Origin of the sequence: Aquimarina besae (genome assembly GCF_042434905.1) — a bacterium.
In the GTDB taxonomy this organism is placed as follows: Bacteria; Bacteroidota; Bacteroidia; order Flavobacteriales; family Flavobacteriaceae; genus Aquimarina.
In genome coordinates this window covers 3689729-3747399 of record NZ_CP170199.1, presented here as the reverse complement: position 1 = coordinate 3747399, position 57671 = coordinate 3689729, and the positions used below count along the sequence as shown (strand labels likewise).

The 57671-nt window shown below is 34.6% G+C and carries 56 protein-coding genes and 1 tRNA gene (2 of these 57 running past the window's edge); 33 read left to right on the top strand and 24 right to left on the bottom strand.

The genetic code is table 11. The annotated features are described in order from the left end of the window. Window positions 1-777, top strand: partial view of a hypothetical protein gene (locus ACE94K_RS16620; RefSeq protein ID WP_378174838.1) — the end only. 876 nt of this gene lie to the left of the window's left edge; 777 of the gene's 1653 nt are visible here — the last part of the coding sequence; its start codon lies beyond the left edge, outside the window; its stop codon occupies window positions 775-777. A gap of 211 nt (window positions 778-988) precedes the next feature. Beyond that, a complete protein-coding gene (locus ACE94K_RS16615) occupies window positions 989-1726 on the top strand; it encodes a YARHG domain-containing protein (RefSeq protein ID WP_378174835.1) in 738 nt (245 codons plus the stop codon). A 24-nt stretch (window positions 1727-1750) separates the two neighbouring features. On the opposite strand, the gene ACE94K_RS16610 is transcribed toward ACE94K_RS16615, so the two are convergent. Both ACE94K_RS16610 and ACE94K_RS16605 read right to left on the bottom strand, forming a co-directional pair. Continuing rightward, on the bottom strand, window positions 1751-2464 hold the full coding sequence (locus tag ACE94K_RS16610; RefSeq protein ID WP_378174832.1) for a LytR/AlgR family response regulator transcription factor: 714 nt from the start codon (window positions 2462-2464) through the stop codon (window positions 1751-1753). An 18-nt stretch (window positions 2465-2482) separates the two neighbouring features. Continuing rightward, window positions 2483-3523 carry a sensor histidine kinase gene (locus ACE94K_RS16605; RefSeq protein ID WP_378174829.1) on the bottom strand — a complete coding sequence of 347 codons (1041 nt, stop codon included), beginning with the start codon at window positions 3521-3523 and terminating at the stop codon, window positions 2483-2485. Between the two features lie 207 nt (window positions 3524-3730). Here ACE94K_RS16605 and ACE94K_RS16600 point away from each other — a divergent pair, with 207 nt between their 5' ends. Continuing rightward, a complete protein-coding gene (locus ACE94K_RS16600; protein ID WP_378174826.1) occupies window positions 3731-4600 on the top strand; it encodes a DUF5694 domain-containing protein in 870 nt (289 codons plus the stop codon). A 137-nt stretch (window positions 4601-4737) separates the two neighbouring features. Here the strand turns inward: ACE94K_RS16600 and ACE94K_RS16595 are convergent, their stop codons facing one another. Next, entirely contained in the window at window positions 4738-5484 is a 747-nt protein-coding gene (locus ACE94K_RS16595; protein ID WP_378174823.1) for an acyl-CoA desaturase, read from the bottom strand. Between the two features lie 256 nt (window positions 5485-5740). Here ACE94K_RS16595 and ACE94K_RS16590 point away from each other — a divergent pair, with 256 nt between their 5' ends. Both ACE94K_RS16590 and ACE94K_RS16585 read left to right on the top strand, forming a co-directional pair. Beyond that, the gene (locus ACE94K_RS16590) at window positions 5741-7327 is read left to right on the top strand and encodes a phytoene desaturase family protein (RefSeq protein ID WP_378174820.1); all 1587 of its coding nucleotides are present in this window, start codon (window positions 5741-5743) and stop codon (window positions 7325-7327) included. Window positions 7328-7404: 77 nt separating this feature from the next. Further along, the gene (locus tag ACE94K_RS16585; RefSeq protein WP_378174817.1) at window positions 7405-7632 is read left to right on the top strand and encodes a (4Fe-4S)-binding protein; all 228 of its coding nucleotides are present in this window, start codon (window positions 7405-7407) and stop codon (window positions 7630-7632) included. A gap of 74 nt (window positions 7633-7706) precedes the next feature. On the opposite strand, the gene ACE94K_RS16580 is transcribed toward ACE94K_RS16585, so the two are convergent. The 4 genes from ACE94K_RS16580 to ACE94K_RS16565 form a co-directional block, all read right to left on the bottom strand. Then, window positions 7707-9104 carry an NAD-dependent succinate-semialdehyde dehydrogenase gene (locus ACE94K_RS16580; protein ID WP_378174814.1) on the bottom strand — a complete coding sequence of 466 codons (1398 nt, stop codon included), beginning with the start codon at window positions 9102-9104 and terminating at the stop codon, window positions 7707-7709. Between the two features lie 43 nt (window positions 9105-9147). Next, window positions 9148-9888 (bottom strand): SDR family oxidoreductase, encoded by a 741-nt coding sequence (locus tag ACE94K_RS16575; protein ID WP_378174811.1) that lies wholly within the window; start codon window positions 9886-9888, stop codon window positions 9148-9150. A 179-nt stretch (window positions 9889-10067) separates the two neighbouring features. Next, window positions 10068-10232, bottom strand: a complete 165-nt coding sequence (locus ACE94K_RS16570; protein WP_378174808.1) for a hypothetical protein — start codon at window positions 10230-10232, stop codon at window positions 10068-10070. Between the two features lie 133 nt (window positions 10233-10365). Then, window positions 10366-10719: a DUF3307 domain-containing protein gene (locus ACE94K_RS16565; RefSeq protein WP_378174805.1), complete on the bottom strand. Its 354-nt coding sequence runs from the start codon at window positions 10717-10719 to the stop codon at window positions 10366-10368. Between the two features lie 205 nt (window positions 10720-10924). On the opposite strand from ACE94K_RS16565, the gene ACE94K_RS16560 reads away from it, so the two are divergent. From ACE94K_RS16560 to ACE94K_RS16540, 5 genes are all read left to right on the top strand, one after another. After that, complete coding sequence (locus ACE94K_RS16560; protein ID WP_378174802.1) at window positions 10925-12895, top strand: adenylate/guanylate cyclase domain-containing protein; 1971 nt, start codon at window positions 10925-10927, stop codon at window positions 12893-12895. 6 nt (window positions 12896-12901) lie between these two features. Continuing rightward, window positions 12902-14329 carry a Si-specific NAD(P)(+) transhydrogenase gene (sthA, locus tag ACE94K_RS16555; RefSeq protein WP_378174799.1) on the top strand — a complete coding sequence of 476 codons (1428 nt, stop codon included), beginning with the start codon at window positions 12902-12904 and terminating at the stop codon, window positions 14327-14329. Window positions 14330-14462: 133 nt separating this feature from the next. Continuing rightward, the gene (locus tag ACE94K_RS16550; protein ID WP_378174796.1) at window positions 14463-15041 is read left to right on the top strand and encodes a hypothetical protein; all 579 of its coding nucleotides are present in this window, start codon (window positions 14463-14465) and stop codon (window positions 15039-15041) included. 80 nt (window positions 15042-15121) lie between these two features. Then, complete coding sequence (locus ACE94K_RS16545; protein WP_378174793.1) at window positions 15122-15952, top strand: metallophosphoesterase; 831 nt, start codon at window positions 15122-15124, stop codon at window positions 15950-15952. A gap of 18 nt (window positions 15953-15970) precedes the next feature. After that, entirely contained in the window at window positions 15971-16246 is a 276-nt protein-coding gene (locus ACE94K_RS16540; RefSeq protein ID WP_378174790.1) for a hypothetical protein, read from the top strand. Here ACE94K_RS16540 and ACE94K_RS16535 read toward each other — a convergent pair. The 5 genes from ACE94K_RS16535 to ACE94K_RS16515 form a co-directional block, all read right to left on the bottom strand. Continuing rightward, window positions 16243-17211, bottom strand: a complete 969-nt coding sequence (locus ACE94K_RS16535) for a DUF547 domain-containing protein (RefSeq protein ID WP_378174788.1) — start codon at window positions 17209-17211, stop codon at window positions 16243-16245. The genes ACE94K_RS16540 and ACE94K_RS16535 overlap by 4 nt on opposite strands. Window positions 17212-17272: 61 nt before the next feature. Further along, window positions 17273-18430: a flavohemoglobin expression-modulating QEGLA motif protein gene (locus ACE94K_RS16530; protein WP_378174785.1), complete on the bottom strand. Its 1158-nt coding sequence runs from the start codon at window positions 18428-18430 to the stop codon at window positions 17273-17275. 49 nt (window positions 18431-18479) lie between these two features. Then, window positions 18480-19316 carry an N-formylglutamate amidohydrolase gene (locus tag ACE94K_RS16525; protein WP_378174782.1) on the bottom strand — a complete coding sequence of 279 codons (837 nt, stop codon included), beginning with the start codon at window positions 19314-19316 and terminating at the stop codon, window positions 18480-18482. Further along, window positions 19309-20340 (bottom strand): glutathione synthase, encoded by a 1032-nt coding sequence (gene gshB / locus ACE94K_RS16520; RefSeq protein ID WP_378174779.1) that lies wholly within the window; start codon window positions 20338-20340, stop codon window positions 19309-19311. The genes ACE94K_RS16525 and gshB overlap by 8 nt, the downstream gene beginning before the upstream one ends. Window positions 20341-20436: 96 nt before the next feature. Beyond that, window positions 20437-21015 (bottom strand): hypothetical protein, encoded by a 579-nt coding sequence (locus ACE94K_RS16515; RefSeq protein WP_378174776.1) that lies wholly within the window; start codon window positions 21013-21015, stop codon window positions 20437-20439. A gap of 105 nt (window positions 21016-21120) precedes the next feature. Here ACE94K_RS16515 and ACE94K_RS16510 point away from each other — a divergent pair, with 105 nt between their 5' ends. Next, the gene (locus tag ACE94K_RS16510) at window positions 21121-22005 is read left to right on the top strand and encodes a M28 family metallopeptidase (RefSeq protein WP_378174773.1); all 885 of its coding nucleotides are present in this window, start codon (window positions 21121-21123) and stop codon (window positions 22003-22005) included. A gap of 35 nt (window positions 22006-22040) precedes the next feature. Here ACE94K_RS16510 and thrC read toward each other — a convergent pair whose 3' ends face one another. The 4 genes from thrC to thrA are packed head-to-tail and all read right to left on the bottom strand — an operon-like array spanning window position 22041 to window position 27099. Further along, complete coding sequence (thrC, locus tag ACE94K_RS16505; RefSeq protein WP_378174769.1) at window positions 22041-23330, bottom strand: threonine synthase; 1290 nt, start codon at window positions 23328-23330, stop codon at window positions 22041-22043. 15 nt (window positions 23331-23345) lie between these two features. After that, window positions 23346-23714, bottom strand: coding sequence for a RidA family protein (locus tag ACE94K_RS16500; protein ID WP_378174764.1), 369 nt, complete (start codon window positions 23712-23714; stop codon window positions 23346-23348). A 1-nt stretch (window position 23715) separates the two neighbouring features. Beyond that, window positions 23716-24639: a homoserine kinase gene (locus ACE94K_RS16495; RefSeq protein ID WP_378174761.1), complete on the bottom strand. Its 924-nt coding sequence runs from the start codon at window positions 24637-24639 to the stop codon at window positions 23716-23718. A 15-nt stretch (window positions 24640-24654) separates the two neighbouring features. Then, window positions 24655-27099 carry a bifunctional aspartate kinase/homoserine dehydrogenase I gene (gene thrA / locus ACE94K_RS16490; RefSeq protein ID WP_378174758.1) on the bottom strand — a complete coding sequence of 815 codons (2445 nt, stop codon included), beginning with the start codon at window positions 27097-27099 and terminating at the stop codon, window positions 24655-24657. Window positions 27100-27501: 402 nt separating this feature from the next. Between thrA and ACE94K_RS16485 the strand changes: the two genes are divergently transcribed. Together ACE94K_RS16485 and ACE94K_RS16480 are read left to right on the top strand one after the other, a co-directional pair. Further along, on the top strand, window positions 27502-29037 hold the full coding sequence (locus ACE94K_RS16485) for an NAD(P)H-hydrate dehydratase (protein ID WP_378174755.1): 1536 nt from the start codon (window positions 27502-27504) through the stop codon (window positions 29035-29037). 105 nt (window positions 29038-29142) lie between these two features. Continuing rightward, on the top strand, window positions 29143-30006 hold the full coding sequence (locus ACE94K_RS16480; RefSeq protein ID WP_378174752.1) for an anti-sigma factor: 864 nt from the start codon (window positions 29143-29145) through the stop codon (window positions 30004-30006). A gap of 172 nt (window positions 30007-30178) precedes the next feature. Here the strand turns inward: ACE94K_RS16480 and xerD are convergent, their stop codons facing one another. Both xerD and ACE94K_RS16470 read right to left on the bottom strand, forming a co-directional pair. Further along, the gene (xerD, locus tag ACE94K_RS16475; protein WP_378174749.1) at window positions 30179-31075 is read right to left on the bottom strand and encodes a site-specific tyrosine recombinase XerD; all 897 of its coding nucleotides are present in this window, start codon (window positions 31073-31075) and stop codon (window positions 30179-30181) included. A 274-nt stretch (window positions 31076-31349) separates the two neighbouring features. Continuing rightward, window positions 31350-31423, bottom strand: a tRNA-Met gene (locus tag ACE94K_RS16470). 143 nt (window positions 31424-31566) lie between these two features. Between ACE94K_RS16470 and ACE94K_RS16465 the strand changes: the two genes are divergently transcribed. Continuing rightward, entirely contained in the window at window positions 31567-31959 is a 393-nt protein-coding gene (locus ACE94K_RS16465; RefSeq protein WP_378174746.1) for an START-like domain-containing protein, read from the top strand. 65 nt (window positions 31960-32024) lie between these two features. Next, the gene (locus ACE94K_RS16460; RefSeq protein ID WP_378174743.1) at window positions 32025-32873 is read left to right on the top strand and encodes an aminotransferase class IV; all 849 of its coding nucleotides are present in this window, start codon (window positions 32025-32027) and stop codon (window positions 32871-32873) included. Here ACE94K_RS16460 and ACE94K_RS16455 read toward each other — a convergent pair. From ACE94K_RS16455 to ACE94K_RS16435, 5 genes are all read right to left on the bottom strand, one after another. Further along, the gene (locus ACE94K_RS16455) at window positions 32870-33430 is read right to left on the bottom strand and encodes a YqgE/AlgH family protein (RefSeq protein ID WP_378174740.1); all 561 of its coding nucleotides are present in this window, start codon (window positions 33428-33430) and stop codon (window positions 32870-32872) included. The genes ACE94K_RS16460 and ACE94K_RS16455 overlap by 4 nt on opposite strands. Window positions 33431-33560: 130 nt before the next feature. Further along, window positions 33561-33833: an HU family DNA-binding protein gene (locus ACE94K_RS16450; RefSeq protein ID WP_027391128.1), complete on the bottom strand. Its 273-nt coding sequence runs from the start codon at window positions 33831-33833 to the stop codon at window positions 33561-33563. A 186-nt stretch (window positions 33834-34019) separates the two neighbouring features. Beyond that, complete coding sequence (fmt, locus tag ACE94K_RS16445) at window positions 34020-34967, bottom strand: methionyl-tRNA formyltransferase (protein ID WP_378174736.1); 948 nt, start codon at window positions 34965-34967, stop codon at window positions 34020-34022. A gap of 6 nt (window positions 34968-34973) precedes the next feature. Then, complete coding sequence (locus tag ACE94K_RS16440; RefSeq protein ID WP_378174734.1) at window positions 34974-36866, bottom strand: ATP-dependent DNA helicase RecQ; 1893 nt, start codon at window positions 36864-36866, stop codon at window positions 34974-34976. Between the two features lie 11 nt (window positions 36867-36877). Next, window positions 36878-37432: an AAA family ATPase gene (locus tag ACE94K_RS16435; RefSeq protein WP_378174731.1), complete on the bottom strand. Its 555-nt coding sequence runs from the start codon at window positions 37430-37432 to the stop codon at window positions 36878-36880. A gap of 181 nt (window positions 37433-37613) precedes the next feature. On the opposite strand from ACE94K_RS16435, the gene ACE94K_RS16430 reads away from it, so the two are divergent. From ACE94K_RS16430 to murA, 7 genes are all read left to right on the top strand, one after another. Continuing rightward, window positions 37614-38075 (top strand): (2Fe-2S)-binding protein, encoded by a 462-nt coding sequence (locus tag ACE94K_RS16430; RefSeq protein WP_378174728.1) that lies wholly within the window; start codon window positions 37614-37616, stop codon window positions 38073-38075. 20 nt (window positions 38076-38095) lie between these two features. Then, entirely contained in the window at window positions 38096-40258 is a 2163-nt protein-coding gene (locus tag ACE94K_RS16425) for a molybdopterin cofactor-binding domain-containing protein (protein WP_378174725.1), read from the top strand. Between the two features lies 1 nt (window position 40259). Then, window positions 40260-41330: an XdhC family protein gene (locus tag ACE94K_RS16420; protein WP_378174722.1), complete on the top strand. Its 1071-nt coding sequence runs from the start codon at window positions 40260-40262 to the stop codon at window positions 41328-41330. A 19-nt stretch (window positions 41331-41349) separates the two neighbouring features. Next, entirely contained in the window at window positions 41350-41925 is a 576-nt protein-coding gene (locus tag ACE94K_RS16415) for an NTP transferase domain-containing protein (RefSeq protein WP_378174719.1), read from the top strand. Between the two features lie 58 nt (window positions 41926-41983). Next, window positions 41984-42277 (top strand): DUF493 family protein, encoded by a 294-nt coding sequence (locus tag ACE94K_RS16410; RefSeq protein ID WP_378174715.1) that lies wholly within the window; start codon window positions 41984-41986, stop codon window positions 42275-42277. Between the two features lie 171 nt (window positions 42278-42448). After that, window positions 42449-43105: a DUF4290 domain-containing protein gene (locus ACE94K_RS16405; protein ID WP_378184296.1), complete on the top strand. Its 657-nt coding sequence runs from the start codon at window positions 42449-42451 to the stop codon at window positions 43103-43105. A 32-nt stretch (window positions 43106-43137) separates the two neighbouring features. Then, window positions 43138-44454: a UDP-N-acetylglucosamine 1-carboxyvinyltransferase gene (gene murA / locus ACE94K_RS16400; RefSeq protein WP_378174712.1), complete on the top strand. Its 1317-nt coding sequence runs from the start codon at window positions 43138-43140 to the stop codon at window positions 44452-44454. A 322-nt stretch (window positions 44455-44776) separates the two neighbouring features. Here murA and ACE94K_RS16395 read toward each other — a convergent pair whose 3' ends face one another. Further along, window positions 44777-46087, bottom strand: coding sequence for a DEAD/DEAH box helicase (locus tag ACE94K_RS16395; RefSeq protein WP_378174709.1), 1311 nt, complete (start codon window positions 46085-46087; stop codon window positions 44777-44779). 1112 nt (window positions 46088-47199) lie between these two features. On the opposite strand from ACE94K_RS16395, the gene ACE94K_RS16390 reads away from it, so the two are divergent. The 11 genes from ACE94K_RS16390 to ACE94K_RS16340 all read left to right on the top strand — a co-directional run. Then, window positions 47200-47772, top strand: coding sequence for a Crp/Fnr family transcriptional regulator (locus ACE94K_RS16390; protein ID WP_378174706.1), 573 nt, complete (start codon window positions 47200-47202; stop codon window positions 47770-47772). Between the two features lie 268 nt (window positions 47773-48040). Then, on the top strand, window positions 48041-49855 hold the full coding sequence (locus ACE94K_RS16385) for an acyl-CoA dehydrogenase (protein ID WP_378174703.1): 1815 nt from the start codon (window positions 48041-48043) through the stop codon (window positions 49853-49855). A 72-nt stretch (window positions 49856-49927) separates the two neighbouring features. Next, entirely contained in the window at window positions 49928-50704 is a 777-nt protein-coding gene (locus ACE94K_RS16380) for an SDR family NAD(P)-dependent oxidoreductase (protein WP_378174700.1), read from the top strand. A gap of 225 nt (window positions 50705-50929) precedes the next feature. Further along, window positions 50930-52144 (top strand): acyl-CoA dehydrogenase family protein, encoded by a 1215-nt coding sequence (locus ACE94K_RS16375; RefSeq protein WP_378174697.1) that lies wholly within the window; start codon window positions 50930-50932, stop codon window positions 52142-52144. Between the two features lie 3 nt (window positions 52145-52147). Further along, a complete protein-coding gene (locus ACE94K_RS16370) occupies window positions 52148-53200 on the top strand; it encodes a phosphotransferase family protein (protein ID WP_378174694.1) in 1053 nt (350 codons plus the stop codon). Window positions 53201-53212: 12 nt separating this feature from the next. Continuing rightward, window positions 53213-53848 carry a transglutaminase family protein gene (locus tag ACE94K_RS16365; protein WP_378174691.1) on the top strand — a complete coding sequence of 212 codons (636 nt, stop codon included), beginning with the start codon at window positions 53213-53215 and terminating at the stop codon, window positions 53846-53848. Between the two features lie 12 nt (window positions 53849-53860). Then, window positions 53861-54247, top strand: a complete 387-nt coding sequence (locus ACE94K_RS16360) for a hypothetical protein (RefSeq protein WP_378174688.1) — start codon at window positions 53861-53863, stop codon at window positions 54245-54247. 28 nt (window positions 54248-54275) lie between these two features. Continuing rightward, entirely contained in the window at window positions 54276-55031 is a 756-nt protein-coding gene (locus ACE94K_RS16355) for an SDR family NAD(P)-dependent oxidoreductase (RefSeq protein ID WP_378174685.1), read from the top strand. A 38-nt stretch (window positions 55032-55069) separates the two neighbouring features. Then, the gene (locus tag ACE94K_RS16350; protein ID WP_378174682.1) at window positions 55070-55834 is read left to right on the top strand and encodes an enoyl-CoA hydratase/isomerase family protein; all 765 of its coding nucleotides are present in this window, start codon (window positions 55070-55072) and stop codon (window positions 55832-55834) included. A gap of 43 nt (window positions 55835-55877) precedes the next feature. Continuing rightward, window positions 55878-56882: an NADP-dependent oxidoreductase gene (locus ACE94K_RS16345; protein ID WP_378174679.1), complete on the top strand. Its 1005-nt coding sequence runs from the start codon at window positions 55878-55880 to the stop codon at window positions 56880-56882. Window positions 56883-57004: 122 nt separating this feature from the next. Continuing rightward, window positions 57005-57671 carry the 5' portion of an NADPH:quinone oxidoreductase family protein gene (locus ACE94K_RS16340; protein WP_378174676.1) on the top strand. Its footprint extends 311 nt past the window's final position, so only the first 667 of its 978 coding nucleotides appear in the window; its start codon is at window positions 57005-57007; the stop codon falls past the right edge of the window.

The following is a 57671-nucleotide window of genomic DNA, read 5'->3' as shown; positions in this document are numbered from 1 at the left end:
CCTGAAGAAATGCATTTGATAGAAGCAATTGCTACATATGACAGAGAAGGAAATATTATTGAAGCAAACTACTTTTATAAAAATCAACAGCTGGAATCCAAAGTTATTTATGAAAATAGCTTGGAAAAGGAGATATTTTATTACAACCAGAATGGAAAAGAAATAGCTAAAGTCGTGTATAAAGATCAAAGCCCTTATCAGGGAACACTTATTGAAGATAACACCTCTACTACCTATAATCAAGGAAATGTTGTCAATAAAAACACTTATTATCCAGATACCAAATTAGTATTTCGCTCTTTTGAAAATGAAAAGGCAATTTATTATGATAAGAATGGTAACATTATTGGAGAAATTTCTTATAAATCTCCGAAGGGAGTAAAAGAAAAAAATGGTGTCGAACATTACTTAAACGATGAAGGGAAAATAGTTAGAACATTAAAATATGATAAGAATATCAATACATTTGACAAAGAGTATATATATCAGTATAAGAATGATAGTGTGAGCATAAAAGAACGTTATTTTGATGGTGAATATAAATTGAAAGATATCGTATATTATAGTAACACAAATCAAAAACGTTCTGCACTCTATTACAAAGAAGGAGAAAAGCTCCGGGAAGAGTTTTATAATCGAAAAGGAAAAAAAATAGGCGAATACAATTACCATACTAAAACTGGCACATTATATAAATACTTTTTAAACAGTGACAAATTAATGAGTATTGAGGAAGTACAGATGGGAAAAATAATAAAGAAAAAAGTCTTCGAATAAGTATTCTAAATAGAATTCAGATAATAAAAAGTCATCGAACTTGATGAAAAAATATATGGGGTAACTCAGAACATCCAGACCTCTATTTTTATGGAAATGGTAAAAGGACAGCAAAGAGATGATGGTTTGCTTTTTTAAGTATTTTAGTATGTGTTTAATAGGATAGCCAACAAGTATTATATTTGTAATACCAACGAAACCAATTTAATTCATGAAAAAACTACTACTCTTATTCCTCCTCGTTGTAACCACACAGATAAAAGCTCAGTTAGAAGACTGTGCAGCTTGTGACACCATTACTTATACAACCAAAGATATTGCAAAAAATAGCCTTTATGATTTGCAGCTGTTGCGAAATGAAATTTTTGCCAGACATCAGTATGTATTTAAAGACGAACGTTTGTTAGAATATTTTCAGGATTATCAATGGTATCAACCTGATTATAACAACCCACCAGAAATAATTCTGAATGACATAGAAAACTCCAATATTGCTCTTTTTAAAAAGGGAGAAGAACGTATCAAAAAGCAACGAGAAAAATTGTTTAGTGAGTTAAAAGAGTTAAAAAGGGTGTTGAAACAAAATGATACGATCACTATTAATTTGTTTTTTGATGATGGATTGTCTGACGGAGCCAATAAGACTGGAGCAATCAAAGAATTAAACGATATTCTTACGACAATTAATCTAAAAGATGTGAACTGGTACAAAGATACCGCCCTATATAAGGTATCTGTGGATAATGGATTCTTGGTTCGTATTACTGATTTAAGAATCAACGGTGGTGAGGTGATCCTTAGTACAGGAGATATACAACACTCAGAGATTATGACAGAACCTTTTCAGTACGGGAGTAGTTACTATTCTGAAGATGAATATAATTCTACCTGGATTTTTAAGTTTGATGGTGAAAAGTTACGATTGGTAGAACATATGGTTGCAGGTTAATATCTCATATTCAAGGTAAAATCTTCAGAATTGGTGATTACCAATAGTGTCAAAAAAAGATTTTCTATATGTATTTCCAATAGGTAGTTCTTTCTGGTGTATCCAGATCGAATCATTGTCAATTTTATCAATATGTTTGATAGCGATAATATAGGATTTATGTATTTGTATAAAACTAGATGTAGGCAAGGTTTCCTTAAAATGTTTTAGCGTATTATAGGTAATGATTTGTTGATCGTACAGATGGATCGCGATATAGTTCTTAAGGCTTTCTATATATCGTATGTCTTTTAAAAATACTTTGGTATACTTATTCTTCCCATCTGTTTTAAAAAAGAAAAAATCATCTGTATTTTGATCCAATACTACATTTTGACTAGTGCTTTCTTTAACTTTAGATATAGCTTTATAGAAACGTTCAAATTCTATAGGTTTAAGAAGATAATCGGTAGCCGCTACTTCATAGCTGTCTAAGGCAAATTGAGGATAAGCAGTAGTGAAAATGATTTTGGTTTTTTTGTCAATAATCTTAGATAATTGAATCCCGGTTATTTCTGGCATTTGGATATCTAATAAGACCAAATCAATAGGTTCACTTTCCAAATATTTTAATCCCTCCAACGGATTCGTAAATGTGTTTTTTACCTCTAAAAAGGACACCTTGTTGCTATATTTTTCTAACAACCTAATAGCAGCAGGTTCATCATCAATAATTACACAAGTAAATATATCCTTCATGGTTAGCGTATTATAAACTTATAGTTCAAGTTTTAGATATGTCTCGAATTGGTTGTCATGCTTTTGATGTTCCAAGATATAATTATCCTTGTATATTACCTCAAGTCTTTGCTTAATATTTTTGGTTCCAATACCAGGTTCTGTATACGTATCCGAGGTATTAATATGATTTTTAGTTTTTAGTTCTAGTGTATTTTCATTAATAAGTAAGGATATACTGGCCGGACGATTCTTGTCGTTGATAATACCGTGCTTACAAACATTCTCCACAAAATGTATTAAAATGAGGGATGGTATTTTTTGAGAATGTATAAAACCATCAATATGTAATAACACATGGAAGTTATCTTCATATCTACGCTTAAAGAAATACAGATAATCTTCGATAAATGCAATTTCTTTCTGTAAGTAAGTTAAGTCTTCATGAGTTTCGTAGGTAACGTATCTTAATAATTTGGATAACTTCAGAATATCACTGGCAGTTTCCGGTTTGTCATCATACAATTCTTCATAAAAGTTATTTAATGTATTAAACAGGAAGTGCGGACTTATTTGTGATTTTAACACGGATAATTTAGCTTTTTCGTGCTCAATCTGTAGATGATGCATTTCTTCTTTACTTTGATTAAATCTAAAAAAGAGACATACCACAGCACTTACCAAACAAACTCTCAATGTGTAATAAAAAGAATCAAATAAATAAGTACTAATAAATTCTGATATTGGAATGGTCATAACGTAATTATGTATTCCAATGATATGGTATAAGATAATTTCCTCTAGCAAAAATCTAATTCCTGCAAACAGTAAAATCATTGCAATAAAAGAAAAGAAGTATTTCGCGTACTTTTTCTTAAATAAAAATCGCGGTACACTGTATATATAGTTTACGGCATAGACAAGTAGTAATGATATTGTAAAAGTGGTTTTAAATAAAAATAAATCAAGACTGGTTGAAAAAATATCTTTTTTAAAAATTATATAATCACCCAGAACATCAAGAATTAGAATAGTTATGATGATGAGTAAATTGTAAAGAAATTCTTTTTTTGTATTCATATATCAAAAATACTTCTAAATAGGTACTGTTTTGCTTAAATAGTACGAACAATTCTTTTTCTAGGATGAACTACTATTTTGGCACAACAAATACTAATGTTTTATAATAACTATTATTGGCATAATGATAATGGGTGTTTGTGTAAAACTCATATACTTTGTGTGATAAGATAATAACATTGTATAGAATTTAATAAATTATATATAATGAAACACAGTCTATTATTACTCGTTAGTATCAGCGCAGTCTTTTTTACCAACAAAATGAAGGCGCAAGAAGTATCAAAGGAAAATGAAGGAATCCTGAAACCATATGCAACCTATTACCCAAAACAGAAAACAAAAGTATTGGTGGTTGGTACCTTTCATTTTTCATATCCTGGTTTGGATTACACCAAAACCAATGAAGATGATAAAATTGATGTGCTCAAAGAGCCTAAAAAATCCGAAGTAGAGGAGTTAGTGGCTTATATCAAAAGGTTTAAACCAACCAAAGTAGCGATCGAAGCGAAAGAAGATTGGGGTATGGATAAAGAGTATGCCGAATATAGAGAAGGAAAACACAGAAACGTTAGAAATGAAAGTTATCAGCTAGGGATGCGCATAGCGAATGATCTGAAACATGATAAAATTTACTCGATAGATGCTACTACATTTAGTTCAGATTTAGAAAAGAAATATCCCAAAATGATGAAGGAACTTACAGAAGGTTATGATTTTCAGTCAGAGGATCCTTATGCTCAGATGGTTCAGAAATCGTTTGATGCATCTACCCAATTTCCTGCAAAAGTGAAGATTTTGGATTATTTCAAATTTATGAATACGATAGAAGGTCATCAGAATAATTACGGAGCGTATTTGGTCGGAGATTTTAAATTAGATGACAACCGTGGTGCAGATTTTTTATCCATATGGTGGTACAATCGAAATCTACGTATGTTTAGAAAAATTCAGCAAATAGATCAAAATGAAGAGGATAGAATACTAGTAATTGTAGGTAATGGGCATGCATCAGTATTAAGACATTTATTCGAATACTCGCCGGAGTATGATTTTGTAGAATTTAGTAGTCTGTGATGTGAAATAAAAAAGTAGAATAAATAATAAACAAAAATATCCAGCATGTTACGCTGGATATTTTTGTTTTATAAAGCATTGGTCATCTAGTACCGAAGAAGTATCAGTATTAAATAAGACTACTACAAAGGCTATTATTAATTTACACGAACCGCACTCTTTTTTAACTTAATAATTCGTAGTTTATCTAACAGTAGCATGATATAATACGTTGGGTCGATTTCGTGCCATCTCACCCCACCAAAATTAGCTCTGCCACTATGTTTATGATGATTATTATGGTAGCTCTCACCCATCATCAAGAAATCAATAGGCAATAGGTTTTTAGAAGTATTATCGACTTTAAAATTCGTGTATCCAATGATATGTCCAAACCAGTTAATAATGACTCCGTGTATAGGTGCCATAAAAAAAGCTACTGGTAGAAATAACCAGTGCCACCAAACCGAAGCAAAAAAATAAAAGAATACCGTATATCCTAGTCCCCAAGCGATTCTGGAGAAATTGGAGCTTGCAAAAGCATCAAAAGATTTCCATTGAGGAGTATTTTTGGTAAACTTTGAATCTAGTAAAATTCTTTCATTATTAATATCCTGGTATATATTTTTGGTACGCCACATCATGCTAAACATATTATTATCATATTTAGGAGAATGCGGGTCTTTTTCTGTATCTACAAAAGCATGGTGCATGCGGTGCATCACACCATAACCATAAGCACTAAGGTAATTAGACCCCTGACATACCCACGTAAGAAAAAAGCATGTTTTTTCAGTAAAATTAGACATAGTGAAGGTCTGATGCGCTGCATATCTGTGTAAAAAGAAACTTTGAAAAAATAAACCTGTATACCATAATACAAGCATAAAAATTAGAATAGCCATTTTTAATGTAATGTTGAGTTTGTAATTATTTTGATTTGTGGGTATCTTAACTAAATTTCCAATACTGATCCGTTTGGTTATTTAGAAAAGAACGCTGCAAAAGTAAGGATATACCAGATGAATATGGTTAAATAGTAGTTATATTTTCTGTACTATTATCTTTACATAAGAATAACGAAAATAACTTTTCAGCTAAGTAAATTACGATCAGAATTCTTCTTAGATTTGGGAAACAACCTAAACCAATTAAAACAAAATGATTCAATCCTATAAACAACGCCCGCAGTTAGAAGAAAATTATGATGTGATTATTATAGGATCCGGAATGGGAAGTCTTACCGTTGGAGCAATATTAGCAAAAGAAGGAAAAAAGGTACTGATCCTGGAACGCCATTATACCGCAGGTGGGTTTACACATATATTTAAAAGAAAAGGATATGAATGGGATGTAGGGATTCATTACATCGGAGGTGTACAGCAAGAAAATAGTCCTATCCGAAAGTTATTTGATTATATAACCGATAGTAAGCTGGAATGGGCGGATATGGGAGAGGTATATGATCGCATTATTATTGGGGATACATCCTATGATTTTGTAAAAGGGGTTGAAAATTTTAGAAATCAAATGATAAGCTATTTTCCTGAAGAAGAGAAAGCAATTGATGGATATATTGATTTGGTTTTTAGAGCGAACAAGGTAATGGGATCTTTTTATAAAGAAAAAGCATTGCCGGGTTTTTTACGTTTTCTGATCGGTGGATTCTTAAAACGACCGTATTTAAAATATGCAGACCAAACTACCTATGATGTAATTAGTAAGCTTACCAAAAATGAACGGTTGATTAAAGTATTATCTGCACAGTATGGTGATTATGGTTTACCACCTAAGCAAAGTAGTTTTGCGATGCATGCGTCTGTGGCCAGACATTATTTTGGAGGAGGAAACTTTCCAATCGGTGGATCTTCCAGAATTGTAGATACGGTGGATCCGGTGATTCAGGCGTCGTCAGGTACAATATTAACCAATGCAGCAGTAGCCGAGGTGATCATTGAAAATAATAAAGCCAAAGGTGTTCGTATGATCGATGGAAAAGAGTTTTTTGCGGATACTATTATTAGTGGAGCCGGAGTTTTCAATACGTTTGGAAAGTTAATCCCAAAATCTGTTGCTATTCACCATAAATTAAATGAAAAGCTTCAAAAAGTAACACCCTCAGTTTCCCACGCATGTTTATATATGGGATTTAAGAGTTCTCCGGAAGATTTACAATTACCCAAAACTAATTTTTGGATCTATCCTGAAGATCTAGATCACGATAGTTGCGTGGATCGATATCTACAAAATGAAGAAGCACCGTTTCCGGTAGTATATGTTTCTTTTCCCGCTGCCAAAGATCCTAATTGGCCGAATAGATACCCTGGGCGTAGTACAATTGATATCATTACTTTGGTTCCCTATGAAACCGTGTCAAAATGGAAAGATACACGCTGGATGAAAAGAGGAGAAGCATATGAAGCCTGGAAGGAGAAGATTGCTCAGCGATTAATGAAAGAATTATTTAAACAACTTCCTCATCTTGAAGGACTCGTAGATCATTATGAGCTATCTACACCTTTAAGTACAGAGCATTTTGTAAATTATGAAAAAGGGGAAATCTATGGAATTGATCACACACCGGATCGTTTTCGTCAAAAGTTTTTACAACCCAGAACACCCATCAAAGGGTTATATTTAACCGGACAAGACATTGTGACTGCTGGTATTGGTGGCGCGTTGTTTGCCGGTTTGGTGACAGCTTCTGCAGCAACTGGTATTAATTTTAAAAATAAGATTTTCAAATAGTTCTGCAAATGTGATTTCAGGGAGTATTCTTGTAATTATTATGTATATTGAAGACAGAACATCTTAAAACTTAGATTATGGCTTCAAATGATATCAAAAAAGAATATACAAACGGAGAACTTACCATCGTTTGGAAACCTGAAAAATGTATTCATTCAGGAGTTTGTGTAAAAACTTTACCAAAAGTATATCATCCTAAGGAAAAACCGTGGATTCTACCGGAAAATGCAAGTACAGAGGCATTAAAAAGTCAAATAGAAGCTTGTCCATCTGGTGCCTTATCGTATTATATGAATGCAGAATAGATATTAGTAATTGTATTAAAAAACCGAATCTTCAAAAATGAAAATTCGATTTCTTATATTATAAAAAGAATTGTTTATTTTGATGCGATCATTATGGATTTAATATTGACAAATTCTTTGACTCCAAATCCTCCGTGTTCACGACCGTAACCTGATCTTTTCACTCCTCCAAAAGGCATTCCTGGTTCTGCCAGTCCAAATGAGTTAATAAAGATCATACCAGTATCAAAATGATTTTGCGCCAGTCGAACAGCCCTATCTATATCTTGTGTAAAGATACCGCCCCCAAGACCGAATTTACTGTCATTGGCAATTCTCATAGCATCTTTTTCATCTTTAGCTTTGATCAAAGAGGCTACAGGTCCAAATAGTTCATCATCATATGCCGGTTGTCCGGGAGCCACTGATGCCAATACGGTTGCTGGATAATAAAAGCCATCTCCCTCTGGAATTTCTCCACCACAAAGTATTTCAGCACCTTTTTCAACACTTTTCTCAACCTGCTCATGAAGTGTATCTCTTAAATCTTTTCTGGCTATGGGTCCCATTTTATTTTCAGAAGAAGTGGGATCTCCAGTTTTAATATTGCTCATGGCTTCAACAAATGCATTTTTAAATTCATCATAAATCTTTTCAACCACAATAAAACGCTTTGCAGCAATGCAAGTTTCTCCGTTATTATAAATACGGCCTTTTACACACATTTTTACTGCTAGATCCAAATCTGCATCTTCTAGAACCAAATAGGCATCATTACTGCCTAATTCTAATACAGTTTTCTTTAATTGGGCTCCCGCTTTTTCTGCAATAATTTCTCCGGCTTTAGGACTCCCCGTTAATGTGACTCCACGTACCAAATCATTTTTAATAATGGCATCCGATTGCTCGTGATTTATGATCAAAACACTAAAAATATTCTTTGGTAGCCCTGCATTTAGGAATATCTTTTCCAGTAATTTTGCGCTCCCGGTAACATTAGCAGCGTGTTTTAGCAACACTCCATTTCCGGCCATAAGACTTGCCACGGCATAACGCACAACTTGGTAAGAAGGATAATTCCAGGGTTGGATTCCGTAGATTACACCTATTGGCGAATAGTTTACAATTCCTCTTCCACCACCAGAAAGTGTTCTTTCTTCAGAAGCTAGATCTTTTGGTCCATTTTCAGCGGTATATTCGCAAATGGAAATGCATAAATCTATTTCTTGTTCACTTTGTTTTAATAACTTGCCCATCTCTTTAGTCATCAAAAGTGCAAGCTCAGATTTATGCTCCTTAAGACTAGCGCCGATAGATCTGATTTTTTCTGCTCTATCTGATAGAGAAAGGGTTTTCCAATTTAAAAAAGCACTATGGCAGTTTTGAACCGTTTCTTTTACCGTTTCATCAGACATATATTCGTGATGCTCTATTTCCTCCCCGGTTGCGGGGTTGATGGTCGTAATTACTTCTTGGTCGATTTCTGTTTCCATAGTGTTTGAATTTTATTAAAACCGTTTAGTTTTGATGTGATTTTTATTGTTGTTCACTTGGTAATACGTGAATGTCGTTTATATTAACCCGTGCAGGTTGCGTTAGTGAATACAAGATAGCTTCTGCAATATCTTCAGACTCTAACGTTGTCATATTCATCATATCGGAGAACTTATCCAAGATGTCTTGATCTGTAATGGTTTCTGTCAATTCTGTGGATACTGCACCCGGTTCTATAGAAGTGACATTGATCCCGTATTTTGGGGTTAATTCTTTTCGTAATCCTTCAGAAAACATTTTTACGGCCGCTTTAGTTGCACAATACACTGCTCCGCCCGGAAAATATTGATAAGCAGCAGTAGAGGAGATATTGATAATATGTCCACCTTTGTTTTTAATTAACGTGGGCAAAACAGCTGATACACCATGAAGCACTCCTTTGATATTTACATCGATCATCGTATTCCATTCATCTGTTTTAAGCTTTTCTACATAAGACAATGGCATTAATCCTGCATTATTAACAATCACATTAATGGTGTTAAACGTTTCTAGTGTTTTTGAGACAATGGTTTCAAAATCATCTTTTTTTGTTACATCTCCTGTAACAACTAAGGCTTTACCACCATCATCTTCAATTTTCTTTTTTAATTTTTCCAAACGATCTTCTCTTCTTGCGGTGAGTACTACTTTTGCCCCATGTTTTGCAAGTTTAAGAGCTGTTGCTTCCCCAATTCCGCTAGAAGCTCCGGTAATGATGATCACACTATTTTCTAATTTCATAATAATCTTTTTTTAAAAGTAAATCTTATGTTCAAACTTCGATAAAACATAAGAATTCCTTTGATTCTATCAGAATTATCTTTGACGTAAATGCTATATGATTATAAGGGAAAAATCTTTAGGTGATAAATCGAAATATTACAAAAAAAGTCTGAAAATATTTTCAGACTTTTACTTTTTTAAAGTTCCCAAGGATGATAACAGAAGCATCGATATTCTATCATTCCCGGCTCACAAGGAGGTGCAAAATGACAGGTAACAGGACCTCCTTTTCCGATTATGTGTTTTTGTTCCTTCTTTTTAAGCACTTTAACATGGTTTACATCTAAAATGTTTTTTAACATAACATGAGTTTTAAGAATAGATAATCCGTGAACATTTATAGACACTCACGATATGTGTCTTTCTATATCATAAACGCACAAATGGAACTTTTATTCTAGGAAAATTCCCCTAAAATTATAACTTGGTTGATCTTTAAAAAATCGCTAAAGACTTCAAATTAATATAGGTTAGGTATAAAGTGATACCGTGAATCATTTGATCTAAACCAAGCAGAGGGAAAAAGATTCTGGGCTTTTCTCGATATCGGGTTGTAAGTTTGCTGGTAAAGAAATCCGTCAATCCATGTAAAAAAGTGTTTATCAAAATATAAACAAAGGCAGTCTCTAATGGAAATAAGAAAATAGAAAATATCCCCAGCACAATCATATAGACTGTTATGTGGATACTGAGCCACTTAATTCCTTCACTTTTTCGCAATGCCATTTTAGAACTTTGCAGCGCAAAATCTCCTATCCAATGAGCTATGAGAATCAGACTAAAGACCATAGCTAAAAGATATTAATTCAGGCTGTTATAACCTAATTGTTTATATAAAGTTTTAATAATTGTAGCCAAAAACACACAAAAAGAGCGTAAACTTAAGTATATTGTAGTAGCAATAGTTTTGAACCAAATTGTGAGCTACTTACTCTTCTATGAGATGTTTATGCACTAGGGTGCTTCAGTTAATATCTAAGTTTAATACTATCAGATGTTTCGTACGTTTCGTCATCGATTGTTATTTTGGTTTCTGGTTTTCATCAGCTTTGGCTTTGTGATTATCACGCTCTCTATTACTTATCTTCAAAAGCGAGAAACCGTTTTGAAACGTACCGAAGCTATAGAAAAATCTTATGTAATGCTTTTAAAAAGTGTAAAAGCACAACAAGATTTTTTCAGCCATGCCAGTAGAGACCCACAATTCTTTAAAACAGGAGATAATCAGTATTTAGATCAATATCTCACCTTATTAGACAGTACTCGATCCTATTTGATGCAATTAGACTTTGAAGATGAATCGGCTTTAGTAGGAGGGATCGAGTTTATAAAATCTGATATCACAGAAATAGATGCGGTTTTCTTAGAGCTAATTGAGCAAATTCAGGCAAGAGGCTATAAAAATTTCAATCTAGAAGGTTCTATGCGTAAGGATGCCCACTGGCTGGAGCAAATCGATGAGATTGCTACAAAAGATATTCTTTATCTAAGACGATATGAGAAAGATTATATCATGCGTAATGAATCTGTTTATGTAACGAGATTAAATGAATTAGTCACCAAAATTAGGAAACAGATAATCAACGATAAAAGGATACCAAAGGACAGAAAGGATACCATTTTAAATTACCTCGATGGGTATCGTAATAAATTTTTGCAATTGGTAAAGTTAGATCAACGAATTGGAATTAGAGATAATTCTGGTTTAAAACAAAAATTAGACCAGAAGATTACGATTTGTGAGCAGGATTTTAGCAATCTTGTCTTATACACCGAAGAATGGGCCAAAGCAGAATTCAAGCAGCTTACGATCTACTTTGGACTTATTGCAGTGTTGTTATTAATTGTTAGTGTATGGATTAGCGCTCTTATTTCCAGAAAGATAACAAGACCCCTTACCGAACTTACCAAACATATTACCCGCTTTGTAGATAGCAATTTTACTTTAGAAACAGAGCATCCTATGATTCGTAGCGATGACGAAATAGGAAGCTTAACTCGTAATTTTTCTTTTTTGAAGGATGAAGTGATCACTAGATTGAAATTTTTTAAACAAAAGGTTGATGAACGTACAGAAGAGTTGGCGACGGCCAATCAGAGATTGTTGCGATTGAGTGAAGCAAATAGTCGTTTTGTTCCGGAAGAGTTTCTACAAAATTTGGGACGAGAAAGTATAGAAGAAGTACAACTTGGCGATCAGGTAGAGCGAGAAATGACGGTGATTTTTACTGACATTAGAGAGTTTACTCAAATCTCAGAGTTATTAAGCCCACAGGAAAATTTTGATTTTATTAATGAATATCTTAGTGGCATCGTTCCTATTATTCAGCGTAATGGAGGTTTCATAGATAAATTTATTGGCGATTCTGTAATGGCATTGTTTCCTGATAATCCAGATGCTGCCATACAAACGGTTTTTGAATTCGAAGATTTTATCGGAGAGTATAATCAAAGACTTCAAAAAAATATAGCTATACCCATCCAAATAGGAACCGGAATTCATACAGGAAAACTAATCTTGGGAACGATTGGACACGATCACAGGTTGGAAACTACTGTAATTTCTGATGCGGTCAATACAGCTTCTCGTGTAGAAGGGCTTACTAAATATTATGATGCCAAAGTCATAGGAACAGAACATACCTTGTCAAAGCTAAAGAATAAAAAAGCGTTTCATTATAGATTTTTGGATACTGTGAAGGTAAAGGGAAAAACGAAAACATTATCAGTATATGAATTTATAGGACCGAGCGAGAAACTAAAATTAAGCCAATTAGCCATGTATAAGAAAGCTATAAAGTTCATAGAAAACAAGAAAATAAGAGAAGCTGCTGTGATATTTTCTGAATTGCACAGAGAAAATCCAAAAGATCGGGCAGTGGAAATTTTCTTTGAAAGATGTGAAAATTACCTGGATAAAAAAACATCTTCCTGGGATGAAATAACACATATGATTACCAAATAATATTAAATGAAGAAAAAATTTGACCTTATTGTTATCGGTTCGGGTCCGGCCGGTGAAAAAGCTGCCGCAAAAGCAGCATATTTTGGATATAAAGTGGCTATTATTGAAAAAGAACGAAAATACGGTGGAGCAGGAGTCCAAACAGGTACATTACCTTCAAAGACTTTGAAAGAAACCGCTTTATATCTGTCCGGAATCTACCAAAAAGGGGTGTTTGGAGTAGACAAAGAAATAGGAAGAGCTACTGGAGTTCATGATTTTTTGTATCGTAAAAATGTAGTAACTAATCATATGCATAAGGCGGTAGCGTTTAATTTCAAAAAACACGGAATAGAAGTCTTTGAAGGTTTCGCAAGTTTTATTGACACTACGCATATAAAAATAACAGGTGAACTAGAGCAAATTATTGAAGGGAAATATATATTGATTGCAACTGGATCATATCCATATCATCCAGAAAATATACCGTTTGATAATAAACGGGTGTTGGATTCTGATTCAATTTTAAATATTAAACGATTTCCTAAATCAATTTGTGTTTTAGGTGCTGGTGTTATAGGTTGTGAGTATGCCACTATTTTTGGAGCAATGGGTGTGAAAACGTTTATTGTTAATGATCATAATAAGATTTTAGGGTTTTTAGATTCTGAAATTTCAGAAGCGTTGGTAGAACAAATGCGAAAAAATGAAATCAAAATATTATTTGATAATTCTGTAGTCGAATTTGAGGTTTCTGAGGATGAAATGCAGCCACTCCGTTTACAACTGAGGTCTGGAGAATATCTTAATGTAGAGATGTTTTTATTTGCGGCAGGACGAAGCGGTAATATCAGAGGATTAAACTGTGAAGGAATTGGTTTGGAAACAGGAAAACGAGAAACAGTGTTAGTAAACGAAAAGTTTCAAACAAATATACCCAATATTTATGCGGTGGGGGATGTCATAGGTTTTCCGGCGCTTGCAAGTACAAGTATGGAACAAGGTAGGATTGCGGTTACACATATGTTTAATACGGCAGATCTAGAATCGCTAGCGGATGTATTCCCATATGGGATTTATACAGTGCCAGAAGTATCTATGGTAGGGATAACAGAAGAGCAGGCTAAAAACAGTAACATCGATTATGGAGTTGGTTATAGTTACTATAGAGATACTGCCAGAGGAAAGATTATGGGAGATAATGATAATGGATACCTTAAGTTGATTTTTGATAAAAAATCAAAAGTAATCAAAGGAGTACATATTATGGGATTTTTCGCTACTGAACTGATTCATTTTGGCATGCAATTGGTACAAGAAAAAAAGACATTAGATCATTTGATTTCTACAGTTTTTAATTACCCTACACTACATGACTTGTATAAATATGCCAGTTATGATGGTTTAGGGAACATCTCAGGTAAAAAAGTGAAAACAGCAGGGGAAATAATTTGATGATTTGTAGTTTCCTTGTTAAGAATTCGTACTCTTAACTTTTTTGGTTGGAATAATATTATTTATTAGATTTCGATAGCTATATCTTATTGGTTTTAATATTCTCTTTAAATAATAAATAATACTATACATATTGAAAAATATTGTTTTATTCTTTTTACTGTTCTATTGCTGCACTGCTTGTAATGATAACAAACTTATACAACAAAAAGCAGTTTTCAGCTGTCTGGAAAAAGGTGAAAGTATTGCAAAGCTCATTAAGGAATCTAATGTAAAAAAGTTACAAAAGGTTTTTGTAGACATCCCAAATCTAAATTATCTTATAGAAGTATTAGAGGATGAGGTGATGAAACATGAGAAGTATACACTAAGTCAACCTAACATTTTCTATAATCCCTATGGTGATGAATACATATATACAATCTATGCAAATAAATGGATTGATAATGGCACCGATTGGGGTTTGAGCGATTATCTTTTTGTGCTACAGCTCGCATTTAAGTATGATGATAATTCTCAAAAGGTTTCTGTTGCAAATAATAGAATTTTAAAAGATCATGCTGGGTTCAAGAAATGGTGGTTTTCTTTTATCAAATCATATACTATAAAAAGCTGTAAAAGAGAATTTTGGGCAGATTCATTTGGGATCATACCTCCACCACCGCCACCTCCTGCGATAGAAGAATGGCTTTCAGAGAACAGTGAAAATTAGCAAGGAGATAAGTAAGTGTTTTTACGCATAGATAGACAATGATCCTCTTACTAAATTTATTATTTATAAATCTTAGTGAAATGAATACTTCTAATATAAGGCTTGTTACTATACTGTTAATTTTTTCTAGCATTATCAATAGTTGTAATACAAAGAAAAAAAAGACACATAGCATCGTTGCAGAGACCACGGAAAGTATAAAAGATTCTGTCCTTTTTAGTTTCTCTTTCGTTGGTTGCAACAGAGTCCAATATAGTGATTGGCAAAATGATAGTGCTACCAATGCATCCACGGCAAACCTTTCTGTATTAAAACGAATTTTTGATGATGTAACAAGCCTAAAACAAAAACCATCTTTATTTTTCTTTTTAGGGGATTTGGTCTTAGCAGAATCGGATACTATTAATTTAGACACACAATTAAAAGCTTGGGTACAATCATATGAAGACAAGGCTTTTAGCACCATTAGTGATTCCGGAATAGAATTAGTTGCAGTTCCGGGAAATCACGAAATGTTGTTTTATAATACAAAGGATGATAAGGAATACCCTTTGGCAGGTGCTACTTCGGTATGGATGAAATATATGAAACCATATATGCCTACTGATCGAAACCATATTACCGGAAACGATAGCCTAGTGAATCAGATGACGTTTTCCTTTTCTCGGAACAATGTGGGATTTGTAGTAATGAATACGGATACTTATAACCCACCAACCAAAGAAAACCCTTATGGTTTTGAAGGGTTGATACCTACGCAATGGATTATTAATCAAATTGAACAATACAAACAAAACCCTTATATAGATCATATTTTTGTGCTAGGTCATAAACCGTACTATGTAGATGGTAAACCGAAAACAGGACATAAAGGATTTCCTGAAGGTTCCGTGCTTTGGCCCGAATTGTAGAAGAATGAAGATGTAGCGATGCTATCGGCACACGTACACGACTATCAAAGGATGCAACCAAATGGAGAAGGAACCTACCAGATCATTGCTGGAAATGGTGGTAGTGATGGACCAGCTGCTTTTTTTGGTTACAGTACGATTAATATTATGAGTAATGGAGAAGTTCAATTTATTTCGAGAGGATTTGATAAAGGAAGTCCTTACTATCAAGATGTACCGGAAAATGTTATGAAAGTACAAGATAGTACAACATTAACCTGGTCTAAGAATCACAATCCTTATCAGCATAATTAATCATTCAAATCCCAGTTATACTCTAAATACCGAACTTTTGCTGAATCATTAACTTTTGTGTTTGAGTACTTGTTAATAAAAGGAATAACACCCTTTTTAAAATCAACAACATACCATTCGAATATCTTGCTGATTTCTATACTGTTATCGGTGATTTTATTTTTGTCGGGATCATTAATCCAGGTTTTGGATAGTGTGTTTAACTGCTGATTAAGTTTGTTAGGAGTGAAGGCTTCATTTAATAATTTTGGGCAAGACACCGCAGCACAATTAAAAGCCACGTGTAATCTTGGTTCGTTAAAATTGGGACGAACAATGGTGTTTTCTATTTCATTTAAAGAGTAGATGTTACTTCCGGATTGTATATATTTTTTGTCCCAAGGTTTACCTTGGTTTATAGATTTTATACTTTGTACCGGATATACACTAGCCACTAAATGAATCGTTGCGGCATTATAAAGATTGAACCAATACGCTAATTGTTCATTCCTTGTCCAATCCTTTTGCGGAGCCGTATGCTGCAAATGTTTAAGATAAAGCTCAACTTTAGCACTTTGGGATTTAAATCCATTATAATCTACTTTTCCGGTTGAAGAAACAAACTTATTTGTCAATGTATTCCAAGCAGAATGATCCGGTTTGATTCCGGAATTTTCTGGAGTAACTTCTTTCTTTTTCTCCTCTTTTTGTGCTATTTGAATATTTTTTATTTCGTCGGATTGATCGTCCTCTTTAGAGATTTTTTGTTCAGAATCTTTGGATTTAGTAATAGCTAGAATTGAATCTTTTGATTTTTTGTTTTCAATGTATTTGTTAGCAAATATACTATCTGTTTCCCCAAGCTTTGGAATAACAATTCCTGTAACGCTATCATTTGCAAAATTGGTATTTATTTTATTTTTCTTTGTATTAGAGTTGCATCCGATTATTGACAGAACGGTTATTACTATAAGTACCTTTTGCATTGTATATGAATTTAGAGGGAACTAAGACAGTTTTATGGTTATTAAACCAATTTGCAAGTAATTATTTTAAGTTGCTAAGAATAAAATCCAGTTTCTTATTAGTGTTTAGGTTTTCAGCAAAAGAATCCGTCATATGTGCTCCTTTATTAGCAAGACCTAGTTGTTGCAGTCGTTGAATATTATCTTTGTTTTCGAGTGTGACTTTACCAGTGAGTAAAAGACTCATATCTTGATTATTGTGGTAGTAGTCATAAATTTTTTTCAATCCGGTTAGGTATAGATAGTCTTTGGTAAATCCGCCACCGCGATGAACTCTCAATGTTATTTGCCAGGCAGTTGCTCGATCAAGCTTATATTGACTATATAACAAATCAAATGTATCTTTAAAATCGTATCCTTTGATCAAACTATCTGCCGCAATCACTCTATATGCCAATTCTTTCATACGTTTTAGCGTTAAGCATCCAGACATATATTCACTAAAAACAGCTAGTCCTTCTTGTGTTTCGGTATTATTGACAAACCCGTTAGAAAATATTTTGAGCGGTTGACTTTTTCCGTTAAAAGTAGTCACCATATGCACCCCGATTTCGTGATTTGCCAATACTTGTAGTTCATTATCACTGAATTTGTAATTTTTCTTAAGAACTAATGTTTCAGAGGCATTCAATACCATGGCGGAAGCAGAAATATGGGTCGATTTTTTAATGTTAAAATCAAAATTATAACGTTCTCCGAATTTTTTAAAATAGGATTCGGCATCTGATGCAGAATGCTTTTTGACTCGGTTTTCTCCCGGTTTTTCGTCTTCAAAATGAAGAATAAAACGTGCATTTTCCACATCACGCTCCTTTGGAGTACCAAACACTTTTAATGAATTGTAATAAAAATTATTTCCGCTGCCAATAGTTTCAATACACTGAATCAATCCAGAGTATTCATATATAATACCTTCATATAATTTTCTGATCTCTTCATCCTTAATACGGTCCAGCAGCTGACTAAAAAAAAGACCTTGTAACTTGTATGGGTCAAATTTTATTTTTCGATAATTAAATTTTGGATTGAATCGATATTTACTGGCAAAAAAGTTCTTTTTTTCTTGTTCGATATTAAGTGGATTCAAGTAGTTAAGAAGTTCAATGTTCTTAACTAGTTTATCCAGATTTTGATCAATTTCGAACAAATCTGTGTATGTTTCTACAACATCTTTGACCATAGTCTCTTTTTATTAACAGCAAAAATAATAGATTAACTTTTCAGAAGCACTACTTTGAATCGATAAAGCTTTGATAAAATAATCTAGCGTGATTAGGGATCCTAAATTTTAGTTCTTGTTCAATGCTATGCACTACTTCGGGGTATAGTACATACTCTAGTTCGTGACAGTAAATTTTTGAAAACTCTGTAGCGAGTACCAGTGTGTTTTCAAAATTATTGGTAATATACTTTAGAAAATATCCATTACCCTGAAAAGTATCATTAATAGCACTAGTCGTATGAATATCATTTGGTAATTTTATTTCTGATAGGTTAGTACTCCAAGAATCAGCAAATGCCCCAAACCGATCATTGTCGATATTTGAAGTGCCAAGATTTACAACAGGTACTTCACGATCCCAACGTCTCCAGTTGTAGGAATGCATATCATACACAATAGCCGCACCATATAAAGATTCTATTTTGGAGACTAAAGCGTGAACCACAGTATAAAAATTGTGATGTTTTTGTAGTGATTGTTCTTTTTCTTCGGATTTTAGTGAATTTTTCCACAATTGTTTTCCCCAGGCGTCATCATAAATAGCATTTTTAGGATCTCTATTGAGATCATATTCAAACCTGGAGTCACAACCGGCAATAACTATCGGGTGGCTCTGTACCATTTGTTTGGTGGCAGGATCCTCCTCGTACCAACGTTCGTATTCGGTATGTAGACAGTTGGCCCAAAGTTCTTTTCTAAACTGATGACCATCGTGAACAGCTCCACAGATATAGTAGGAATAGGAGTCTATCTTCAAGGTAAAAGAATAGTCTTGGGCAACCGCATGAAAAGGTTCCTCAATCTGTATTTTAGAAATCATTTCTTTAATAGAAAGCCTACGCATCGTCTACCTTTTTTCTAAGTTTAGCTTTCCTGTCGAATCTATTTACTCTTTGTACGACTTTGTCTTCTATAAAGTCAACTACTTTTTCTTGGAGTCTTACTTTATATTTTTTATTGATATAAGTGATTCCACCAGGGCTCATCACATTGACTTCTACCAGCATGCCATTGATCACATCGATTCCCACAAAATATAATCCATCTTTAACAAGTTTAGGCCCTATCAAACGGCATAATTCTTTTTCTTGTTTTGTAAGAGAATGTTTTACAACAGAACCACCAGCAGTAACATTGGATCGGTGATCATCTTCTGCAGGAACGCGTCTCATCGCACCTATCGGTTTTCCATTTAGGATTAAAATACGAACATCTCCTTGATCAGCACCTTCTATATAATCCTGAAGAATCACATAATTGGTGGTACCGTCTTTATTGTCGATATAAAAATCTAAAAGAGAACGGATGCTGCTCATTGCTCTTTTTTCAATTAAAATTACTCCAGAACCACCAAAACCATTGAGCGGTTTAAGAATCATTTTGTCGTGAGCAGACTCTTTGATCATTTTGATCAGGTAGTCTTTATTTTTAGTCACGTGTGTTCTTGGAATAAAATGCGTATCAATATCATCAAATGCGGCGGTATAAAGCTTATTGTTAGATCTTCTGATTCCATCAATATCATTCATGATAAAAACATCATCTTTAATGGAGTCCAAAAAATTAAGCATAATCATATCTAGCGGTGGATTGCTACGTAAAATAATTACATCAAACCCGGCCAAGGGTAACATTTCATCTCTAAACGTTGTTTTCGTATAAAAAGACTTCATAGAAGAAGAAACTTTCTCCTGGCGGTTAAGGACTTTACAAAAAGAATAGGTAACACTATCTCTAATAGTAAGATTTGAGGGGGTTGCCATTGCAACTCCATGTCCTCTTTTTGCAAATTCGTGAATTAGTGTAAGACTTGTATCTTTCTCAGGATCGATTTCTTCCCAGGGATACATAAGAAAACAGACGTTCATGCGTGATAAATGTTTTAAAAAAGGAAAATAATAAATTTGTACGATTAGATGCCTAAAAAACTGGTAAAACTTAAATTATTTATCATTCAAAAAAACTTAAATACAATCAATATTTGGATTGACTTTATGCAGTTTATCCCAGATGACATGATCGATGGGTTGGGGGGAGATCTTAAATAATAATAAATATTTATTACTGCTCTGGCAATAATTATAAGTAACTACGACATTGAGTTGTACCTCTTTTTTTGTCGTAAATGCGTCATACGTTATGACTTTACCCGCAAAAGATTGATCGTCTATTTTCTCAAAAAAGGCTTTGGCTTTTAGAATAGTTTCATCACGATCTTTAACTTCCTGCATTAAACCATCAAAATAAACTTCTAATTCAGATTCTAACTGCCTATCCGATAGTTGAGGGTCATTGTCTAAATACCAAAGGAATACGTAAGAAAAATATTCTTCAGAGCCCTGCTTACCCCATCCTGGGGAAAATCTAACATATTCTGTTCCTCTATGCTGGATTGATTTGGCAAAAGATAGAGGGAAAGGGATGGTTTCTTTTCTCCAGTTATTCGGGGCGGATAATAGATTGATGTCAGATGGTTCTTTTTTACATTGTATAAATGTCAATGACAGGATAATAAAAAATGGTATAGTTTTTGAAAACCTCATTTCGAGATAGTTATTTTAAGCAATATAAATACAAAATGTAAAATAATATATTGTTTTTTATAAATTTGTTATAAGAAGGAAAAATACGAATACAAATATTTTAAAATGAAATTATATAAGTTTAATGTTTTACTATTGCTTATTTTTTGCATTCAATTATCGACAGCGCAATCCTTAGACGATGCTACAGAAGCTGAGATAATTAATATGCAAAAGGACATTGTTGGTAAACTTACAGGACACATTCCGATAAAGGGTAAAAAGAAATTATCTAGTCGTGCTACCAACTCTGAAAGGAAAACTACTGCGGACTATTTATTTAATTCGTTAAAAGAAATCGGACTTAAGCCAAATCGTAATAGTTACAATGTCCAAGATAAAAAGGGAAATCAATATAATGGATCAAATATCTATGCAGAGATTCCGGCTACTAATGGAAGTGATGAATACATCGTTCTAGGTGCGCATTATGATACTGCAGAAGATAGTCCCGGGGCGGTACACAATGCAACCGGAGTAGCATTAACATTATACGTTACCGAAAAACTTACAAAGTTGGCTGATAGAAATATTAATTTCATGATTGTGTTTTTTGATCAGCAGGAAACTAATATGATTGGTTGTAGAATGTTTGTAAAGAAGTTGCAAGATGAAAAGTATAACGTAAATTCTATGCATCGTGTAGACTATGTAGGTTGGGATAATGATGAAGATAGAGCGATAGAGTTGTTAGCTTCTAACATAAGTTTAGAATCTGCATACCGTTTGGAGTCAGGGGTTCCCGTTTTTAAAAGAAGAGTATCTACTCCCGAAACAAGAATCTTTTCAACTTTGGGATATGACACAATTACTATTACTGCAGAATTAATGAATGGAGATAATTCTCCATTTGTCCATCAGACAGAAGATAAATACACTACCGTAAATTTTAAATATTTAGCATCAACATCCCATATTGTCTATAAGGTAATGAGATCTTTGTCTAAATAAAATCATTTAGGAAATAGAATACCTTAAGAGTTCCTCTAAGTTAAAAGGAACTCTTTTAGTTTCTTATAATCGTTTATTCGGATACTTACTTTTTGCTTCTTCAGTATGTTTTGAATCTGTTTAGGGATTTGGACTTTGGTTTCCAAGGTTTCTTCTACAACATCTAAAAACTTAACTGGATGTGCTGTTTCCAGAAATATGCCATATTCATGTTCCTGTAATCCATATTCGATTAATCCCAAATACCCTACAGCACCGTGTGGATCAGCAATATAGCCAGTTTGATCATAAATCTCCTGCATTGCTTTTTTGGTTAGGTGATCATCGAAACTATAGGCAGAGAAACTGTTTTTTAAAGATTCAAAGTTATTCTCAAACAATTGCTGGATCCTTATAAAATTACTTGGATTACCAACATCCATAGCATTAGATATGGTTGCCTTAGAGGGTTTTGGATCGTAATTCGAAGTATTCATATAACGAACTACGGTGTCATTTACATTAGTAGCGGCAACAAAGTGTTTAACAGGTAATCCCAATTTACGAGCCACAATTCCAGCACATATATTGCCAAAATTACCGCTAGGTACTGAAAAAACGATGTCTTTACCCTTATGCTTTAGTTGTTTGTATGCAAAAACAAAATAGAATAATTGTGGCAGCCATCGAGCGATATTGATAGAATTAGCGGATGTTAATTGCATATGATCGGTTATACTTTCATCTAAAAAAGCTTTTTTAACCATATCTTGGCAATCATCAAATACACCGTCCACCTCAAGCGCGATAATATTCTGTCCCAAGGTAGTAAGCTGACGCTCCTGTATATCGCTCACCTTTCCGGATGGATATAAAATAACTACATCCACACCTTTTACTCCGAGAAAACCTTTTGCGACAGCGCCTCCAGTATCTCCAGAGGTGGCCACGAGCACGGTTACTTTATTATCATTATTCTGGTTGAAATATCCTAGACAACGTGCCATAAACCTGGCACCAACGTCCTTAAACGCCATGGTAGGACCGTGAAAAAGTTCTAAGGTTCCCATGTTTTCTTTGATGTCTATTACCGGAAAATCAAAGCTCAAAACATCTTTAAGAATATCTCTTAGCTCCGGTTCTGGTATTTCATCGCCAATAAATTGCTTAATAGTTTGATAAGCGATTTCTACGTGGTCAATATTTTCAATTGTATCAAAGAAAGATTGTGGTAGAGCAGTTATATTTTCTGGAAAGTATAAACCTTTATCTGGAGCTAATCCTTTGATAACAGCTTCAGAAAAAGACACTTTTGGGGCTTTATTATGTAGACTATAGTATTGCATTAGTGTCCTGTCTTATTATGATGAAATGATAGCAGAAAATTCTATTTCTACCAAGATATTTGGATCAATTAATTTTGAAACTTCTACCATAGTGGTAACCGGTCTTATTTTTTCGAAGTATTTACCGTGAGCTTTCCCAATTTCTTCCCATTTAGAAATGTCTGTACAGTATATTCTTGTCCGAACTACGTTGTCCAATTTTGCACTTAATTTACCTAGTACTCCTTTAACGGATTCTATGATAGCTACAGTTTGCTCATATTCATTGGCTCCTGCAGCGGTAGTACCAGAAACTTCTATAGCATTGCCAATTTTGATCGCCCTTGAATAACCAACAACATCTTCCCAGGGAGAACCTGTTGCTATTTTTATAATTTCTTGCATATCAGTCAATTATTTTAACTCCTTTGCTATTGATTTTAGAAATATGAATATCGAAATCTAGTCCGGTTTTGTTATATACCTCTCTAATTGCTTCTGCTACTAGTTGAGCCGTATCCATACCTTTGCTAAGCGCAAAAATAGAAGGTCCTGACCCCGAAATTCCGCAGCCTAAAGCACCTTTTTCGATAGCCGCTTTTTTTACGTTTTTAAATTCAGGAATCAAAATGGAACGCATAGGCTCTATGATAACATCTTCAAGACTACGACCAATGAGTTCATAATTTTCTGTAAACAATCCAGAAACCAGTCCGCCAACATTTCCCCATTGGCGAATAGCTTGTTTCAACGTTACGTTTTGTTTGATTACAGATCTGGCATCAGATGTCTTTACTTCTATTTGAGGGTGTATAACGGTCATTACTAAATCCTGCGGTGTATGAAGTTTTATAACATCCAACGGATCATAACTTCTAACTAATGTAAATCCACCTAACAGAGCAGGTGCTACATTGTCAGCGTGCGCATTTCCACTGGCAAGTTTTTCCCCTTCCATAGCAAACTCTACTAATTTATGAGAAGAAAAGGGATGGTCTAGTAAATGATTAACTGCCCAGACAGCACCGGCACTACTAGCAGCACTGCTACCTATACCACTCCCGGCTTTAATTTTTTTATAAATTTCAATATCAATACCAATTCTACCTTGGTACTCTTTTAATAAAGCTTCGACTGCCACACCAGCAACATTTTGTTTAGTCTCTAATGGTAAATCTGCTCCTTCTATTTTCGTAATTCTTACTCCCGGTTCAGAACGTAAAGAGATGATCATTTCATCCCCAACTGTTTCAAGACAGCAACCCAGGACATCAAAGCCACAGGAAAGATTGGCAACAGTAGCGGGAGCAAAGATCTTAATACTTTTCATTCTAAGTGTTGAGATTTATTTTTTACCAATTCTAATAATATCTGCAAAAATTCCTGAAGCTGTTACATCTGCACCTGCACCAGCACCTTTTACAATGAGCGGTTGTTGTGGGTATCGATCGGTATAAAAAAGAACAATATTATCACTTCCTTCTAAATTATAAAAAGGATGATCAGCAGGAATATGTTGCAAGCCCACCTTTGCTTTTCCGTCTTCATATTGAGCTACATACTTTAAACGACAATTCTCCTTATTAGCTTCATCAAGAATTTTTTCAAAATGTGGTTCGTTAGCCTTTAGGGATTCAAAAAAGGTATCGACGGTCTTGGTTTTCAGACTTTCTTCTGGTAGAAATGCTTCTTTTTCAATATCTTCTAACTCCATTATATTTCCACTTTCTCGAGCTAAAATTAGTATTTTTCGGGCTACATCAACGCCACTAAGATCAATTTTCGGATCTGGTTCTGTATATCCCTCTTCTTGTGCTTGCTTTACTACATCATAAAAATTGACTCCCTTTTTATAGTTGTTAAATACAAAGTTAAGGCTACCAGATAATACTGCCTGAATTTTGTGAACATTATCACCGGATGCAATAAGATTATTAAGAGTATCAATGATTGGTAAACCTGCTCCTACATTGGTTTCGTATAGAAAAGAAGCACTGAATTTACGAGAAAGCTCTTGTAGCTCTGAATAGTTAGCGTATTCATCGGCACAAGCGATCTTATTACAAGTGACCACGGCCATGTTCTCTGCTAAGTAATGTTTGTAAACTTTAGCAATATCAGGATTAGCAGTGTTATCAACAAAAATGGAATTTCGGATATTCATTTGCTTTGCAGTGTTGAAAAACTTTTCTGAATCTGCTTTTTCTCCCTGCGCGAGTCTTTCTTTCCAAGATTCTAGTTTGATGCCTTGTTCGTCGAAAATCATTGTTCTGGAATTCGAAATTCCGACCACACGTATTTTAAGTCGTAGTTTGTCTTTTAGATAAGCTTTTTGTTGCTCTAATTGTGAAAGTAATTTACTACCTACATTACCTACACCCGTTATGAATAGATTTAGTTGTTTTGTTTTTACTTCAAAAAAACGTTCGTGCAATATATTTAAGGCTTTTTTTACGTCTTTTTTCTCAATGACTACAGAAATGTTTTTTTCTGAAGCTCCTTGGGCAATTGCTCGGATATTTACGTTATTCTTACCAAGGGTGCTAAACATTTTTCCGCTTAATCCCTGATGATGGTACATGTTATCACCTACCAGTGCCACGATAGCAGCATCATTTTCAATTTTTACAGGATCTACTTTATGTTTGGTAATTTCAAATTCGAATGCACTATCCAGAACAGTTTTAGCCTTTTCAGCGTCTGCAGCATTTACAGCTAAACAAATCGAATGTTCTGAAGACGCCTGGGTTATCAAGATCACGTTAATATTTGCCAAAAATAAAGCTTCAAATAAACGCTTAGAAAAACCTGGTATTCCCACCATTCCACTTCCTTCCAGGGATATGACAGAGATATTGTCTATATGACTTATTCCGGTAACGGGTTTAGCTCTATTTGTTACTTCTCTCGTTATCAATGTCCCTTTATCTTCTGGTTGGAATGTGTTTTTAATAGCAATTGGAATGTTTTTATCTAAAACCGGATGAATGGTAGGAGGGTAGATCACTTTGGCTCCAAAATGTGATAATTCCATAGCTTCCTGATACGATATGTGTGTTACAGGCTTAGCTTGCTTTACCAATTTCGGGTTGGCCGTATACATACCGCTTACATCTGTCCAGATTTCCAGTATATCGGCTTGAACGGCAGCTGCTAAAATGGCTGCTGTAAAATCTGAACCGCCTCTTCCCAAAGTAGTTGGCTCTCCTTCAGAGGTTCTTGCTACAAATCCGGGAAACAAACTTACTTGATGTTTGTTGTCTTGTGCATAACGTTTTATTCTAAAGTTAGTTTCTTCGTAATCAATGGTAACTTTTGCGGAGTCTGAGGTAATAATGTAATCTCTCGAATCTTTAAGAACAATATCTAACCCTTTTACTTTAGCTGCTTCTGTTATGATAAACGATGATAACATCTCACCAAAACTGGCTATTACAGATTCCGTCTTTGGAGATAATTCGCTTAGCAGGTATACGCCTTCACATAAAGATTCTAACTTATTAAGTTCTGATTTAACCTTGCTAATTATAGCACTTTGTGACACTACAGGAATTAACTCTTTGATAGCTTCCAGATGTCTGTTTTCTATCTGTACAAGCGTGTTTTTGTATTTTTCATTATTTGCAGAGGCTTCCTTACCGGCTTGTATTAATAGATCTGTTACACCGCCTAAAGCAGAGACAACCACATAAAGTGGATTGTTTCTTGCTTGCTTTTCTATAATTTCTATTACTTTTTCTATGGTTGCAGCATTTGCAACTGAAGAACCTCCAAATTTTAGAACGTTCATAATATCTTTTTTAAAATAATGTAATTGATAAAGCTTTTCGGTAATTTCTTTACGTAAAACAAACTACTTACTTAATTTTTGTGGTAAATAAACGATTAACCCCTAAGGGTAATAATTGTAATTGTAGTACGTGTAATTGAAGTACTAGCGAAAGCCGCAGTCGTTCCTAAAGCGAAAAGTAAAACCAAGATTGAAACCGTACTAAACATTAGTTTGCTTTATATTGAAGTCCAAAAGTATAATTTTTTACTTTTGAACAAAATAAAAACGATAGTAATCATAAACTTTTATTGATCCTTTAATTTATATAGGAATTCGTTAAGACATTCTTAAAAAAAGTAAATCGAAACGATTATTGTATTTTGGAAACGTATGATTACATAATCACTAAAATAAATACCCGTGAAGATATTTTCAGCTGATCAAATGCGAAAAGCGGACGAAGTAACTATTCAATCTCAAAAAATTACTTCTTTAGAGTTGATGGAAAGAGCCGCTACCCAAATATTCAACCTGCTACATCAACGATTGCAAGGTGCTCCCATTCCGATACACGTGTTTTGCGGTATTGGAAATAACGGAGGCGACGGTCTTGTAATTTCAAGATTATTGGTAGAACATGGTTATCACGTTAAGACTTACATCGTTAATTTTAGTGACAACAGATCTGAGGATTTCCTAGCAAATTATGATCGTTTAAAGGCTACAGGTTCAGAATGGCCTATACAGCTAAGGTCTGATGTTGATCTACCGGCTATTCAACAGCAAGATATGGTGATTGATGCAATTTTTGGGATTGGGCTGAACAGGCCCTTATTACCTTGGGTAATTAATTTAATCAAGCATATAAACGCCTCTAGATCTTTTACTTTGTCAATTGATGTTCCGTCCGGATTATATGCAGATAAGGCACCCGATGATAAAGAAGGTGTTATTTATGCTTCGACAACAGTTACCTTTCAGTTACCTAAACTGGTGTTCTTTTTACCAGAAACCGGGCGATATACCCAGGATCTGGAAGTCATTGATATAGGTTTGAATAGAGATTTTATTAATCAAACCTCTGCCCAGGCTGAACTCATAGGTAAAAAAGAAGCTTTATCCTTATATCAACCAAGATACAAGTATGCTCATAAAGGAAATTATGGTCATTGTTTGTTAGTTGGTGGTAGTTATGGAAAGATGGGTAGCGTAGTTTTGGCAACAAAAGCTTCATTAAGAGCAGGAGCAGGTCTGTCTACGGCTTATATTCCTGAATGTGGATATAAAATTCTACAAACTTCAGTTCCAGAAGCGATGGTAATTACAGATGATGAAGATGATTATATCTCTAATATAGCTATTGATTTTTATCCATCAGTTATCGGGATAGGTATTGGACTTGGAACGAACGAAAAAACAGTTGATGCATTTGGTAAATTTTTAAAGCAAAATAAATCCAGGTTAGTCATTGATGCAGATGGTATCAATATTTTAGCCAAAAAATCAGGTTTTTTAGAATATTTATCAGAAAGAACAGTGTTGACCCCACATCCTGGTGAATTAAGACGTCTAATCGGTGACTGGAAAGATGATTTTGATAAAATTGATAAGACTAAAGAGTTTTCTAAAAAACACGATTGTATAGTTGTAATTAAAGGGGCAAATACATTAATTATATATCAGAATGATATTTATGTAAATACAACTGGAAATCCAGGAATGGCAACTGCTGGTAGTGGAGATGTTCTAACTGGGGTTATTACGGGATTAATTTCTCAGGGATACGATCCTTTATATGCCGCTGTTTTTGGTGTTTATTTACACGGTAGTGCAGGAGACTTAGTGATTCAAGAAACTGGATATCAGGGGTTGCTGGCTGGTGACATAGTTTCTTATATCGGAAAATCATATTTGGAGTTGTTTAAAAAACCAGAGCAAGTAGATTCAAAAGGTTGATTATGCTTAAAAAAATAATGGTTTTAACGTACAATTTTGTTTGCTTTTTATAGTTATCATTACTAATGATTTGTATAATTTTATTTCATTAATTAAAAAGCAAAAATGATGACAAAAAAAATGCTGGCAATTGCTACAATTGCTTTAGGGTTATTAGGCGTTTCCTGTTCTAGTGATGATGGACCACCAGTAGCAAACTTAACTTTAGAATTGGTTGGATTAGAAGTTTTGACTAACGGAGCAACTTATGAAGGATGGTTAATAGTTAATGGAGAGCCTATTTCAACTGGTAAGTTTAATAGTGCTGCAAATTCATTAACATTTCCTGTAATCGCCTCTAATTTGGAAGATGCTACTGAGTTTATTTTATCAGTAGAACCACCAAATGATGCTGATCCTTCACCATCTAAAACGAAATTATTAAGTGGAACATTTAGTGGTAACGTAGCACAGGTTAATGTAAATACCGTTGTTGGAGATTTTTCTGGGGTTTCAGGAAAATTTGTAATGGCTACTCCAACAGATAATGTGGCAGACAATGATGAATTTGGTATTTGGTTTGAAGACCCAAGTGGCGTACAAACGGTAGCAGGTTTAAATTTACCTGCGCTTGCAGACGGCTGGAAATATGAGGGTTGGGTAGTTTTTAATAATATCCCGGTAACTACAGGAACTTTTAGTGATGTTGATAGTTTTGATGATGCGTCTCCATACAGTGGTAATGGTCCTTCACCAAACTACCCCGGAGAGGATTTTTTAAATAGCGCTCCTCAAGGACTTACTTTTCCAGAGGATGGAGATGTACGTGGAAAAACAGTCATGATTTCGATAGAGCCTTTCCCAGACTACAATCAGGCAACCCCGTTTTTTGTAAAACCATTAAGTGGAATTGCAGGTCAGAATGTAGCTCCTGCAGTTAATAATATGACTGCTACCAATAATGCTCCTTTCGGAAGAGTTTTAAGATAGAGCTAAATTAAATTTGATAAAAAAATCCCGACCATAATCGGGATTTTTTAGTTTGTTTATTAAAATCATTACTATTCATAGTTTTGGAAAAGATGCCAAATGCAACAAGCCTTTTATTTCCAAAATAAATTAAAATAAAATTTAAAATTGCATTAATGTACTTAGAATCCTATCATCTTCTGGGATGAAACGTGTTAATGACTTCACTTAAATGGCTCCTGTCTACGTGCATATATATTTCTGTTGTTGTGATGCTTTCATGTCCCAACATTAATTGAATAGCTCTTAGATCAGCTCCATTTTCTAATAAATGTGTAGCAAAAGAATGCCTAAATGTGTGAGGACTTATAGTCTTCTGTATTCCAGCTTTTTCTACAAGTCGTTTGACTATAGTGAAAATCATTGCCCTGGTAAGTTGCTTTCCTCTTCGGTTTAAAAATAAGGTGTCCTCATGTCCCTTTTGAATGTTAAGATGGTTTCTGATTTCATCTTTATAGGTATTAATATATTTCTGTGTTATGTCTCCTATAGGAACAAACCTTTGTTTATCTCCTTTGCCTGTCACACTAATGAACCCTTCATCAAAAAAAAGATCGGAAAGTTTTAGATTAATTAATTCACTTACTCTAAGTCCACAACCGTAAAGTGTCTCTATAATAGCTTTATTACGTTCTCCCTCGGGTTTGCTTAAGTCTATATGAGCGATAATAGCATCAATTTCTTCGATCGATAAGGTGTCTGGCAATTTTCTTCCAATTTTAGGAGATTCTATTAATTCCATAGGATTAGTTTCTCTGTAATCTTCAAAAACTAGATAATTAAAAAAGCTTTTCAAGCCTGAAATTATACGGGCTTGTGATCTGGCATTTACGAGTTTTGCGGTTGCATATATAAACTGTTGTAATGTGTTTTTTTCTATGGAAAGAGGAGAGGTTTGTATATCATTTTCCTCAAGAAATTTTAGTAACCTTTGTATGTCTAAGCTATAATTGATGATCGAATTATCAGATAATCCTCTTTCGATCCGAAGATAATGTTCATAATCCTTTATAGCATGACTCCATTTCATTTCTCTAAGGTATTAAAAGATTCACTATGATAATATTTGTTTGTTTTGATTATTTTTTTTCTTTAAAAAAGCTCCATATAGACCACTCTCAAGGGTTTATATTTTTTTTGTATATACTCTTGTTGCTAATGTATTATGCGATCGGAAACGGCTTATTAGATAAAAAAGTATACCTGGTATAACTTGTGATACTTTTTAGAATATGATAGATACATTACAAACCCTTCTATAAATTAAAAAGCCCTTAAAGATAAGGGCTTTTTTGAATTAACTGTAGCGAGAGGGGGGCACGATCCCCCGACCTCTGGGTTATGAATCCAACGCTCTAACCAGCTGAGCTACCTCGCCATTTAGATGCTACATCTTTTTAATTCGGGTGCAAATATAAAAACAAAATATATTGTAGCAAACAATAAAACAGAATTAATTTTTTTCAAATACTTTTAAAGTCAATAATTAATCTATATATTGGCTTACTAACAATTTATAATATGTCTGAAAAAATAAAATACGAACTCGAATTCGTCATACAATCCTCTCCTCAACTGTTATATCAATACATTTCAACACCCTCAGGGCTTTCTGAATGGTTTTCTGATAACGTGAATTCGCGGGGTGAAATGTTTACTTTTATTTGGGATGATAGTGAAGAAGAAGCGAAGCTTTTGAGTAAAAAAAGTGGAGAAAGAATTAAGTTTAGATGGGTTGCCGACGATGAAGAGGGGAACGACTATTTTTTCGAAATGCGTATCCAGGTAGATGAGATTACAAAAGATGTTTCTTTAATGGTTACAGACTTTTCTGATGATGATGAAATTGAAGAAAATAAAATGTTATGGGATAACATGATTAGCAATTTAAAACATGTTTTAGGTTCTGCCTAATTCCTATATTTTTAAATATGTATATTTGCCCCGCCCAATCATAATTGGAAATCAGGGGCTTTTTTATGGTTAATATCAATGGAAAAATAATAGCAGATAATGAGGCTACATTATCTATTGCCAATAGGGGGTATGCATATGGTGATGCATTATTTGAAACGATACGTGTAAATTCAGGAAATATTCTTTTTTGGGAAGATCATTATTTTAGACTAATGGCTTCTATGAGAATTCTAAGAATGGAAATTCCGATGAATTTCACTCCAGAGTTTTTACATCAAGAGATTCTAGATCTTATTGAAAAAAATGGATTAACGAATTCTTCTGTCAGAGTCAAAATAAATGTAAACCGTAAAGAAGGAGGTTTGTATACGCCATTAATCAATGCCGTGGATTATTGTATTTCTCTTACTCCATTAACTTCTAATTTTTACACACTTTCTCAAGAACATTATGAGGTAACTTTATTCAAAGATCATTATATCGCTTCCGATTTGCTTTCCACCTTAAAATCTAATAATAAATTGGTTAATATTTTGGCCGGTATTTTTTCAAAAGAAAATGGTTTTAATAATTGTTTATTATTAAATACCAATAAAATGGTGATAGAAGCATTAAATGGGAATCTGTTTTTAGTCAAAGGAAACAAAATTAAAACTCCACCGATTTCTGATGGTTGTTTAAAAGGTGTTTTGAGAACTCAATTGTTGAGAATTATTGAAAAATTACCGGACTATGAGATAGAAGAGGCTTCGATCTCTCCCTTTGAGTTGCAAAAAGCAGATGAATTGTTTATTACGAATGTAATCACGGGATTAATACCGATTACTAAATTTAGAAAAAAGGAGTATGATTTTGAAGTTACTCGAAAATTATTAGGCGTACTAAATGCAAGGATAAGAATTGGAGATTAGTTATAACTAGGATCCTCTGGAGCATTGGACCATAATAAATATTCTCCTCCTAGTTCGATCATTTTTTCTTTCCAGAAAGTATTATAAGACTTACCAATGATGTTCTTTTCATAAGTATTTTTGACGATAACCCAGGAATTAGCTTCTAACTCTTGAAGCAATTGTTCTGCATCCCAACCGGAATATCCTAAGAAAAAACGTATTTCTTTTGGAGTTATTTTATTTTCTGAAATTAGTTTAGAGACTACCGAAAAATCACCTCCCCAATAAATTCCCGAAGAAATTTCTACGCTATTGGGTATGAGATCAGGTATTTTATGAATGAAATACAAATTATCCTGTTCCACAGGCCCACCATTGTAGATTTTAAATTCTACTTCGATTTCAGGAACTAGATCCGATAAGACGTAATCAAGTGGTTTATTCATAATAAACCCTATAGATCCTTGATCACTGTGATCTGCTAGAAGTACAACCGAACGATTAAAGGAAACATCACCAATAATAGATGGCTCTGCAATTAGAAGATGTCCTTTCGCTGGTTGAAGTGATATCATAGATGGTGTAGTTTATATTAAAACTAAATAATTATTTCTAATAATCAAAACAGTTACGCAATTTTTACGGCGGATCATAAAAAAAGCCCCCTAAAAAGGGAGCTTTCTATAATATCAAAAACTAATTAAATTAGTTAACTGAACTAGATAAATCTGCACCAGCTTTGAACTTAACAACGTTTTTAGCAGCAATCTTGATAGTTTTACCTGTTTGAGGGTTTCTACCTTCTCTTGCAGCTCTTTTAGAAACTGACCAAGAACCAAATCCTACTAAAGAAACACGGTCACCTTTTTTAAGAGAACCTTCAACATTTCCTAAGAAAGATTCTAAAGCTTTCTTTGCTGCTGCTTTTGTGATTCCAGCGTCAGCTGCCATTGCATCGATTAATTCTGTTTTGTTCATAATTCTGTTTTTAAATTAATTGTTGGTTAAACCAAATTTTTGTTAAACGCTCTACAAATTTATACGGATTTATGATTCACGCAAGGATTAGCCCAGTAAATACGGGGTTTTGTTGATAACTCAAGGCGATTGTTAATAAACCACTATAATTTCTATGAATTTTCTTACTCTAGTAATAGCAAGGCCTCAGCCCATTTTTGCATCTTTATAAAAGGTGTATCCATTTAACAGTGCTTTGGTCTCCATAGCTTTTTTCCCCGGTAGCTGAATTTTATTCAAAATAATATATCCATTGGTGACAGCCACTTTAATTATGGAATCTTCAACGATTACTTTTCCTATGTCAAAATTATGTTCCTGTTGATCCATAGTAGCGTCATAGATTTTAATGGATACTTCTTCTCCTTTATTATATAGTGTACACCAAGCCGCAGGATAAGGACTCAAACCTCTAATAAGATTGTATATGGTCTGCAGATCTTTATTCCAATTAATTTTGGTGTTGTCCCGATGTAATTTATAAGCAGTTTTAAAAGAGTCTTCTTTAGGTTGTTTTTTTGTGGTAACCGCGTCATTTTCTATTTCCTTGATCGTTTCGATGACCAAAGAAGCACCAGTAGTCATTAGTTTATCGTGAAGAATACCTGCAGTGTCACTCTCTTTAATTTCTATTTCTTTCTGAAGAATAATATGACCAGTATCAATTTTTTCATCAATAAAAAAAGTAGTAATACCTGTTTTTCGTTCTCCGTTAATGATTGCCCAATTTATGGGAGCAGCACCTCGGTAATCGGGAAGCAAAGATGCGTGAAGGTTAAATGTTCCATATTCCGGCATATCCCATACTACTTTAGGCAACATTCTAAAAGCAACAACTATATTTAAGTTTGCCTTTAGTTGTTTTAACTCTTCAATAAATCCTTCGTCCTTTAGATTGGTTGGTTGTAATATTTTTAAATTTTTGGATACCGCATATTCTTTTACTGCAGAAGCTCTAAGTTTTCTTCCTCTTCCCGCAGGTCTGTCTGGAGCAGTAATAACTCCGACCACAGTATAATTATTTTCTATGATGGTTTTTAAGGTTTCTACTGCAAAATCAGGAGTCCCCATAAAAAGGATTCGTAAGTCTCTCATTATTTCTTATACTAGTTGATAGTTGTTATATGAATCAATTTTTATGATATTATGTTCGTTTAACTCTCTTAAAACCTGAAGTGCTATTTCTTCAGGACAGGTTAACTGAGTTAAAAGCTCTCTCGAAGATAAACCTTGCTTTTGTAAAAGAGTAATAATATTGTTTCTTATCTCGTTGGGATCTGTAAGTACATCATTGTTTGAGATGCATACACTGCAAATTCCACAATTTTTAGATTCTTTTTCTCCAAAATAACTAAGTAATTGTCTACTTCGGCAAATAGAGTCATTTTGTACAAAGTCGACCATTGCTTTTACTTTTTTAGCTTTCGAAGCACTCAATTCTTTAATATACGGTTTTACTCTATTAATAGTGTGATCATCTTCTCTAGGAACTAAAAAAATAATATTTGCATCTGTTAGTTGATACTCAAAATTTAATAACTCTGCATCTTGTAGTTTATTTAAAACATCAATTACGTTGTTTTCTGTAGTATTCACTTTTGAAGCAATCAGAGATAAATTAATAGCTACTTCCTCGTCAAAAACTCCACCATAGGTGCGTAGTATGGCTTTAGTTATTAATTCTAAATGTGAATGCTCTTCTAAATATCTGAGAATTTGATTTCCGGTCGTTGTAATATGAACTACGCTCTTTTTAGTAAAACGCTGAGTAAAATTAATGACGCTGCAACGGTCTAAAAATTGTAATGCATTGTAGGTTAGTAAAGTATTAAGGTGATAAGTTTTGCAAAAAGCATTAAAATTAAAACCGTGAGTGGTCTGCTCTCCCTCTCCGTAAGATATTCTAAAGTAATTACACAATTTACGATACACTAGTTTCACAAAGTCTACATCTGGCAGTACTTTAATGAATTGATTTTGTACTCGTAGAATATCATTTTCGTTCTTTAAAAGAAAAGCATAAGACATTTCTCCATCACGCCCAGCTCTTCCGGCTTCTTGAAAATAGCTTTCTATACTCTCCGGAATAGTATAATGTATAATCGTTCGCACATTTGACTTATCGATTCCCATTCCAAAAGCATTAGTAGCCACCATAATTCTGATTTCTTCTGATAGCCATTGCTGAAAGCGTTTTGTTTTTTCTTTTACATCAACACCACCGTGATAATATGTGGCTGCATATCCACTAGCATTTAAAAACTCACTGATCTCTATAGCTGATTTCCTATTTCTAACATAAATAATAGCGCTTCCTTGATAACGGTTCAGAATTCTTATCAATTTATCGTTCTTGTCCAAAATATGATACACCATATATCCAAGGTTACTTCTAAAGAAAGATTGTCTAAATATTTTTGGTTGAAATAAATCAAGTTCTTTGACGATATCCTTTATAACTTCAGGCGTGGCTGAAGCTGTAAGAGCGATCATTGGGACTGCGGGTTTCAGTTCTCTTAAAATTTTTATTTTCTTATAAGAAGGTCTGAAATCATTTCCCCATTGCGAAATACAATGCGCTTCATCCACTGCAATAAGGTTGATATTCATTCTTTTAAGCCGTTCTTTTACTAAATCCTGCTGAAGTCGTTCAGGGGATAGATACAAGAATTTATAATTACCGTAGATACAATTGTCCAATAGGGTATCTAATTCCGAATATTTAATTCCGCTGGTAAGAGCAATAGCCTTAATACCTTTTTGTTGAAGATGTTGAACCTGATCCTGCATCAAAGCAATAAGTGGTGAAATCACTATACAGATTCCAGGTTTTAGGAGTGCTGGTATCTGGAAACAAACAGATTTTCCACCTCCGGTAGGAAGTAGAGCAAAGGTGTCGTTGTTTTCAAGAATGGCATTGATAATTTCTTCCTGAAAAGGTCTGAAAGTATCATGATCCCAATTTTCCTTCAATAACTGAATAGGGGTAGACATCAATACTATAGCTATATTACGTGTTGTAATATAAAGGTACTACGTTCTTTTACATTTCCAAAAGGAACTTCTATACAATTATACCCAAATCCTGAATATATGTCTAATAAGTGATGATGAATCTGTTGTGCTTCTTCAAAACTTTCATAGCGTTGTTCATCAGAAACATAGATTTCTTTCCAAGGAGGTAACAAGAATATCTTGTCATAAGGGTAATTTTTACATGCCTTTATAAAGGTATCGTCGTACGTTTGATTAAAAAGATTCATATAAGCGAGCACATCCGGAATTCCTCTATCATAAAAGACGATTTCTTTATCATCTGCAATTTGATCATTATACTGATCAATTCTTCCATTTAATAACTGCATATTAAAGTCATACGGATCCGCAACAGAAACAATAGGGTTAGAAATAATTTCCAGAGAACTGTTATCCTTAGCTTCTTGGGTAATACTTCTGATAAATTCTGGAAAGCAAAAGAAGCCTTCTTGTTCAAGATTTTTGATGATCGATGTTTTTCCGGTAGAAGGCCCTCCGGTAATAACAATTTTGTGATGTGCCAAAGAAATAAATTTTATACAAATTTCGGAATTATAATGTGATTTTGAAAATACTTTGATAAGTATACCATAAAGCTCTGTTAAAGTTCCATTTGTACATATGTATTTTTAGTAACTTCAGAAACATAATAGTAAGAAATACGCTATTTAGACTAAATAAATACAAATCTTAAAATTTAAACTCATGCCTGTTTATAATCTAAAAGTAAATGGTCAATCACTTTCTGTAGAAACTGATGAAGACACACCTTTGTTATGGGTGTTACGAGATCATTTTGATCTTGTAGGAACTAAGTTTGGTTGTGGCATAGGACAATGTGGCGCCTGTACTATCCATGCAGATGGAGTGGCAACCAGAAGTTGTTTATTAAAAGTTTCTGTAGCTACAGAGATGGACATAAAAACAATAGAAGGTTTGTCTAAAGACATTTCTCATCCTGTACAACAAGCGTGGAAAGAGATTGATGTTCCGCAATGTGGATATTGCCAAGCCGGTCAGATTATGACAGCTGCCGCTTTCTTAGATCAAAATCCGAATCCCAGTAGGAAAGAGATTAGAGATGCTATGAGTGGTAATATTTGTAGATGTGCTTCTTATAATAGAATTGAAAAGGCAGTAGAACAAGCAGCCAGTAAATTAAGCTAACCAATTTAAATCCGATAATAATGAAACATATAACGACTCCTTCTGTAAGTAGAAGGTCATTTATAAGAACATCAGCGCTTGCTGGTGGAGGAATCTTGATTGGTTTTAATCTATTTCAGGCTTGTAAGCCAGAAGCTACGCCACCGACAGAGGTAGTAGACATTGCTGATCTTAATTTTAATGATTTTAATGCCTTTATTAAAATTGCCGATAATGGCATGGTAACTATTTTTTCTCCAAACCCTGAAATTGGACAAGGAGTTAAAACATCAATGCCTATGTTAATTGCAGAAGAATTGGATGTTCCGTGGGATATGGTACACGTTGTTCAAGGAGCTCTCGATACTAAAAACTTTACCCGTCAGGTTGCAGGCGGTAGCCAATCCATAAGACAAGGATGGGAACCACTAAGACAAACAGGAGCAACAGCAAGACAAATGCTGGTAAATGCAGCAGCAGCAAAATGGGGAGTTGATCCTGCTACCTGCAGTACAGAAAGCGGAATTATAAAGAATAGTAATGGTGATACGCTTGGTTATGGTGAAGTAGTTAAAGAGGCAGCTTCTTTATCAGTACCGGAAAATATTAAACTAAAAGATCCAAAAGATTTTAAAATTATTGGACAGGACATTCCTAATGTGGATGTCGATAAAATAATCACCGGAAAACCTTTATATGGTTTGGATTATAAAGAAGAGGGGATGTTAATTGCTTCAGTGGTTAGAGCACCTTCGTTTGGTTTAAAATTAGCTGACTATGATGATTCGGAAGCATTAAAGGTAAATGGTGTCAAACAAATCGTAGAATTTAAAAACAGGATTGCTGTTTTAGCTGATAATACTTGGTCTGCTATTAAAGCCAAAAAGAAACTGAAAGTTAATTGGAAAGAAGATACTAAGTTAGAAAGTACAGAGGAACATGACAAGATTCTTAGTGATTTATTAGAAGGAAATGAGTTTAATACTTTGCGATCCGATGGAGACATAAAAAGCGCTTTTGCAAATGCAGATAAAGTTTTGGAAAGAGTTTATGAATCTCCCTTTTTACCTCACAATTGTATGGAGCCTATGAATTTCTTTGCTGATGTAACAGATGAAAAAGTTAGGTTGATTGGTCCTATACAGACACCTGCAGGAACAGCTCGGTCAGTAGCAGAATTATTAGAACGTAATATCGATGATATCTCGGTAGATATGACAAGAATGGGAGGTGGTTTTGGCAGGAGATTATACGGGGATTTTGCTCAAGAAGCTGCCTTAATTTCAAACTTAGTCAAAAAACCGATTAAACTTGTATACACTAGAGAAGATGATATGAGTGCAGGAATTTACAGACCTGCAATAAAATATAAAATAGCAGCCTCAATAAAAGATGGACAGATAACTGGTTATCATCTTAAAGAAGCTTCAATTAATTCGAACATGTATGGCTTAATTCCGAATTTTTTCCCAGCTGGGGCGATAGAGAATTATCAAGTCCATGTTGCGAAATATGATAGTAATATAACAACGGGTGCGTGGAGAGCTCCTTATACTAATTTCCTTGCTTTTGCCGAGCAAAGTTTTTTTGATGATTTAGCAGAGTTAATGGAAGTAGATAATGTTCAATTGCGATTGGATTTATTGCAAAATGTAAAAGGAACAACAGACGAGAGAATACAATACTCGCCCGAGCGATTGGAACAGGTAATTAAAACTGCAGTTGAGAAATCAGAATGGGGTAAAAAACCGGAAGGAGTCTATCAAGGTTTTAGCTCTTATTATTGCCATAATACACACGTTGCAGAAGTAGCCGATGTTATTTTAGAAAACGATCAACCCGTGGTTAAAAAAGTTACTTGTGTGGTTGATTGTGGAATTGTAGTCAATCCATTAGGCGCTAAAAATCAGATAGAGGGTGGTGTAATAGATGGAATAGGACACGCTATGTATGGTGATTTCTCATTTAAAGGTGGAGCACCACAGTATACTAACTTTGATACTTATCGTTTGATTCGAATGAATGAAACGCCAATTGTCGATACCTACTTTATAGAGAGTGATATCGCTCCAACAGGTTTGGGCGAACCTACTTTACCACCTGCAGGAGCTGCAGTTGCCAATGCAATCAAAGCAGCAAAAGGAGTCCGGATGACTAAACAACCATTTGTTAAAAATATGGAAAACAAAGCAGTTCTGGGATAATATGACTCATGAATTTAAAGAAATAATTTCATCCTATCAAAAAGCGAGTCAAGAGGGAATACGAACCGTCATCGCAACAGTAGTGCACGTTGATGGTTCCTCATACCGAAGACCTGGAGTAGGAATGCTAATTCTGGAAAATGGACACATGACTGGTGCAGTGAGCGGTGGTTGTGTCGAAAAGGAAGTTTGGCTACAGTCACAATCGGTTTTTGCTACAGGTACCGCAAAGGTGATGACATATAATGGAAGATATAGACTTGGCTGTGAGGGAATACTATATATTCTGATCGAACGTTTCGCTCCAAGTAATGATACCGTGTGTGCAATACTACATAATTTGGCTTCCAGAATACCGTTCCAGATGGAGTCTTACTATACTAAAGATGGAGAGTCGAATGGTGATATAGGGTCTATAGTCTCTTTTGGAAATATCCAAACATTCAAATTCTCAAATCATTTCGATATTGATGCAGTTAAAAACAACGCTGGTCTAGCTTGTTTTAATCGAACAATGGAGCCTTGTTTTAAATTGATCATTATCGGATCAGAACACGATGCTGCAAAACTAAGTATAATGGCATCGGCCACAGGATGGGAAGTCGAGGTAGTCAATACACCCAAAAGTCTAAAAAATTTATCTGATTTTCCTGGAGCGAGTAAGATTAGATATCAAGCTCCTGAGGATTTAGATCTAGATAAGGTGGATAAACAAACTGCGATTATTCTGATGACCCATAATTTTGCTAAAGATTTATTGTATTTGCAAGCAATTAAAGATACACAACCTATTTACATTGGTTTACTGGGGCCTTCTCGCAGAAGAGAAAAGCTACTATCTGCCTTTATCGAATATTTTCCTGACGTTGCAGTTGAGTTTATGGAGTGTATTCACGGTCCCGCAGGACTCAATCTAGGTGCTGAAACTCCACAAGAAATTGCGATTTCGATTATTGCTGAAATTTTATCGGTAGTTCGTAATCAGCAACCTATTCCGTTACAAGATAAAATAGGTGGAATTCATGGCAATGCCCAGGGGAGAACAGTTGACAATATAGTGATCAATCGTTAAACAAATTGCACATATCATATTGGCAGCAGGCTCTTCTAGTAGAATGGGTAGTCCAAAACAGTTGTTGTCCTGGAATGGAGATTTTTTAATCTTACACGAAATACAAAAATCTCTATCAATTAATCAACTCACTACGTTTGTTATTCTAGGAGCTAATTTTGAAGTTATTAGAAGAGAAATTGCACATATGCCGGTAGAAATTCTTAATAATGAGAATTGGGAATTAGGAATGGGAGCCTCTATTAGTTTTGGAATACAACAGATCTTAAAAGGAGATAAAGATTTTGATGCGGTTTTGATATCCTTGGTTGATCAACCATTTATAGATAGGATCCATCTTTTAAATTTAATCTTAGAATTTAATAAAAACCAAGCAAAAATAATTGTTACATCAGACAAAGGTAAAAGCAGTGTTCCAGCGATATTTCCCCAGCAATATTTTAACGAATTATCACTTCTGGATAAAGATTATGGTGCACGTTACATCATCAAAAAATATAAAGGTCAAATAAGCTCCATTGATGGAACCGGTAAAACGGACGATATCGATACTATAAAGGATTATAAAGCTTTACTGCAAAGGATAAAAGAGTAACCGTAGCATTCTGATTTGTGAATGAGAACGTGTATCTTTGTAAAAAAATTGGTAATACATGAGTAACGCTTCTAATTCTGAAGAATTTTATAAAAAATTAAAGGTTCAATTGGCCGATACTGCGTTGTGGCCTACCTCTTATTTATACAAATTTATTGTACCAACCGATTCTGAAAAGGTAGGTCAGATTGAAGAAATATTTGATAATTTGGGAGCTGTGATTAATAAAAAACAGTCTAAAAACGGTAAGTATACAAGCGTTTCTGTAAATGTGCGAATGAAAAACCCTGATCATGTGATAGTAAAGTATAAAGAGGTTGCTGTAAAGGTAGAAGGAGTGATATCTTTATAGTTAAAAATATTTTACCCTCTTCAATAAGCATACTAATTTAATTTTAGTATTTTGCGAAACAATAAATGAGCAACTGAAAAGCCTGCACCTAAGCAATAATCTGTTTGATAACTTACCATCCCTTTTTAGATAAGCTCATATTACTTAGATTTTATGGACGTTAACAATCATATGGAGATTAATAATTTAGAATACAATACAGAGCGTGATAAGCTTATTATCCCGGAATATGGTCGTCACTTACAAAAGATGATTGATCAGGCGGTAGAAATTGAAGATAAAGAAGAAAGAAATAAAGTAGCAAAAGCAATAATTGCGGTCATGGGGAATTTGCAACCTCATTTAAGAGATGTGCCTGATTTCCAGCATAAATTATGGGATCAGCTATTTATCATCAGTGACTTTAAACTGGATGTAGATGCACCATATCCGATTCTTACCAAAGAAAAGCTAGAGGAGAGACCAGAACCATTAGAATACCCTCAAAATTTTCCGAAATATCGTTACTACGGTAATAATATTAAAAGAATGATTGATGTGGCGAATAGCTGGGAAGAAGGTGACTTAAAAACGGCTTTGATCTATACCATTGCCAATCATATGAAAAAGTGTTATCTCAACTGGAATAAAGATACCGTAGATGATAAAGCAATATTTAACCATCTTTTGGAATTAAGTGATGGTAAAATAGATCTTCGTGGTAGTGCGGAAGATTTAAGTACTGCTACAGATTTAATGAGAGGCAAGAAGAAAAGCTATCGTTCAGGTGGTTCAGGAAAAAAGAATTACAGAGGCGGTGGAAGTAATCGAGGTAAAAAACGCTATTAACCAATTCCAAACCCAATAACCATTCAACTTTTATGAGTACTTTTCAAATCGAAGGCGGGCATCAGCTCAAAGGTGAAATCACACCTCAAGGAGCTAAAAATGAAGCCCTGCAAATTCTTTGTGCGGTATTGTTAACCCCAGAAAAAGTAACAATTTCAAATATTCCAGATATCCGAGATGTCAATAAATTGATTGATATTCTTAGAAATCTTGGTGTAAAAATTCAAAAACTTGGTAAAGGTAAGTTTTCCTTTAAAAGTGATGAACTCAATTTGGAGTATCTTGAAAGTGAACAATTTAAACAGGAGGGAAGTGGGCTAAGAGGATCAATAATGATCGTCGGACCCTTATTAGGAAGGTTCGGTAAAGGATATATTCCTCGTCCTGGTGGTGATAAAATCGGACGTAGAAGATTAGATACTCATTTTGAGGGATTTATTAATCTTGGCGCAGAATTTAGATATAATAAGGAAGAACGTTTTTATGGAGTAGAAGCACCAGAGGGATTAACGGGAACTCATATGTTATTAGATGAAGCTTCTGTTACTGGTACGGCTAATATTGTCATGGCAGCAGCATTGGCAAAAGGAAAAACCACGATATATAATGCTGCTTGTGAACCATACTTACAACAATTATGTAAGATGATTAATGCGATGGGAGGAAAGATTGAAGGCTTGGGTTCCAATCTATTAAGTATTGAAGGAGTTGAATCTCTAGGTGGTTGTGAGCATCGAGTATTACCGGATATGATCGAAATTGGTTCGTGGATCGGATTGGCTGCTATGACCAAAAGTGAAATTACCATCAAAAATGTAAGTTGGGAGAATTTAGGAATTATACCTAATACTTTTAGAAAACTAGGAATTACGTTAGAACGTGTAGGTGATGATATATATATTCCTGCACACAAAGATGGTTATCAGATCGAAAGTTATATTGATGGATCGTTTATGACCATTTCTGATGCACCTTGGCCAGGTTTTACGCCTGACTTGCTGAGCATTGTGTTAGTAGTGGCAACACAAGCAAGAGGAGAAGTGATGGTACATCAGAAAATGTTTGAGAGTCGTTTGTTCTTTGTAGATAAGTTAATTGATATGGGAGCAAAAATTATTTTGTGCGACCCACATAGAGCAACTATCATTGGTCATGATTTTAAATCAACGCTAAAAGCTACGACCATGGTTTCTCCAGATATCAGAGCGGGAATCTCATTGTTGATTGCAGCATTGAGTGCGAAAGGTACCTCTACGATTCATAATATAGAACAGATCGACCGAGGATATGAAAATATTGATGAACGTCTACGTGCAATCGGAGCAAAAATTATCCGAGTAGATGCTTAATTAGCGGTCAAATAACACATAATTTAAAAAGAGGAACTGTTTTTTGTAATAGTTCCTTTTTTATATTTTTAAGTTTCTGAATTAAAATTATAACAGTTTAAAACATCTAATAAAAATTTTATCTAGTATTTAAACTTACATTCATTCTATCTGTAGCTTTTAGTTCCTCCTTTGATGGAGGATCGAGGAGGAGGATGTTTTTAAAGAAAGACCCATCCTAACCTTCCCCGCAAGGGAAAGGGTTTTAAATCTTGAAATAGAGCTATTTATAAAATCCGTCGATGTTAGTGTTTTTGTCTTATCAAAAACATATCGAAAACTCCTATATCATCGATACTCGTACTTTCTTTTTCTTTAATCTTGTATTAGTAACTTGCTCTATCACTTTCTTCGCTTTAGAAGCTTTTACGGCTACAAAAGCGCAATCAGGTTTTATTTCGATAATTCCTAGTTCGTCTTTGCTTAATTTTCCTTGTTTAAAGAATAGTCCTGCAATATCACCTTTAGAAATCTTATCTCGTCTTCCTCCAGAAATAAAGAGAGTTTTCCAGTCAGATGGCTTCGGTATAGGAGCATCTTCCAGTATCTCTTCTTCTGGATTTGTTATAAATTCCGGAAGCTCTTCATCTTGCCATTGTAGAATATAAGCAGTTCCATCTGCATTCATCCTGGCTGTTCTTCCGTTTCTATGCGTAAACTCTTGACTTTTAAGCGGTAGGTGGTAATGAATAATATATTTGATTTCGGGAACATCAATCCCTCTGGCAGCAAGATCCGTCGCTACGATAATTTGATGAGTTCCATTACGAAATTTGATCAACGCACGTTCTCTGTCTTTTTGTTCCATACCACCATAAAAACAACCATGACTGATTTTATGTTCTTTTAAAAAGTCACTCACTCGCTGAATCGATTCTTTATAATTACAAAAGATAATTCCTGGTTGATTACCGATATGACTTAGTGCTTTTACCAGTGTTGGTAACTTGTCTTTGGTGTCAGAAATAATGGTTTTGATTTGTAATTGAGAAGAACCTGTATCCAGATAATTGATTTGTACCGGGTTTTGTAACCCTACGAATTCTGGAATGGCTACTTCATGCGTAGCGGAGGTTAGTACTCTTTTCTGAATATTCGGTAACGCTTCTATAATTTCTGTCATTTCAGTTTCGAAACCTACTTCTAGTGATTTATCAAACTCATCCAGAACGATAGTATTGATATAATCTACGGAAAAGCTGTCTCTTCGTAAACGGTCTGCAACTCTTCCGGGAGTTCCAATAAGAATTGCAGGACGATGTTTTAAATCAAGTTTGTCCTGAGATCCTGATCTTCCACCGTAGACTGCATTGATTTTAAAACCTGTGCCCATATTTCTAGCAACTTGCTCTATTTGTAAAGCCAATTCTCTGGAAGGCACAAGAATCAACGTCTGGATCTCTGTGCAATCTGAATCTAATGCCTCAATGATGGGCAGTAAAAATGCAACTGTTTTACCTGTTCCTGTAGGAGATAATAAGACAACATTATCACTAGATGAAATCGCTAGTTTAGCTTCTTCCTGCATAGGATTTAGCGCTTCGATCCCCAGTTTTTGTAAAATATGTTGTTGATTTTTCATAGTACTTGACATCTGGCAAAGGTACAGTTAAAAGAGAAATATGCGAATGTTTTTTGAGAAGAGAATTACTAAGGAAAGATAAAACTAATTATCAGATCTATTACATAAATATTATCGTTCCAAAGCATGGTTTTAAGAATCTTTTTTCACCAGTATAAGATTTGTTTTGTGTTAAAAATATTGAAGCCTTTGAAAGATTTTAGCAAAATAAATGCGGTTTTTAGCATAGTTAAAAAATACCTTGAAAAAAGCGCCTTTTCTTTTGTTTCGTTTTCTTTGGGCGAACAAAGAAAATGAAAGTTAGGTTCAATATAAACGTATGTTTATACCTTCCTAACTGCAATGTCTTTTTTAATTAGCCTAGGAACTTTTACAGTCGATAAGAGTACGGAATAAATAAAAGAATGAATGTCAATGTAGTAGTAATACGGATCAAAGTTATTTGGTGATTATTTTAAATATTGTCAATAATTTGATAGTTATCAACAATATAGCTGTATTTTATTGGGATTTTTCCCTCAATTTTGTTGATAACCATCAATATTCACAGGTTTTTGTTCATAAAGTCGATGTTTTTCACAGTTTTATCTAGGTTATCAACAATTTTTGTAGGAAAATAACACTTATAAACAATTTTATGAACAATTTTTGTGTTTTTTATCGATTAAAATAAGTTTTATATATAATTATTAACATTAACTCGATGATAATGTTGATTATATGTTAATAACTTTGTATATTTACTTCAGTTAAACCTTAAATCACACAGTTATGAATCATCTTTATTCTTCTATTGACCTTATTTTAAAGAATGTTTTAGATTTTTTAAGAGACCTTCCCGGCGCATCTAGTTATGCGATCCGTAAATAATAATAAATTGTTTAGTGTAGTTTATAAATAGTAGGAGAGGTTGTTTCCCATAAACAACCTCTTTTTGTTTTCCGTACACTGAGCTTGTTGAAGTGTAAAGGAAAATAATAGTATTACCTGATTTTAATAGATCCTATCTTGATCATATAAAAGGACCAGATTTATACAATGATTACTAATATTCCTGGGATAACTGCTAGCACACTTGCTCAATACCCAAATATTTTGTTCTTTCGCTATCACAGCCATACATCTTGAAAGATTTAGAACAAAAAATACGCTCTTTTACACCCGTTAGTGACTCTGAAATGGAGTTCGGGCTACAGTTTTATAAAAAGGAAACCTTTAAAAAAGGGGAGTTTCTTGTAAAACCTGGTCAGCACATTCGGAATTTTTATTTTATGAAGCAAGGATGTGTTACCTTTTATACCATAGAAGAAGGAATTACAAGAGTTATGGAGTTTTACACAGATGGTTCTTTCTTTACGGATCTTTATCCTTATATAGAGGAAATTCCATCAGAATCATATCTGGAAGTTACAGAAGATTCCACAGTATATGTCATTTCTAAATCAGATGCCTTAAAAGTTTTTGATCATTCGCATGCTTTAGAACGTTTTGGACGATTGTCTATGCAAAAAGCTTTTATCAATAACTTCCAGCGTATTAATCGGATGAAAAATTTATCGAACCAAGAACGTTATTTACAATTATTAGAAAAGCGACCATCACTTTTTCAACGTGTTCCGCAATACCTAATTGCTTCTTACTTGGGATTAACGCCTGTAGGACTCTCTAAAATCCGCAAAAGACTGAGTAAAAAGTAATAAAGATTCATTACTAGTAGACTTTGGTTAGATTAGTATTTTATAACTATTCAGCTATTTTAAAACCTGCGATGTTCCTTCTTCTTGGACGACAGCGCTATTGCGATGGGCGAGATGAGGTGCTGTAGTTTGGATGAGATATTTTTTTATGTCTAAAACCAAAGAATATCTTAAAATTCATATTTATTAAACCAGTTTAATTAGAATCTACTAAATATTCACGAAATTTATTGAGTTGTTAATAATCAACTTCTTAAAACTTCACACAATGGCTAAAGAATATATAGATTTAGATACCCTGAAATACCTTTTATATGATGTTCATCAATTAGAAGAAGTGTTACAGCAAGATCGTTTTGCTGATCACGATAAAGAATCCCTAGACTTATTTTTAAATTCGGTTAAAGAATTCTCAGATCGGGAATTGTTTCCATATTTTAAAGAAATGGACGAAAAACCCGCCTACCATAAAGATGGAGGCGTGGTGGTTCATAAACAAGTAGAGGTGATGATGAAAAAAGGAGGAGAGATGGGACTCATTTCTGGTACCTTTGATTATGAAGCAGGTGGATTACAATTACCGATGATGATGTATACAGCCTCTGCCTTTATTCAAGATGCGGCTAATAATCATTTACCGGGTTACGTAGGACTAACCCTTGGTGCAGCAGAGTTAATTATCCATTTTGCTAATAAAGAATTAAATGACACCTATGTTCCTAATATGCTTTCTGGAAATTGGGGTGGAACGATGTGCTTAACAGAACCACAAGCTGGTAGTTCTTTATCAGATGTGGTAACAAAAGCAACACCTCAGGAAGATGGTTCTTATAAAATATTAGGACAGAAAATTTTTATTTCTGGGGGTGATCATCAATATGCTGATAATTTTGTGCACTTGGTTTTAGCTCGTATCGAAGGGGCACCCGCAGGAACCAAAGGAATATCTTTATTTATTGTTCCTAAAAAACGTCCTGATGGAAATGGTGGTTTGGCAGCTAATGATGTAACCACAGTTGCTGATTTCCAAAAAATGGGTCAGCGAGGATATTGTACTACGCATTTAGGTTTTGGTGATGCGGATGATTGTAAAGGTTGGTTAGTAGGAGAAGCAAATCAAGGGCTTAAGTATATGTTTTTGATGATGAATGGTGCTCGTATTGCGGTGGGACGAGGTGCTGCTGCGATTGCTACAGCAGCGTATCAAGCTTCATTAGAATATGCAAAAGAACGTCCGCAAGGTAGAAAACTGGCCAGTACAGGTAAAAAAGATCCTGAGCAAGGACAAACACTGATCATTAATCATCCCGATGTACGTAGAATGCTGTTGTTACAAAAAGTAATTGCAGAAGGTTCCTTAAGTCTGGTGCTGTTAGCTTCGAAATATTATGATTTCAAAGAAACATCACAGGATAAAGCTGAAAAAGAGAAGTATAGCTTGTTGTTGGAACTGATCATACCGATGGTAAAAACCTATCCATCGGATATGGGTGCGCACGCAGTTTCTAATGGATTGCAAGTTTTAGGAGGTTACGGGTTCTGTTCAGACTTTATACTACAACAATATTATAGAGATATCCGAATTTTCCCTATTTATGAAGGAACCACAGGTATACAATCTCAGGATTTATTAGGAAGAAAACTTCTGATGGAAAATGGCAAGGCTTTAGAATTGCTTAATAATGAAATAATGCAAACCGTCCGACAAGCCTCAGAATATGATGATCTTAAAGGGTATGCGAATACATTAGGACAAAAGCTGCTGTTAACTCAAAAGGTAATAGGTTTCTTAGTTGGTTTTGCTAAAAAAGGAGATTATGAACGTTTTCTGTCGGACGCAACACCGTTTATGGAATTCTTTAGTAATATTACGATAGCCTGGATATGGTTAGATATGGCGGTAAATGCTAAAAATGCCATTATAACTGGAAAAAACACTTACTCTGAAGAATTTTACGAAAGCAAGATTCACGCGATGAAATTCTATTTTAAATATGAATTACCTAAGACCAGTGGTCTGGCAGAGATTCTGATGGATGAAGAAGTATTAACAATTGCAGGAGAGAAAGAGGTTTTTAATTAATTCATTTTCCTCATTTTATCATTATAGCATTAACCCATTTTATCATTAAAACATTAATTCATTAACTACCTAATGAACAGCATAAAACAATCATTTAATTTAGAAGGAAAAGTAGCCATAATAACAGGCTCAAGTAAAGGAATCGGAAAATCCATAGCACAGGGATTGGCAGAACACGGTGCCAAAGTGGTTATCAGTAGCCGAAATCAGGAAGCTGTAGATGAAGTGGCAGCCGAGTTTAAAGCAGCTGGATTAGAGGCTGTGGGTATCGCTTGTCATATTGGTAAAGCTGATCAACGAAAGCAGCTTGTTCAAAAGACAATCGAGCATTATGGCGGAGTTGATATTTTAGTAAATAATGCAGCAATTAATCCTATTTATGGTCCTATAGAAGATGCAGAAGAAGAAGTATTTGATAAGATTATGGATGTGAATGTCAAAGCACCGTGGATGTTATCCAATTTAATCTTACCATCTATGCAGGAACGTGGTGGTGGCAGTATTATTAATATTGCCTCTGTGGAAGCTTTACATCCTGGAGCAGGATTAGGATTATATAGTACTAGCAAAGCGGCTTTATTGATGCTTACCAAAAACCAGGCGAAAGAATGGGGACAATACGGAATCCGTGCCAATGTATTATGTCCGGGATTGATCAAAACGAAGTTTAGTGCGGCACTTTGGCAAAACGAAAAGTTACTGAATAAAATAGAAAAGACGTTACCAACAGCACGTATGGGAATGCCTGATGAAATGGCTGGCGTGGTATGTCTATTAGCTTCAGAAGCAGGAGCTTATATGACCGGAAGCGTGTACAATGCGGATGGAGGTTATATGATTGCAGGCTGATACACGTTTTTGGGCGTTCGAGCGGACTTTACATTGCAATTCCTCTTCGCCTGAGGCGGATGCGGGATTTCCATTACAAATGCTTTGTATTCACGATTTCTTAAAATAATAGAAATCAATGAGTAATCCCTAACGCAAAAGAAGAATTAGATAAAAATACTAACCTTTAACTTCAGTTTTTTACTGTATTCATGTTGAAGGTCAATAGCATTAAGATATTATAATATGAATTTTGAGTATTCAGAAAAAATTATAGAACTCCAACAAAAGCTTACCGCTTTTTTTGAAGAACATATACTACCTGTAGAAGAAGAGGTAAACACCTTTATCTACAATCCTGTTAACCGATGGAAACCATGGCCAGGAATGGAGGACTTAAAGGCAAAAGCAAAAGCAGCTGGATTATGGAACTTGTTTTTACCCAAAAGTTATGGAGACCTAAGTCCAGGATTAACAAATCTTGAGTATGCACCTTTAGCAGAAATTATGGGGCGCATATTATGGTCCTCAGAAATATTTAATTGCAGTGCTCCTGATACAGGAAATATGGAAGTGTTAGCCAAGTATGGTTCGCCGGAGCAACAGCAACAATGGTTAGATCCTTTAATGAATGGAGAAATTCGTTCTGCTTTTTTAATGACAGAACCACAGGTAGCTTCTTCTGATGCTACTAATATTGAGACTTCTATTGTTAAGGATGGTGATGAATATGTGATCAATGGTACAAAATGGTGGTCGTCTGGTGGAATGAATCCCGATTGTAAGATTGCTATTGTGATGGGAAAAACGGATCCAGACGCTCCAAGACATCAACAGCAAAGTATGGTATTGGTACCTATGGATACACCGGGATTAAAAATAATCAGACCTTTATCAGTATTTGGATTCTATGATTCTCCAGAAGGTCATGCGGAGATTGTTTTAGACAATGTACGAGTACCAAAAGAGAATTTGATTTTAGGAGAAGGTAGAGGATTTGAGATTGCACAAGGTAGATTAGGACCAGGTCGTATCCATCATTGCATGCGTTTGATTGGGATGGCACAACGATCTTTAGAATTAATGTCCAAACGTGCCGCAGAACGCATAGCTTTTGGAAAAACGTTTAAAGATTACAGTAGTATTCGTCAGGAGATTGCCCAATCACAATGTGACATTGAACAAGCCAGATTGCTAACACTGTCCGCAGCGGATAAAATGGACAAATTAGGTAATAAAGCATCCAAAGACTTAATCGCAATGATAAAGATTGTAGCACCTAATATGGCATTAAAAGTAATTGATCGAGCTATGCAGATACACGGCGGAAAAGGAGTAGGTCCTGACACGCCTTTAGCACATTTTTTTGTTGCTGCAAGGATGTTGCGTCTAGCCGATGGTCCAGATGAAGTGCATATGTACCAGTTAGGAAAAAGTGTGATTAAAAAATACTCAGAATAAAAAATGCAAAACGTACGCAAAGGCGAAGAACTAAACGAAAAAACTTTAAAATTATTCCTTCATAAAAAAGGATTGATAGATAATGACCAAAGTAGTTGGCAGGTAGAACAATATACACATGGGTATTCTAATCTTACCTATTTATTAAAAATAGAAGAGAAAGAATATGTATTGCGTCGTCCACCTTTTGGAGCAATTAAGCGAGGGCACGATATGGGACGAGAGTTTAAGGTACAATCAGGTGTGTATAAAGCATTTCCGAAAGTGCCAAAAATGTATGCTTTTACAGATGATGAAAGTATTCTAGGTTGTCCTTTTTATATTATGGAAAAAGTAGATGGTATTATTCTAAGTGCCCGAGAAGCTAAAAAAAGGAATGTTTCGGCCAATGATTTTAAAACCATTGCTGATTCCTGGTTGAATACCTTTGTAGCCCTTCATGATATAGATTATAAAGCAGTAGGGTTAGAAGATTTAGGTAAACCACAAGGCTATGTGGAGCGACAAGTATCGAATTGGGGAAAACAATACCTTAATGCAGCTACAGATGATGTTCCGGCGGCAGAGAAGGTGATGAAATGGATGAAAGAACATCAACCTAAAGACTATAGATATAGTTTGGTTCATAACGATTTTAAATATGATAATGTAGTTTTTAAAGACGATAGCTGGAAAGAAGTAATAGCAGTGCTGGACTGGGAAATGGCGACATTAGGAGATCCTTTAATGGATTTGGGCACGTCTTTAGGATATTGGACGATGAGCAGTGATCATGAGTTCGTTCAGCAAGGTATTCCGTCACCAACCATAATGGAGGGAAATCCAAGCCGAAGCGAGATTGTAGAGCTATATGCGCAAAAAAGCGGAAGAGATGTAGATCATCTTATATTCTATTATGCTTTCGGACTTTTTAAAATAGCAGTAATTGCTCAACAGATTTATTATCGATATAATAAAGGGCTAACGACAGATCCTCGTTTTGCACAATTAAACAAAGCAGCAGAATTGCTTTGTAATCTAGCTTGGCAAGCTATTCAGACCAAGAAAATAGATTAAATTTAGGTTATAATGGATTATTTAGAGGCAACATACTATTTTGATTATGAATCGGATGAGATCCAGAATATTATTAAAGAATTTAATACGGATACATTAACTCCTAAGGAGAAAGCTATACGGTTATACCTTAAAGTAAGAGATAACTGGTGGTATGATCCATACCATATAAGCCTGACTAAAGATGCATACAAGGCTAGCTGGACTGCAAGAAAAAGTAGCGGTCATTGTCTGGACAAATCTATACTCCTGATTGCTTGTTTACGAGGATTGGGAATTCCTGCAAGAATTCATCTTGCCAAGGTGAAAAATCACATTGGTGTGGAGCGGTTGATAGAAAAATTTGGCACTAACGAATTAACACCTCACGGGATGGTCAATGTTTTTCTTGACGGAAAATGGCTAAAAGCATCTCCCGCTTTTAATAAGGCGCTATGCGAAAAATGTAACGTGGCTCCTTTAGAGTTTGATGGAGAAAAAGATTCCATGTTTCAGGAGTTTGATAATGACGGAGGAATTTTTATGGAATATATTGAAGATTATGGACATTTTGAGGATCTTCCATTTGATTTTATAATGAATAATATCAAAGAGCATTACGCCGAAATTTTTCAACAATATGAAGGACTCACAGAAATTCGATTATAAAATATAATCTCTATGACCAATACATTTACAGGAATCACACAAAAGCAGTTTCATGATTTTATGGAATTTGAAGTCGATGGACCTTTTCAGATGATCAATCTTTTGAAGTTTAAGGATAAAGTAGAAGAAACCGAAACCACTGGAGCAGAGGCTTATGCACAATATATGAATGCGATCCTACCTTTTTTCCAAGATACAAGTGCCAAAGTGATATATCAAGGCAAGCCTTTGTTTGGTTTAATCGGTCCGGAAAATACTATAGAATGGGATAAGATACTGATTGTAGAATACGAGAGTAAGCAAGAATTTATAGGAATGATCACCAGAGAAGGGTATCCTGCTGATATGCGGAGTCGTGCCTTATCAGATTCCCGATTGATTTTGTGTACTTCAAAATAAATATAGAATAACCAACTTAAATAAGTATATGCAAGTAAAAGATAAAATAGTCATAGTGACTGGAGCAGGCTCAGGAATAGGAGCAGCCACAGCAAAACATTTTGCAAAATACCAGGCTACCGTTGTGGTTTCTGATATAAAAGAAGGAAAAGCCAAAAGCATTGCCGACGAAATTAATAATGGAGGAGGAAAAGCAGTAGTGGTTGCTGCTAATGTAGCTAAGTTTGAAGAGGTAGAACAACTGATCAATACTACCGTAGAGCAGTTTGGGCAGCTAGATGTGATCGTAAACAATGCTGGCATTGGTCCCAGAAAAATGACAAAAACAGGAGAATACTCTTTAGAAGATTGGGATAGTGTCATTGCAGTAAATCAAACAGGAGTATTCTATTGTATGAAACTTGCATTACAACAAATGATGAAACAAGGTCACGGAAATATTGTAAACCTTGCTTCATTAGCAGGTTTAAAGGCATCATTGAATAATCTTTCCTATAGCGCCAGTAAATTTGCGGTGGTCGGAATGACTAAATCTGCAGCATTAGAATATGCTACTAAAAACATCCGTATTAATGCCGTATGTCCTGGATATACAGAATCTGCTTTATTAAGCAAATTGTTATCAGTAAGACCGGATATGGATCAGATGCTAAAAAGTGTGATTCCGATGAAACGATATGGACTCGCTGAAGAAATAGCTGAAGCTGTTGTATGGCTGGCTTCTGATAGTACCAAATTCATTACAGGACAAACAATTACTTTAGATGGTGGAACCTCTTTGTAAAACTATTAATTAATCATTTAATCAAGCTATAACCAAGAATGCAAACCATTAGAATTGAAAGAAAACACAATTACGCTATTGTTCAGTTACATAGAGGCAAAGTAAATGCGATTAACCATCAAATGACTAAGGAAATAAGGCAAGCTTTTTCGGATTTAGAAATTGATGATGCTGTTAAAGGAGTCATTATCACTGGAACTCCACATTTCTTTTCGGCAGGGTTGGATGTAATCGAGCTATATAGCTATGATGAGTCAAAAATGAATGAATTTTTCAATGATTTTGGTGGAATGTATATTCAGTTGACCAAGTTTACGAAACCGTTTATCTGTGCGATTACAGGATATGCTCCAGCAGGAGGTTGTGTCATTGCGATTACTGCTGATCACAGAATTATGGCTGCAGGAGAAAAGTATACTATTGGATTAAACGAAGTAGCGGTGAATATTCAGATTTCTAATAATCTAATTAGAGGATACTCGTATTGGTTAGGAGAAGGAAAAGCAAACGAATGTATTTTAGGAGGAAAATTATTGAACGTAAACGAAGCTTTGACCTCCGGATTAGTGAATGAAGTGTGTGATTTAGAAGAAGTATTGCCAAAAGCTGAAGCCAAAATGAAAAAATATTTGCAGGCTGATGAAGACATCTTCAAGAATACTAAATATAAACTCCGAAAAGATTGGTTGGAGAATATGGAAGATGATCCCAAAGTGGATCTGGAACAAGCAATTTCACTTTGGTGGAAACCAGAAATAAGAGCCAAAATGAAAGCTTTTGTAGAGAGTCTTCAGAAAAAATAATAAAAACTTAGAATTTATAGTAAAACATAATAATAACACAAAAATGAATAAACAAATCATCTTAAAAAATCGTCCTGAAGGACTACCAGATAAAAATACTTGGGAACTGCAAGACAACCCAATTCCAGAACCTGCAGAAGGAGAAATATTGGTGCAACATCATTATATATCATTAGATCCAGCTATGAGAGGTTGGATGCGAGAAGGTAAATCGTACATAGAACCTGTAGAATTAGATGATGTTATGCGTGCCGGTTCTATTGGCAAAGTAATAAAATCAAATAACCACCCTAAATTTAAAGAAGGAGATTATGTAACAGGTTGGGGCGGCGTACAACAATATACTGTTACCAATGGTGATAATTGGTATGCTGTAGATCCAAGTTTAGCACCTTTGCCAATGTATATCGGTACTTTAGGAATGCCGGGAATGACAGCATATTTCGGAATTTTAGAAGTGGGTAAGATTAAAGAAGGAGATACGGTCTTAGTTTCCGGAGCTGCTGGAGCTGTTGGTAGTGTGGTTGGACAAATCGCAAAAATCAAAGGCTGTCGTGTTATCGGAATTGCAGGTGGAAAAGATAAATGTGATTATGTGGTAAATGAATTGGGCTTTGATGCTGCAATTGATTATAAATCCGAAGATATTTATGAGGCGATCAAACGAGAATGTCCAAAAGGAATTGATGTGTATTTCGATAATGTAGGAGGAGAGATTCTGGATGCTGCACTATCAAGATTACGCATGCACGCACGAATCGTAATTTGCGGAGCTATTTCACAATATAATAATATGGAAGATATGAGAGGGCCTAAAAATTATCTGTCATTATTAGTAAATAGAGCAACAATGCAAGGAATGGTAGTGATGGATTATGCAAAAGACTATGGCAAAGCAGCCAGAGAAATGGGTGGTTGGCTAGCACAAGGAAAGCTAAAAAGCAGAGAAGATATTTATGAAGGAATTGAGAATTTCCACGAAACGTTCTTGCGTTTGTTTTCCGGAGATAAAATGGGAAAACTAATATTAAAAGTTATTGAAGAGTAATAAAATCCGTCGATTCGAGTGCTTCGACCATAGGAGAAGTGTATCGAGAATAGGATTTTGAATAAAAATTATATAAATAACAATGAGTTAACTCAATCACTCAAAATACTCACAAACCAACTATGAAAGCAATAGTTTGTAAACAATATGGATTACCAACCAATCTGATACTGGAGGATCTTAAAAGTCCAGAACCAAAAGAAAATGAAGTTTTAATTACAGTAAAAGCTTGTGGAGTGAATTTTCCTGATACTCTGATCATTCAAGGGTTATATCAGTTTAAACCAGAACTACCATTTACTCCCGGAAGTGATGTGGCAGGAGTGGTAAAAGCAGTTGGATCACAAGTAAAACATCTTAAGGTAGGTGATGAGGTTTTTGGATTTGTAATGCAAGGTGGATATGCAGAAGAAGTTGCTGTACCGGCTAATGTATGTTTCAAAAAACCTCCAAAAATGGACTTCCCGATTGCTGCATCTTTTATGATCGCTTATGGAACATCGTATCACGCATTAAAAGATAGAGCAAAGCTGAAAGAAGGAGAAACGTTGTTAGTTTTAGGAGCCTCAGGTGGTGTTGGTCTTGCTGCTGTAGAATTAGGAAAGTTGATGGGCGCTAAAGTAATCGCTGCTGCATCCTCTGATGAAAAATTGAAGCTATGCAAAGAATATGGCGCCGATGAAGTGATTAATTATACCGGAGAAGATTTACGATCCAGAATTAAAGAACTAACTGGCGGAAAAGGAGCTGATGTGGTATATGATCCTGTAGGAGGTGATTATTCAGAAT

Coding starts and splice junctions, on each gene's coding strand:
- ACE94K_RS16615 (WP_378174835.1), top strand. CDS start 989: ATGAAAAAACTACTACTCTTATTCCTCCTCGTTGTAACCACACAGATA.
- ACE94K_RS16610 (WP_378174832.1), bottom strand. CDS start 2,464: ATGAAGGATATATTTACTTGTGTAATTATTGATGATGAACCTGCTGCT.
- ACE94K_RS16605 (WP_378174829.1), bottom strand. CDS start 3,523: ATGAATACAAAAAAAGAATTTCTTTACAATTTACTCATCATCATAACT.
- ACE94K_RS16600 (WP_378174826.1), top strand. CDS start 3,731: ATGAAACACAGTCTATTATTACTCGTTAGTATCAGCGCAGTCTTTTTT.
- ACE94K_RS16595 (WP_378174823.1), bottom strand. CDS start 5,484: ATGGCTATTCTAATTTTTATGCTTGTATTATGGTATACAGGTTTATTT.
- ACE94K_RS16590 (WP_378174820.1), top strand. CDS start 5,741: ATGATTCAATCCTATAAACAACGCCCGCAGTTAGAAGAAAATTATGAT.
- ACE94K_RS16585 (WP_378174817.1), top strand. CDS start 7,405: ATGGCTTCAAATGATATCAAAAAAGAATATACAAACGGAGAACTTACC.
- ACE94K_RS16580 (WP_378174814.1), bottom strand. CDS start 9,104: ATGGAAACAGAAATCGACCAAGAAGTAATTACGACCATCAACCCCGCA.
- ACE94K_RS16575 (WP_378174811.1), bottom strand. CDS start 9,888: ATGAAATTAGAAAATAGTGTGATCATCATTACCGGAGCTTCTAGCGGA.
- ACE94K_RS16570 (WP_378174808.1), bottom strand. CDS start 10,232: ATGTTAAAAAACATTTTAGATGTAAACCATGTTAAAGTGCTTAAAAAG.
- ACE94K_RS16565 (WP_378174805.1), bottom strand. CDS start 10,719: ATGGTCTTTAGTCTGATTCTCATAGCTCATTGGATAGGAGATTTTGCG.
- ACE94K_RS16560 (WP_378174802.1), top strand. CDS start 10,925: ATGTTTCGTACGTTTCGTCATCGATTGTTATTTTGGTTTCTGGTTTTC.
- sthA (WP_378174799.1), top strand. CDS start 12,902: ATGAAGAAAAAATTTGACCTTATTGTTATCGGTTCGGGTCCGGCCGGT.
- ACE94K_RS16545 (WP_378174793.1), top strand. CDS start 15,122: ATGAATACTTCTAATATAAGGCTTGTTACTATACTGTTAATTTTTTCT.
- ACE94K_RS16540 (WP_378174790.1), top strand. CDS start 15,971: ATGCTATCGGCACACGTACACGACTATCAAAGGATGCAACCAAATGGA.
- ACE94K_RS16535 (WP_378174788.1), bottom strand. CDS start 17,211: ATGCAAAAGGTACTTATAGTAATAACCGTTCTGTCAATAATCGGATGC.
- ACE94K_RS16530 (WP_378174785.1), bottom strand. CDS start 18,430: ATGGTCAAAGATGTTGTAGAAACATACACAGATTTGTTCGAAATTGAT.
- ACE94K_RS16525 (WP_378174782.1), bottom strand. CDS start 19,316: ATGCGTAGGCTTTCTATTAAAGAAATGATTTCTAAAATACAGATTGAG.
- gshB (WP_378174779.1), bottom strand. CDS start 20,340: ATGAACGTCTGTTTTCTTATGTATCCCTGGGAAGAAATCGATCCTGAG.
- ACE94K_RS16515 (WP_378174776.1), bottom strand. CDS start 21,015: ATGAGGTTTTCAAAAACTATACCATTTTTTATTATCCTGTCATTGACA.
- ACE94K_RS16510 (WP_378174773.1), top strand. CDS start 21,121: ATGAAATTATATAAGTTTAATGTTTTACTATTGCTTATTTTTTGCATT.
- thrC (WP_378174769.1), bottom strand. CDS start 23,330: ATGCAATACTATAGTCTACATAATAAAGCCCCAAAAGTGTCTTTTTCT.
- ACE94K_RS16500 (WP_378174764.1), bottom strand. CDS start 23,714: ATGCAAGAAATTATAAAAATAGCAACAGGTTCTCCCTGGGAAGATGTT.
- ACE94K_RS16495 (WP_378174761.1), bottom strand. CDS start 24,639: ATGAAAAGTATTAAGATCTTTGCTCCCGCTACTGTTGCCAATCTTTCC.
- thrA (WP_378174758.1), bottom strand. CDS start 27,099: ATGAACGTTCTAAAATTTGGAGGTTCTTCAGTTGCAAATGCTGCAACC.
- ACE94K_RS16480 (WP_378174752.1), top strand. CDS start 29,143: ATGATGACAAAAAAAATGCTGGCAATTGCTACAATTGCTTTAGGGTTA.
- xerD (WP_378174749.1), bottom strand. CDS start 31,075: ATGAAATGGAGTCATGCTATAAAGGATTATGAACATTATCTTCGGATC.
- ACE94K_RS16465 (WP_378174746.1), top strand. CDS start 31,567: ATGTCTGAAAAAATAAAATACGAACTCGAATTCGTCATACAATCCTCT.
- ACE94K_RS16460 (WP_378174743.1), top strand. CDS start 32,025: ATGGTTAATATCAATGGAAAAATAATAGCAGATAATGAGGCTACATTA.
- ACE94K_RS16455 (WP_378174740.1), bottom strand. CDS start 33,430: ATGATATCACTTCAACCAGCGAAAGGACATCTTCTAATTGCAGAGCCA.
- ACE94K_RS16450 (WP_027391128.1), bottom strand. CDS start 33,833: ATGAACAAAACAGAATTAATCGATGCAATGGCAGCTGACGCTGGAATC.
- fmt (WP_378174736.1), bottom strand. CDS start 34,967: ATGAGAGACTTACGAATCCTTTTTATGGGGACTCCTGATTTTGCAGTA.
- ACE94K_RS16440 (WP_378174734.1), bottom strand. CDS start 36,866: ATGTCTACCCCTATTCAGTTATTGAAGGAAAATTGGGATCATGATACT.
- ACE94K_RS16430 (WP_378174728.1), top strand. CDS start 37,614: ATGCCTGTTTATAATCTAAAAGTAAATGGTCAATCACTTTCTGTAGAA.
- ACE94K_RS16425 (WP_378174725.1), top strand. CDS start 38,096: ATGAAACATATAACGACTCCTTCTGTAAGTAGAAGGTCATTTATAAGA.
- ACE94K_RS16420 (WP_378174722.1), top strand. CDS start 40,260: ATGACTCATGAATTTAAAGAAATAATTTCATCCTATCAAAAAGCGAGT.
- ACE94K_RS16410 (WP_378174715.1), top strand. CDS start 41,984: ATGAGTAACGCTTCTAATTCTGAAGAATTTTATAAAAAATTAAAGGTT.
- ACE94K_RS16405 (WP_378184296.1), top strand. CDS start 42,449: ATGGAGATTAATAATTTAGAATACAATACAGAGCGTGATAAGCTTATT.
- murA (WP_378174712.1), top strand. CDS start 43,138: ATGAGTACTTTTCAAATCGAAGGCGGGCATCAGCTCAAAGGTGAAATC.
- ACE94K_RS16395 (WP_378174709.1), bottom strand. CDS start 46,087: ATGTCAAGTACTATGAAAAATCAACAACATATTTTACAAAAACTGGGG.
- ACE94K_RS16385 (WP_378174703.1), top strand. CDS start 48,041: ATGGCTAAAGAATATATAGATTTAGATACCCTGAAATACCTTTTATAT.
- ACE94K_RS16380 (WP_378174700.1), top strand. CDS start 49,928: ATGAACAGCATAAAACAATCATTTAATTTAGAAGGAAAAGTAGCCATA.
- ACE94K_RS16375 (WP_378174697.1), top strand. CDS start 50,930: ATGAATTTTGAGTATTCAGAAAAAATTATAGAACTCCAACAAAAGCTT.
- ACE94K_RS16370 (WP_378174694.1), top strand. CDS start 52,148: ATGCAAAACGTACGCAAAGGCGAAGAACTAAACGAAAAAACTTTAAAA.
- ACE94K_RS16365 (WP_378174691.1), top strand. CDS start 53,213: ATGGATTATTTAGAGGCAACATACTATTTTGATTATGAATCGGATGAG.
- ACE94K_RS16360 (WP_378174688.1), top strand. CDS start 53,861: ATGACCAATACATTTACAGGAATCACACAAAAGCAGTTTCATGATTTT.
- ACE94K_RS16355 (WP_378174685.1), top strand. CDS start 54,276: ATGCAAGTAAAAGATAAAATAGTCATAGTGACTGGAGCAGGCTCAGGA.
- ACE94K_RS16350 (WP_378174682.1), top strand. CDS start 55,070: ATGCAAACCATTAGAATTGAAAGAAAACACAATTACGCTATTGTTCAG.
- ACE94K_RS16345 (WP_378174679.1), top strand. CDS start 55,878: ATGAATAAACAAATCATCTTAAAAAATCGTCCTGAAGGACTACCAGAT.